This is a genomic window from Natronorubrum tibetense GA33 (assembly GCF_000383975.1).
GTDB classification, from domain to species: Archaea; Halobacteriota; Halobacteria; order Halobacteriales; family Natrialbaceae; genus Natronorubrum; species Natronorubrum tibetense.
The window spans coordinates 1,630,880-1,688,170 of the sequence record NZ_KB913017.1; the positions used below are offsets into that span (position 1 = coordinate 1,630,880).

Consider the following 57,291-nt stretch of genomic DNA (forward strand, 5'->3'; position numbering starts at 1 on the left):
AATGCAAGAACGGGAACGGACGACGCGGACGCGACCGCCGACAGCGGCTTTCTCCGCGAGTACTCGAGCGACGACGGCGAACCCTCCGGCTCCGCGGGGAAGCCGGCGCTGAACGTCCTCGCCCAGCAGAAGATCGAGAACTGCGCGGTCGTCGTCACGCGCTACTACGGCGGCACCAACCTCGGCGTCGGCGGTCTCGTCCGGGCCTACTCTCGAGCGGTCAAAGAGGCCGTCGAGGAAGCCGGGATCGTCGAGGAACGTCCCCACGAGACGGTCTCGATCGGCGTCGAGTACGACGACTCGGGGACGGTTCGGGGAATTCTCGAGAGCGAGGGTTACGAGTTCGAGGCCGACTACCAGGCGTCGGTCTCCTTCGAGGTCCAGGTGCCGCTCGCGGAAGTCGACGCGTTTCGGGATCGGTTGCGGAGCGCAACGAGCGGGCGAGTGGATCTCGAGTGAGTGCCGTCGGTGGTGTGCGTCACGCTCTGTGACGTCAGTCTGCATACGTACCTTTTTTCGTCGGGTTCGCTCACGTGGCTCGCTACTAGTATCGTGAGCCAACCTCCGACAACCGCCGATCGACAGCCTTGAGGACGGCTTCCGAATCCTCGAGTTCGTCGCGGTCGAAGCGCACGTCGCGCAGGCCGTAATCGAGGACGAGTTCGTCGCCGCGTAGGCGGGTATGGTTGATATCGTGCCACGCGACGAACGACTTCGTGTAGGGTCGTCGTTTGACCAACCCGGTCTCGTAGACCTGGATCTCACAGCGATCCCGTCCGGGACCGAACGCCCACCGTCCTTCCGCGAGACAGGTCCCGATCCAGACGATCCCGAGTGAGAGCCACAGCAGCGCCTGCTCCCAGTTTCCGCCGGCGGCGTTGCCCGCGCCGAGCGCGACGTAGAAGACGAAGAGCGCGGCGTCGAGCCGGAGGGAGCCGGGCGGGTCCCACCGCCAGGTTTCCTCGGGGTCGCCGGGCGTCACGCTATCGACGTATCGATTCCCGGCCAATTGTGAGAGGACGTAGCCCGCCGCGAAGACGAGAATCGCCGAGACGAGCGCGACGTCTCCGGCGATACCCTCGAGTGTGACGAGCCAGAGGAGACCGAAGACGAGCGCCGGAGCGACGACGGCCAGTCGACGACCGAGTGTTTGGCCGAGTCGGGCCGGGAGGTGGCGGTCTGCTCTCGCGAGCGCGGCTCCGCCGACAAATCCGCCGGCGAAGCCGAACGGGTAGGTGGCGACGGGGCCGAGCGACGAGATCCCGACCGCCGGGGCGAGTACTGACGCGATTCCGGCGAGGAGCACGCCGCCGTAGACGCCGCTCGCGAGTCGAAATCGCCGGTCCGCTGGCTCGGGCTGTCGGTCGTCCGTTTCGACCGGATCGACTGCGTCTCGAGGGGACACGAGTGGCGTGTAAGGCGTTCGGGGTAAAGAATCAACTGAAACGAACGTTTCGGTCGATCGTCCGCTCGAGGTCGGTCGGCCACCCGAGACAGATTGTGCGAGGACGACCCGACAACCGATGCGGATTCGACGACATCGATCGTATCGATGCGAACAAGGGCCACGACCGGAGAGTATTGGATATGCAACCGATTCAGGCCGCCGATTACCACGACCTCGTGCAGGTGAGCGATCCGCAGTTCGAACCCGGCGACGAGCGCGTCGCCTTCGTCCGTCGAACGCCCGAGGACGACGAGTCGTACACCGCGTCGATCTACGTCGTCCCGGTCGGCGGCGACGAACCGAGACAGTTCACCGCCAGCGACGGCGTCGACAGCCAGCCTCGCTTCAGTCCGGACGGCGACTGGCTCGCGTTCGCCAGTACCCGTGGCGAGACCGACCGCCAACAGCTGTGGCTCGTCCCGACCGACGGCGGCGAAGCACGGCGAGTGACCTCGGTCGTCGGCGGCATCGGCGACCTCGAGTGGAGCCCTGACGGTTCTCGACTACTCTTTACCCAGCAGGTCACCGCCGACGACCGCGAGGCGGACCGCGACCTCGCGGTCGATGCCGACTACGAATCCGAGGAACCGGATCCGCGCGTGATCGATCGGATGATCTACCGCGCCGGAACCGAGTATCTCGACGGCCGCCGAAGTCACATCTACACGCTCGAGGTCGCGGCCGCGCTCGAGTCCTCCGAGACGGACGACCTCGACGGCGACGCGATCACGCGGCTCACCGGGACGGACGACCAGCCCGTCGACCGGGACTACGTCGCACCGACGTGGGGCGACGGCGAGACGGTCTACTACGCCGCCAAGACCGGCGAAGTGCCGGACGACTCGCTCACCTACGAGCTGTACGAACGCGATCTCTCGTCGGGAGTCGTCCACTCGTTCACGCAGACGACGGGGTGGGTCTCGTCGCTCGAGGCGACCGAAGACGGCCGGATCGCCTTCGAGTACACCCCCGAGGAGAACGCCTCGATGCGCCAGACCGAGATTCGAGTGCACGACCGCGAAACCGGCGAGGAGCGAACGCCGACGGAGCCGCTGGATCGGACCGTCGGCCACAACTGTGGCTTCGAGTGGTCGCCCGACGGCGAGACGCTGTACCTCTCGACGCCCGACGAGGGCTCGCGGGTGCTGTGGTCGGTCCCGGGTGACGCGAGCGAGGAACCCGCGAAGGTGTACGGCGACGGCGCTGACATCGGCGGCTTCTCCGTCGGCGAGAACGCCGTCGCCTACGTCGTAAGCGAGTGGGACCACCCCGGCGATATCTTCGTCACTACGCGCGGAGGCAACGAGGTCCACCGGTTGACGCGGGTCAACGCCGACTATCTCGCGGACAAGCCCGTTCGTCAGCCCGAGGAGGTGTGGTTCGAGGTCGGCGAGGAGTCGAGTGAGAGCGAGGAGCGTCGGCGGATTCAGGGCTGGCTCCTCACGCCACCCGAATTCGACGCCGATGCGACCGACGAACAGTACCCGCTCGTCGTCGAGATTCACGGCGGGCCACACGCCCAGTGGACGACTGCGGGGACGATGTGGCACGAGTTCCAGACGCTCGCGGCGCGGGGCTACGTCGTCTTCTGGTGCAACCCGCGGGGATCGACGGGCTACGGCGAGGAGCACGCGACGGCCATCGAGCGCGACTGGGGCGACGTGACCCTAACCGACGTACTCGCCGGGGTCGACGCGGTCTGCGAGCGCGAGTACGTCGACGAAGACGAGCGGTTCGTCACGGGTGGCAGCTTCGGCGGCTTCATGACCGCCTGGGCGGTCACCCAGACCGACCGCTTCGAGGCTGCGGTCTCCCAGCGGGGCGTCTACGATCTCACGAGCTTCTACGGCTCGACGGACGCGTTCAAACTGATCGAGGGCGACTTCGGGACGACGCCCTGGGAGGAACCCGAATTCCTCTGGGAGCAGTCGCCCGCCGCCCACGTCGACGGCGTCGACACGCCGACGCTCGTGATACACTCCGATTGCGATTACCGCACGCCCGCGAACACGGCCGAACTGTTCTACCTCGGTCTGCAGAAACACGGCGTCGACACGCGTCTGGTTCGCTACCCACGGGAGGGCCACGAACTCTCCCGCTCCGGCGAACCGGCTCACGTCGTCGACCGGATCGAGCGTATCGCCCGCTGGTTCGACGGCTACGCTGATTCCCACGAGGCCGCGCCGGCGCTCGAGCGCGAGCGAACCGACGGGCTCTCGAGCGGGGACGAAGAGTCGGAGTCCGAGGAGTAACAGAACCGCGAATCGCGCGGAAGTTCCGGATGACCGTTTCCCCTCGACCGATAGCCGCCGTATCCCGTCAAAACGGCTTCTGCGGTCGGTTCGACCGGAAACGAAGGGGTTCGTGACCACCGGATGGCTGAGAGGGAATCCGCCCGACTGCACGGAAACCCCTACGGAGGTCGCACTCGTGTTTCCGGGCATGGATCGAAACGTCGGCGGGTTCGATCGCGTCTGGCGCGTCGTGGTCGGCCTCGCGTTACTCGTGTTCGGCTACCGAAACCGAAATCGGACGCTCGGCACGCTCGCGTTCGTCGCCGGGAGCGATATCTTTGCGACGGCGGTCATCCAGCGCTGCCCGATGAACGCACTGTTCGGGATCGATACTTGCGGGACGGATCAGTAGCCGCGTCCGGTGACGAGCGGAGTGTCGCTCGAGGCCGTCTCGAGTTGCGATGAATCGATAATCGAACAGCCTCGAGTTGCGAGATTTCGCTCACTCGGCGTCCGGTTCGTACTTCACCGCGTCGCCGCTGACGGGCGGGGCACCGATCGCGAAGACCTCGACCGCCGTCTCGGCATTCTCGGGGTTGTACGCCCGCTGTGGCGCTTCGGGGCGGACCGCGAACACCGACCCCGCCGGCACCTCGTACTCGCCGTCGGGCGTCTCGACGTGAAGCGTCCCCGACTGGACGATAAACGCCTCCTCCTGTTGCTCGTGATAGTGGTAGACCAGGGGCAACTGCTCGCCCGGTTCCGCTCGAAATCGGTTGATGGCGACGTTCTCGAGGCCGGCTGGCTCGCTCATCAGGCGGAGATCACAGTCTCGGTCTTCGATCGGCTCGAGTTCGTCCGGATCGACGACGCTGTAGTCCATGTCACAGACTCACGGTCAACTCGCAAAAAGGCGACGGCAGCGCGAGTGATTGGTTAGGTCGTTCGGAACGCGCGGTCGCCGGCGTCGCCAAGCCCGGGGACGATGAAGCCGTCGTCGTCGAGGTAGTCGTCGATCGACACCGTCAGCAGGTCCGCCTGCGGACACTCCTCGTCGACGCGGAGCAATCCGTCGGGGGCGGAGACCGCCGAGAGGACGATCAGGTTCTCCGGCTCCGGCGAGTTCTCGATGACGTGCTCGAGGACGGTACACATCGTACTCCCCGTCGCGAGCATCGGGTCCGCGACGATCACGGTGTCTTCCTCGGTGATCTCGGGCAGTTTCACGTAGTCTACGGAGATGGGGAACGAGCCGTCCTCGTCGCGGCCGGCCTCTTCGTCGCGGCTTGCGCTGATAACCCCCTGTCGCGCGCGGGGGAACGCCTTTAGCAGCCCCTCCACGAACGGCGTCGCCGCGCGCAGGACGTTGATGATCACGACATCGTCGAGCCCGCGGACGCGCTCGCCCATCGTGGGCTCGAGCGGGGTTTCGATCTCGACGTACTCGGTCTCCATCCGGCCGTCGATGATCTCGTAGCCACAGATACGCCCGAGTTTCACCAGTCCCTTTCGGAAGCTGACCTGCTCGGTCTCGACATCGCGAAGCCGCGAGAGCGTGTCTTTCGCCAGTGCGTGAGTGATGAGATACGCGTTGTCCCGGTCTTCGATCGGCATATCTCTACAGGCTGTCGCCGGGTAGTTCATCGTATCGGTCCGCCGCGGACGGCGGGAGGACGCGCCACGGTGATCGTTCTCACAGACCGACCGATTCACGCGGTGATCTATCGCCTCTTCGACAGATAGATGGCCGGCAGCGTGACCATCATTAGTCCGGGCGAGGAATGCGCGAACAGGACCGACGCGGCAGGGAACGAGCGGTCAGTCGACGGGCGGTTCGGAGCTGACGGATCAACAGTACTGACGCTCGCGCTCGCCGGCACCATTTGCTCGCAGCAAGGAAGTTTATAGCGGTCCATCTCCTACCAACCGGCCAGCCGAATGGAAGAGAGTATCTCGGGATTCAAAGTCCGCGGCGACTGGGGCGACATCGTCGAACACGGCGAGCGCATTACGCGCGCGCTCCGAGACGCCGGCGTCCACGACCCTGATGCAGATTACCACGCGAACTTCGCGCGCGCGTTCGGGGAGTGGGACGAGTGGCGACCCAAGGCCCACGAGACCCTCGATACCGATGTCAGCGAGAAGACATCAGAGCAGGCCAGTATCGAGGAAGGAAAGGGCGAAAAGGCCGGCAAGAACCCCGACGAGGACATCAAGACGGCCGGCGAGAAGCTCTCGGAGTCGTACGAACGACTCGAGGAGGACGACGCGGAAGCTGCAGTCGGCAACTGGAAGGAGTCGATCGACTACGTCGCGCGGGCGGCCGACTCCGCCAGCCGCAAGGCCTTCCGCCGGGTCGAGGACACGGTCTACCAGAACGTGATGACGCAGCTTGCGCCGTACTACTTCGACAACGAACTCGTCAGCGCCAACATCCAGCAGTCGACGCGCAACGGCGGCAACGGCGAGCAGTTCGTCTTCGAGGTTAACGTCAACGACGACGCCCTCAAAGACGACGTCTCTGATCGCCTCGCCGAGTTCGACGAGGAGATCGACCGCTGGCACGTGGAAGTCGAGAAGGACACCGACGCCGCGGAAGCGATCGAGGGCGCCGAACCGCCGCCGGAACCGGAGGACAACTCGCGGTCGACGACGAACTGAGCCGCGCGGCGCATCGGGGCGCGGAGCCTACCACCAGCGGTTTTCGAGCAGTCTGTCGATTGCCTCCTCGAGCGTCGCCTGATTCCGAGAAAAGGTAAACCGAATCCAGTCGGCCTCCGCGTCGGGGTCGGTGTAGAAACTGCTGCCGGGGACGGCGGCCACGCCGGCCTCGCGGATCAACCGGTAACAGAACTCGATGTCGGACTCGTCGGTCGGGTACCGCGTCATGATGTAGTACGCACCGTCCGGCTTGATCGGCTCCAACCCGGCCTCCAGCAAGCCGTCGTAGAGGAGGTTTCGCCGCCGTTCGTAGGAGTCCGATAGCTCCCGATAGTACGAGTCCGGGAGCGACAGCGCCTCGACGCCGGCCCGCTGGAACGGCGTGGGCGCACAGATGCTCGTGTAGTCGTGGACCTTTCGCAGCTCTTTCGAGAGGTATTCGGGCGCGAGACAGAAGCCGACCCGCCAGCCCGTGACGCTGAACGTTTTCGACATCCCCGTACAGACGACGGTGCGCTCGGCGAGGTCGCCGACCTCGACGGGGCTGCAGTAGTCGTCGTCGTAGACGATGTGTTCGTAAATCTCGTCGGTCAGTACGATGAGGTCGTGTTCGAGGACGATCTCCTCGATCGCCTCGAGTTCCGCGCGGCTGAACACCTTTCCCGTCGGATTCATCGGCGTGTTGAGCACGAGGATCCGCGCGCGTTCGGCGGCGTCGGCGAGCCGATCCACGTCGATCTCGAGGTCGTCGGTGATGTCGATCGGAATCGCGGTTGCCCCGGCGAACTGACTCGCGGGGATGTAGCTCTCGTAGACGGGTTCGAAGTAGATCACCTCGTCGCCGGGGCCGGCGAGCGAGAGCATCGTCGACATGATCGCCTCGCTGGTCCCGCTGGTGATCGTCACCTCCGTCTCGGGGTCGTAGGTGATGCCTTTCCAGTCGGCGTAGCGCTCGGAGACGGCCTCCCTGAGTTCCGGCAACCCCCAGGTGATCGTGTACTGGCTGTCGGTGTCGATGGCCTCCCGAGCGGCCCGCTTGATCTCCGGCGGCGTTTCGTCCTCGTCGGGGATGCCCTGCGAGAGGTTGATCGCGCCCTCGCTGATCGCCGCTCGAGTCATCTCGCGGATGACCGATTCGGCGACGTCGCTCGTCCGTTCGGTTCCGACCGTCGGCCTCGGTGTCTTCGTCATCGGTTTGTGGGAGTGTCGATCATTCTGCGAACTGTCGCTCGAGCAGCGTCACGAGGAGATACGCCGCGATCCGTTCGGTCCCTTCGGTCGCGTCGTAGCGCGGGGCGACCTCCATCAGGTCCATCGCGCCGACCGCGTCGCTCGCGCCGAGCACTTCCATCGTTTTCAGTGCCTGTCCGGCGGTGAGACCCCCCGGGACCGGGGTGCCGGTTCCCGGCGCGACGCTCGGATCGATGGCGTCGATGTCGAACGAGACGTAGACGGCATCGGTATCTTCGGCCGCCGCTTCGACCGCGTCCTCGACGACCGAGACGATGCCTTCCGTCTCGATATCCCGCATCGTGTAGAGGTTCAGTCCAGTTTCGTCGGCGAACTCGAAGAATTCGGGCGATTCGTAGCCGCGGATGCCGACCTGGCTCACGTCGCTGTACTCCGTGTGAGGCGAGTCGGCGATCAGCGCCGTACTCGAGCCGTGGAAGTCCGTTCCGAAGACCGGACTCTCGGAGACGGTGTCGGTGTGGGCGTCGATCTGGACGAATCCCACGCGGTCGTGGCCGGCCCCCTCGGCGAAGCCGCGAACGGCGGGAAACGTACAGTAGTGGTCACCGCCGAGGACGACCGGAAAGGTCTGATCGGCGACGGTCGCGACGTGGGCCGTGATGCTCTCTGCCGTCGTCTCGCTGTCCATCGGGAAGACCGGCACGTCGCCACAGTCCGCGACGGTGAGGTCGTCGAAGTTAACTTGCTCGCCGGTCTGCATGTTCGTCAGTCCGCCCTTGTAATCGGAGAGGTACGCCCACCAGCCGCTGGCCGAACGGATCGCCTCGGGACCGTATCTGGCTCCGGGTCGGTTCGAGACCGCGCCGTCGTAGGGGATCCCGAGCGCGGCCGCGTCGACGTCGTCGACGTTCTCGACCTCGCGAGGTTCACCCTTGAGGAACGTCTTGTGGCCGGCGTAGGCGAGTTCGACCGACGAGCCCTGTACGGACTCCCGGAAGGCTGCGGCGCGTGATTCATCAGACATCGGCTCCACCTGTGGTCTCGACTTCGAGTGCGTCGCCGATGGCCCCGTTGCCGTGATCGACGTTCGCGACGGCGGTGCCGGAGAAGGGATCGAGAGACCCGTTGCCGTCGAAGTCCTCCAGTGTGAAATTGTCAGCCCGCTCGATCGGTGCGTCCAGACGCTTCCGGATCGGCATCAGGTAGTCGTTGCAGCGCTCCGCTACGGTCCGGTCGTTCGTTGCTGATCTTCCGAATGTCATTCTTTTACACACTGGCAACAGTATGCCACCCTATTCTTTTTTCAGCGGGGTTAAAAGGTTACCTCGCTTCGCTCGAGTCGGTCGACCCACGAAACCAAACCTTGGTGATGATCCCCCACTACTGAGATAGTAGATGGCGCCGGAACTCGAGCGACGCACGTACGATCTCCTTCGCCTCGTGGATCGGCACGGACCGATCGGCAGCATCCAACTCTTCGAACTGATGCAGCTCCACGGATACGATATCAAGGACCGAACGATCAGACTTCGGCTCTCCGAACTCGACGACCTCGGACTGACCGAAAAAGTGCCGGGCCAGGGCCGCCAGCTAACGTCGAAGGGACGAACCGAACTCGAGAAGGGAGACGTCAACACGCGTCTCGAACAGCTCCGGGCCCGGATCGCCACGCTCACCAGCCGCGTGAGCTACGATCCGATCGACGACAGCGGTGCGCTCGTCGCTTCAACGGCCTACCTCCCGGCATCCAACGTCGACGCGGCGCTCGACCTAATCGAACGTCTCGAGGACCTCCCGCTGGGGCCGATTCCGGTTTCGTTGGCGGAGAGCGGCGAGGACGACCCCGGCGACGTTCGGCTGGCGACCGCCTCGAGCATCACGCTGGACGGCGTCTTGCTCGCACACGGCGTCGACGCCAACATCTCGAACGCGGATCTCCTCGAGTACGAACCCAGCGAGACGACGTCGACGAACGACGTGGTCCCCCAACAGGGCGGTCACATTCGACGGCATATCGACGTAATCAACGGCGAGGGATCCTCGATCGACGTCGTCTCACTGCTCATCGAAGCCGGGCGCACCGACGTGACGACGGTCCTCGAGACGGGCGAGGCGGGGCTGCTCGTCGGCGACAGCCGCGAGTTCCCGATCAACCGCTTCGAGGAGGCCAGGGATCTCGCGGTCGCGACGCGGCGGTCCCTCGGGGGCGTCCTCGAGTTCCGTCGGCCGCGCGAACAGAGCCACCTCCCGAGCGGGACCTCGACGTGGGCTTTCGGCTCGATCACGTACATCGGTCCCGGCGAACTCCTGTTGACCGTCCTCAGCGAGTACGGATTGACCGAAGAGTGGGAGACGCTGTCCGGAACGATCGAACGAAGCAAACTCGAATCGGTACAGTCGATCCGATCGGCGCGGCCGGAGCCGCTGCTCGACGACTGAGACGGTCGCTATCCTCGTTGGAAACGACACTAACAGTAGATATCGGGGCCGCGGGCTACTCGAGGTCGTAGACGTCCGGCCGACGATCCGCGAGGGCGTCGTCGCGGGGGGTCAGGGCCTTCGTCCGCGCACGCTCGAGGTCGCAGTCGGCCGTGAGGACGTGTTCGCCCGTTGTCGGTGCCGGTCCGGCGAGCGGGAGCCCGTCCGGATCGACGATCACGCTCTGTCCCTCGAAGGCGGTGCCGCGCTCGGTTCCGGCGCGGTCAGCACAGGCGAGGAACACTCGGTTTTCGTTCGCGCGTGCGACCGCCTGGTGGACGCCCATCGTCCACCCCGCGGGCCGTTCGCCCTCGCTCGGGCCGGGAACCCAGTTCGTCGGGACGGCGACGAGGTCGACGCCCGCGCGGGCCTGGGTCACCGTCGTTTCGCTGAACCAGAGATCGTTGCAGATCTGGACGCCGAGTCGACCGAACGGCGTCTCGAACGTCGGCAGCGCGTCGCCCGGTTCGAACCACCGTTTCTCCTCGTTCCAGAGGTGGACCTTTCGGTAGCCGCCCTCGACGCCGTCGGGAGAGACGACGAGGGAGCTGTTGTAGTAGGAGTTGCCGTCGACTTCGGCGAAGCCGCCGACGACCCACGCGTCGGTTTCGGCGGCGACTGCGGCCCACGCTTCGGCGGTCGGCCCGTCGCGCGGCTCCGCCAGCGGCTCGAGTTCGGTTCGACTTTCGAACACGTACCCCGTCGTGGCCAGTTCGGGGAGGACGACGAGGTCGGCGTCGGCGTGCTCGCGGACGAGTTCGACCGTCCTCGAGCGGTTTCGGTCGACGGCGCCGAACGTCGGAACCGTCTGGGCGGCGACGACCGTGGCCTCGTCGGCTCCGTTCACTCCCAGATCCCTCCGGAGAGATGGTCGATCGCGACCATGACGACGACGGTGAGCGCGATGAAGACCACGCTCGCGGCCGCGATGGTCGGCGAGTAGCCGTACCGAAGCGAGTTGAAGATCCGGATCGGGATCGTATCGACGAGGAACAGCGACAGCAGCCAGGCGATGATGTACTCGTTCAGCGAGAGAATGAACGCGAACAGCGCGCCCGAGATCACGTTCGCCCGCAAGAGCGGGTACGTGATCGTCCGAATTGTCTTAATCGGGGACGCACCGAGGTTCATCGCGGCCTCCTCGTAGGTTCGATCGAGTTCGTCGAGCCCCTGGGAGATGAGAATGAACGGGAACGGGGCGTAGAAGATTCCGTGGGCAACGATGATGCCCGCTCGAGTCCCCGCGAAGCCGAGCTCGAGGAAGAAGACGAGAAACGCCACGCCGACGATGACCGGCGGAACCAGAATCGGGAGCACGCCGAAGGTTCCCAGGATCGCGCTCCACCGATAGCCGTACCGGTCGAGGGCGAACGCCAGCGTCCCGCCGATCGTCGTGCTCAGGAGTGCGGCGGCTCCGGCGATGCCGAGGCTGTTGATCAGCGCGATGAGCCACGACGGGTCCGTGAAGAACTCGACGTACCACTGCATCGAGAACCCGCCCGGCGGGAACGTGAGGAACTGTTCGGGCGTGACCGAGACGGCGATGATGATCCCCAGCGGGGCCGCGATGAACGTCATCGCGGCGATCACGTAGAGCCGACTCGCCGTCCAGATCACCCGTTCGCGGGTCTGGGCGTCGACCGTCGTGACGACACTGTCGAGCCCGCGTCCGGCACTCCCGAGCAGCCGAGTGAGCCCGACGGCCGAGGCCACCGAGGCGAGCGTAGACCGGACTCGCGTCGTCCCTGCGGACGACTCGTATGCGGTCGAATCGGGCGCTCCACCGTCGGGTTCGGCCACCTCGTCGCCGCCGAGACTGGCGGCCGTCACGTTGGTGAACCGGACCATCGCCCAGAGGAACGCGAGGACGACCACGATCAGCCCGATGCTCATCGCGGCGGCGAACGGGTAGTTCTGCTCGCCCATGATCTGGGCCTCGATCAACACCGGCAGCGTTCGCTCGGCGGAACTGCCGAGCAGCCGCGGCATGACGTACGCCCCGAGCGCGAGGATGAACACCAGCGCCATCCCGCTGGTGATGCCGTTTTTTGACAGCGGTAGCGTCACCCGTCGAAACGTCGTCACCGGACCCGCCCCGAGGTTCTTCGAGGCCTCGAGGAGTTCGCCGTCGATGTTTCGGATACTGCTGTAGAGCGTGAGGATCATGAACGGCAAGAAGACGTACACCATGCCGACGACGAGCCCCCAGTAGCCCGGATAGAACGACTGGGGTTCGGCGAGCAGGCCGGTTCTGACGCCGATCGAGCTCAGAACCCCGCCGGAAGCCAGGATGACCTGCCAGGCGTAGGCGCGGATGACGTAGGTGACCCACAGCGAGGAGATGATCGTGATCAGCAGCAGGCTCCGGAGCCACGGCCGGTTCATCCGCGCGAGGTAGTACGCGATCGGGTAGCCGAGTAGCAACGAGGCGAACGCCGTGACGAGCGAGATTTCGATCGTCAGCCAGAGCTGTCTGAGATAGAGGTTCGTCTCGACCGGCGGCCAGCCGAGCGTGGCGCTCACGTCGAGGAATCGCGCGTAGTTTTCGAGAGTAACGCCCGGCCGGTAGGAGCCGCCGGGGATGTTCACGTAGAAGCTAAAGACGACGAGCATCGCGAGCGGCACCAGAAAGACGGCGACGAGCCAGAACAGCGGGTAGCCCAGCGCGTACCACTTGGTGTTCGACTTCAGTCCCGCACGTGCCGGCTCGTCGGCGTCAGTCGATGATTCCGCCCCCATCTACGCCTCCACGATTCGACAGTCGTCGGGGCCGATACGGACCGAGACGCGGTCGCCGGGCGACCGTTCGTCCGTCCCGCTTCGTCTGGCGACGACGAGTTCCCGGCCGTCGTCCGTCTCGAGTTGGTACTCCACGCTGCTTCCGAGGTGTCGTTTGAACTGGACCGTGGCGTCGAACGTGTTCTCGGCGGTTGCGCCGTCGGCACCCGCCGAGTCGATCGCGAGCCGTTCCGGTCGGGCCACGACCGAAACCGTCTCGCCGACCTCGACGCTGTTGCCGAGGGCGCGGATCGTGGCGTCCGAACAGTCGACGGTCGCGTAGCCGTCCTCGACGCTCGTCACGGAGCCGTCGAAGAGGTTCGCCGTTCCGAGGAAGTCGGCGACGAACCGCGTCTTCGGATCGTTGTAGACCTCCTCCGGCGGCCCGACCTGTTCGAAACGGCCGTCGTTCATCACCGCCAGTCGGTCGGACATCGTCAACGCCTCCTCCTGATTGTGCGTCACGAAGACCGTAGTGATGCCGACCTCCTGTTGAATCCGGCGCAACTCGACTTGCATCTGTTCTCGGAGCTTCTTGTCGAGGCTCGCGAGCGGTTCGTCGAGCAACAGCGCGTCCGGCCGCGGTGCGAGCGCGCGGGCGAGCGCGATCCGCTGTTGTTGGCCGCCCGAGAGCTGATCCGGCGTTCGGTCGCCGACGCCGGGGAGTTCGACCAGCTCGAGCATCTCCGCGACTCTCGCGTCGATTTCCTCGTCCGTGTAGTCGCCGCTGACGTCCATCCCGTAGGCGACGTTCTCGTGGATGGTCAGGTGCGGAAACAGCGCGAAGTCCTGAAACACCATCCCCGTGTTGCGCTCGTACGGCGGCGCGTCGGTGACATCGGTTCCGTCGATCGAAATCGTCCCGTCAGTCGGCCGCTCGAAGCCGGCGATGGTCCGCAGCGTCGTCGTCTTCCCGCAACCGGAGGGGCCGACCAGCGTGACGAACTCGCCGCTCTCGATGTCGATATCTACCCCCTTGACCGCGAGCACACCACCCGGGTACCGCTTCGTCACGCCCGACAGTGAGATTCCGCTCATCGGAATTAGCCGATGATGAACTCTTCCCACTGTTCGTTGACCCACTCCTCCTCCTCGAGGTAGAGATCGTAGTAGGGGCTGATCGCCTCTTCGGGACCGGGTCCGGCGACCTCCTCGTAGGTCTCGTCGTCGAGTTCGGAGTGTTCCCGGTCGATAACGGGCGCGGTAAAGAGGCCCTCCGCGAGCCGGTCCTGTACCTCCGGGCGGCTCGCGTAGTCAATGAACTGCTGGGCCTCCTCGACCATCTCCGAGGGCTCGAGGACGACCCACGAGCCGGAGTCGATCACGGAGCCCTCCTCGACGAAGTTCGACTGGACGGGTGCGCCGTCTTCCTGCATGACTTTGGTGATGTCGCTGTAGAGCATGCCCGCTGGCACCTCCGCATCCTGGAGGCGCTGCTGGAACTCGGCCTCGTTCTCGTACCAGAAGTTCGCCTGGTCGGTGATGCCCTCGAGTTCTTCGAAGACCTCTTCGACGCCGTCTCGATCCTCGAGGATCTCCTGGCCGCCGAACTGAACCTCCGCGGTGATGTCGAGCAGGAAGGAGTTGGAGGCCAGTCCGAGCAGCCCCAACTGATCCTCGTACTCGTCGTCCCAGAGCGCTTCCCAGCTGTCTATCGGCTCCTCGAACACGTCGGTATTCTGCACGAGGTTGATATACCACGAGAGCGCGCCGATGCTGGCGATACCCCCTTCGCGCTCCTCGACGAGGTCGTCGCTGATGTACTGGAGGTTCTCGAACGCGTCTTCGTCGTCCCAGATGTGCCAGAGGTCGGAGTTCAGTCCGCGGAGGACGCCGACCGTCGACATGATCGCGATGTCGACTGGCGCTTCGCCCGCGCCCACGGCGCTGTCGTACTGCGAGAGCGCCTCCTCGGCCGTCGGCTGCTCCTGAGATTCGGCTTCGAAGTCGACTTCCTCGTTGAACGGCTCGAACAGGACATCGTCCATGACTTCCTGGAACACGCCGCCGTACACCGCGACGGTCAGCGTGTCGTCATCGTCGAGAAACCCCGTGCACCCCGCGAGCCCACCGATCGCAGCGGCGCTTCCGGTTGCCGCCGTCGTTCGGAGGAACGTCCGTCGTCCGTAGCTGTCTGATGCCGGCATTATGTTGCCACCTTGCTCAGTGAGTTGCTGATAGCTACACATAAAGCTTCCCACGGTAGAACGTGGCATCTACCGTTTCATCCGTCTCGTTCGGGCGCGTTGTTCGATTTCGATACGGTGCGGTGGGAGCGAACCGTAGGTTCGATTCGGTATCGGTCCCGATTACCGCGAGCTCACGGGCGTCAGTTCGGACCGCCGCCGAACTCCGGCGAGGGTCTCCCACTCGAGCGCGAGGTCGGCTTCGACGACGGCCGAAATAACGAGCTCTGCGGTTCCGATACAGGTCAGCGAGGCGAACGACCAGCCCGGCTGGCCCCACGGGAACGGTCCCGATTCGCGCGGTCGCCGGAGGTCGACGACGCCGCCGAGTCCGTCGCGGGTTTCGACGGCGAGATCGCGCGCCGTCTCGTACCTCGAGAGCGGTATCTCCCGGTTGTCCGCGACCACCAGTCCGGTCTCTCCCTCGAGTACACGCTCGACCGTCGTCCGCCGGGCCTCGATCAACAGCGAGACCATGTCGAGGGTCGCCCGTTCGCCCCCGATAACGTCGGTGAACCGCCGGATCGACCCGCCGCGAACGACGCCGTCGGTATCCTCGTCCTCGGCCGACTCGACGTCGGGCCGATACTCGACGATCCCGGTCGTCTCGAGGTCCGACTCGATGCCGTTGGCCAGCAGAACGCCGTCGATCGTCACGCTCGAGGTCGCGGCGAGTTCGAGCACCGTCCCGTCGTCTCCGTCGACGGGATCGATCGAGACCGGCGCCGGGCCGAGCGGGGAGCGATCGATCGATCGGAGGAGTTCTTCGACCGTTGATCGCTCGGCTTCGGGGACGGTTACCCGGCCGACGACGACGTCGCCGCCGTCGGCCGCCGGATCGTAGGTAACCCGCCCGATCAGCTCCGCCAGCCGCTCGCGAACCTGTTCGACCCGGCCGCGAACGCCGCCGCGCTCGAGTTCGGCACGCCCCGCATCCGTCAGCTGACGCCCCTTGCCGCCAACCTTTTCGGTCAGGCCGTCAGCGTCGAGATCGGCGAGGGTAAACCGAACCGATCGCTCGGTGATCGAGTAGCCTCGCTCGCGGAGCAGATCCGTAAGCCGGACGCTGCCGACCGGCTCGTGGGTTGCGAGCAGCCTGAGCGTATCGTAGGTTCGCTGATCCGTCTCGGATGTCATAGTTGATTACTGTCGGACGGCGGCTAAATCGCTGGCGAGATCGGCGAACGCCGTCACGTGGGTGTCGATGTCCGCGGCCGTGTGCTGGACGCTCACCGTCCACTGCTGGGACGCGTCGTGGGGGTGCGGGAGGACGTTTCTGTTGACCATCCCCAGCCAGTAGGCTTCATGGAACTCCTCGTCGATAGCCCCCCAGTCCCGGAACGTTCGGATCCGCTTGTCGGTGAAGTAGACCATCCCTTGCGAGCCCGCGGTCACGACGTGACCCTCGAGCCCGGCGTCGTCGATCACGTCACGGTAGCCATCCGCGAGTCGCTCGGCGAGGGTGGTCACGTGGTCGTAGGCCTCGGTCGTGAGGATTTCCCCGAGCGTGACGCCGACCGCACGCAGTGCCAGTGGGTTCCCGTTGTACGTTCCGTAATGGGCCGCCCCGCTGGCCGTCTCGTCCTCGAGGTCGTCGGCGATCAGGGACATGAGTTCGCGACGGCCGCCGAACGCGCCCACCGGATAGCCGCCGCCGATCGCCTTGGCGAGCGCGACGAGATCCGGCTGGACGCCGTAGTACTCCGCACCCCCGCCCGGGGCGAGTTTGACGCCGGTTTTGACCTCGTCGAAGATCAACACGACGTCGTACTCGTCCGCGAGCTCGCGGAGCCGAAACAGGAAATCACCTTCCGGTTCTACCAGCCCGAGGTTGAGACAGGCCGGTTCGACGAGAATTCCGGCGATCTCGGAGCCGTGCTCGCGCAGGAGCCGTTCGACGCTCTCGGCATCGTTGTACTGCGCGAGCAGCATATTCTCCGGGACGCCGTCGGGAACACCCTGCGACTCTTTGACCGGTCGCGGGTCGTCCGCCGGTCCCGCCCGGTCGACCGGCGGCATCTTGCTCACTAACCCCGGATCATGCGCGCCGTGGTAGGCTCCTTCCATCCGGACGATTTTCTCGCGGCCCGTGTACGCCCGTGCGAGACGGGTCGCGTGCATCACCGACTCCGTCCCGCTGTTCGTAAACCGGACCCGTTCGATCGCTTCCCAGCGGTCGATCAGTGGTCGGGCTGCAAACTCGAGGAGCTCACTGGGGCGGGTGTACAGCGTTCCTTGGTCGATCTGTACTTTCGCCGCCTCCGATAGCCGCGGATGGGCGTGTCCGACGAGTTGGGTTCCGTTGTTGAGCGCGAAATCGAGGTACGATTCGCCGTCGATGTCGTAGAGTGTCGCGCCTTCGGCTCGGTCCGCGTGGATCGGGTAGGGCTCGTACGCCCGGTACGTGCTACAGACGCCGGCCGGCACGAACGACCGAAGACTGTCGGCTAGTCGTTCCGAGTTCGGCGTACGATCCCGGTAGCGTTCGCGTTCGGCCGCGAGCAGGGCGGCCACCGATTGCGGGCGTGGATTGGTCGAAGTCATCTCGTAATACGGAAGTTTGTTTCCGGTTATCTCGGCTTCGACAGCGGGTCGTATATAGCTGTTGCCCGCTCGGGTCCAGTCGCGCGAACGGTGCTGACGGGGTTGCTGGCCCAGGTCCAGGTCGGCACACACTTGTACGGTTAGCTGGTAAGCCGGGATAGATGGTCGAGATCGTGACGATCGCGACGTTTCTGGTCGCTGCACTTGCCAGTCTCTTCATGGCCTGGGCGATCGGTGCCGGCTCGAGCGGGTCGACACCGTTTGCTCCGGCTGTCGGCGCGAACGCGATTTCGGTAATGCGAGCGGGCTTTCTCGTCGGTATTCTCGGATTCGCCGGTGCCGTTTTGCAGGGCGCGAACGTCTCCGAGGCGGTCGGTGCCGACCTGATCGGGGGTGTGACATTGTCACCGATGGCGGCAACGATCGCGCTGATCATTGCGGCCGGACTGGTCGCGCTCGGCGTCTTCGCGGGGTATCCGATAGCGACCGCGTTTACGGTGACCGGCGCTGTCGTCGGTGTCGGGCTCGCGATGGGGGGTGATCCCGCGTGGGCGAAGTACACCGAAATCGCCACGCTGTGGATTCTGACGCCCTTCGTCGGCGGGGGCCTCGCCTACGCGATCGCTCGAGTACTCCGGAGCGAACCGATCGCCGAGGAGTATCTGATAATCGGTCTGTCGGCACTGGTCGGCGTCATCGTCGCGAACATCGAGTTTGCGATCCTCGGTTCGGCGGATGCCGGCGGTGAATCGATCGCACAGGCCTCGAGTGGCTGGGTTCCGGGACCGGAGCTCGTCGGTGTCGTCGCCGCGACGACCGTGATGGCAGCGCTCTGGGCGGGTGCGATCGCGATCGATCTTCGGAACGAGATCGAACAGGGCGAGCGCCATTTCCTGCTGATTCTCGGCGGACTGGTTGCGTTCTCCGCCGGCGGCAGTCAGGTCGGGCTGGCGGTCGGGCCGCTGATTCCGCTGTCGGGTGACGTCGGCCTGCCGCTGATCGCCCTGCTCGTCGGCGGCGGGTTCGGACTCCTGCTCGGGTCGTGGACCGGCGCGCCGCGGATGATCAAGGCGATCTCGCAGGACTACTCCTCGCTCGGTCCGCGACGGTCGATCGCCGCGCTCATCCCGTCGTTCATTATCGCCCAGGTCGCTGTCCTCTACGGCATTCCCGTCTCGTTCAACGAGATCATCGTCAGTGCGATCATCGGGAGCGGCTACGCTGCGGCCGGCGCCGGCGGCGGCGTCAGTGCACGCAAGATGGGATTCACCGTTCTCGCGTGGATCGGTTCGCTGGCCGGTTCGATCATCATCTCTTATGTCGGCTTCGTCGTGATCGACGCGCTGCTGTTCTGACCCTCGGCGTCTGGGCTGACCGACATCGAACAGGCTTTACAGGACGGGTCTCGAGTGCTGGTATGGACGAGGACGCTGCGGATCCGAACGATACCGAGACGATTCAGTGGCGACGCGACGCCTCGACGTCTCGAACCGTTCGCCTGCTGTGGTCGCTCGGCGTCGGGACGTTCTTCGCGGCGATCACTATCATCGTCTTCTGGCGACTGTACGACTTCGCCGCGCAGGTCGGCGCCGGCACGATTATCATCGCGATGTTCGCCGCAATCATCGTGACGATCCTCGCGTTTGCGGTCACCAGTAACACCGAACGTCGGCTCGAGGCCCTCGCCAGTCGGCTTCCGATTACGACGCCGTCCGGACCGGCACTCGAGCGAGCAATGGACGCCGCGCTCGGAACGATAGCGATGATGGCCGTCATGGGTTCGCTGATGGCCGTCGGTCGGTACGTCTCCCAGCGAGAGCTGCTGGAAGTCGGTGCCGGGCCGTTTACCGGCATGGCCGCGCTGTTGCTCCCGCTCGCGCTCGTCGCGCTCGTGCTCGCGTCGTTCCTGCGCTCGATCGGTACGCTCGACCGCGAGAAGCGGACGATCTACCTCTACGATCCCGATCAGGCGATCGACCTCGAGGTCATTCAGGGCGTCTCGACGCGCCGACTCGGCGACGCGACGATCCTGAAACTCGAGTACGCAGAACCCGACGGCCAGTACGTCGCGGGGCCGCGACGGATCGTCGTCCCGCCGGAGGTCGCGACCGAACTGCAGGGACTCGTCGACGGACGGACGACGTAACACGGATATCGAGCGTGCGACAGCTACTGAGGATCGATTATTGGCGCGCTGGATCGCGGTGAGACAAACGAGGCGTGAACTGCGCGGGACCAGAGGTCCCGCGAACTGGTTGCACGGTGAAACCGCGCGACACGAAGCGAGCGCCTCGGAACGTGAACGGTGACCGAAGGGAACCGTGAACTGGGCGAACCGCGAGACAATTCGCGAGCGAATCGGTTGGGGAGGACGTGGAATCCCTATAGTAGCCACTGCAAGTCAATGCACATCTGATCGCACGACAGCTGTGCGATCAGTGTGTAAATAGTTGCAGTTGTTACTATAGCTGCCACGGTAGCAGCGTATTCGTTTCTGTAGTTCCACCCGAGGTTGAATGGCTATTATCGTCGTTCGAGAATCAGCACGTACCGGGTCAACGACCGATGCACGCGGCGTTCGAACGCGGCCTCGAGCTCCCAGCCCGCGGCTCGGGCCTCGCCGGCCCACGATCGATCCGCGACCACGACGGCCCGCGGGGCAACCCGGCAGGCCTCCGACAGCGCACCCGACACGAGGTCCTCGAGTCGGTGCGTCTCGATCTTCGACTGTCGGCCGTAGGGGGCGTCGAACACCACGCCGTCGACGGCGTCGTCCGCCAGCGGCAGTCGGGTCGCGTCGCCGCGGGCGACGTGCCACTCGCCTCGCTCGACACCTACGGATGAGAGCTCGTCCGAATCGAGAAAGTGACCCAAATTCTCCCGCGCACCCGCGACCATCTTCGCCTGGGCGTCCGTCCCGACGACGTCGGCACCCACCAGTCCGGCTTCGACGAGCACGCCGCCGGTGCCACACATCGGGTCCAGCACCGTCGCCCCGGGCCGGGCCCCCGCGACGTTCGCGACGGCGCGGGCGAGCAGCGGGTCCATGCTCCCGGGCTGGAAGAACGGTTTGTCCGTAGGCGCGCGCGAGCCGAAATCGCGCACGCTCTCTGCCGCGAGCCAGCCGAGCGCACAGACCGAGACGGTTTTTTCGAGTGTGTCGTCCGGTTCCGACGCGAACAGGTCACCAGTCGCTTTGCCAGCCTCGAGCCCGCCACCGGACTCGAGTGCCCCCTCCGAAAACGTCGCCCGGAGCACGTGGTCGGGATCGTCGAGGTCCACTTCGAAGCCACGATCGACCAGGATTTGGCCGAGTTCACGTTCGGCCCGCCCGGTGTCGACGCCGCTCGAGCCGTGGACGTCGGTCGCACGAACTGCAACCGTTCCCTCGCGATCGATCGATGCGGTCTCGAGCAGCGCACGGGCGCTCGCCGGGTCGGCGTCGGTCCGGCCGAGTAGCTTGCTTGCACGGTGAGTGTACGCCAACCCGCGGATTCGCTCGGGAGCGACGGCCTTTGCGACGGCGAGTCCGGGGGCGATTCGGCGGACGTCGGCGGCCCCACTACTCGCTTCGCGGGCCGCAAAGGCGTCGTCCTCGCCGCCGAGCTCGAGTAGATACACGCGTAGTCGTCGCCGCGGGGAAGCCATGAGCCTACCGTTTTTCGTGACGGTTCAGCCGAGATTCGATCGGGCCAGGACCGTTTGTCAGACACTACTCGCCGTGAAATCGGCCGGTATTCGACCGACGCGGCCGCCCTATATACCGGATATATCAGGTGGCGGCACTAACCTTTATAAACCTTAAATACGTCTTTTTAAGCGACTTATGACGGATCCCAAGGACACCATCAACATCGAAAACGTGGTGGCGTCGACCGGTATCGGACAGGAGCTCGACCTGCAGAGCGTGGCCATGGACCTCGAGGGGGCCGACTACGACCCCGAACAGTTCCCCGGTCTCGTCTACCGCACGCAGAACCCCAAGTCCGCCGCCCTGATCTTCCGCTCGGGGAAGATCGTCTGTACCGGCGCGAAATCGACCGATGACGTCCACGAGAGTCTACGTATCGTCTTCGATAAGCTCCGCGAACTGCAGATTCAGGTCAACGAGGACCCTGAGATCGTCGTCCAGAACATCGTCACCAGCGCCGACCTGGGCCGCAACCTCAACCTGAACGCGATCGCGATCGGTCTCGGTCTCGAGAACATCGAGTACGAACCCGAACAGTTCCCCGGCCTGGTCTACCGCCTCGACGACCCCGAAGTGGTGGCCCTGCTCTTTGGTTCCGGGAAACTCGTCATCACCGGCGGAAAGAAGCCCGTCGACGCCGAACACGCCGTCGACAAGATCGTCTCCCGACTCGAGGACCTCGGCCTGCTCGAGTAACGCCGCTCGGTTTCGGTCCTCGCAGTGACCACCCACACCCAGCGGCGCTTGCGCCGATCTGGGTCATGGAAACCGACAGTATCGGTCGGTCGCGGTTCTCGGTTCGCTCTCGATGACGGTATCTCCCGCTCTATCCCCTCTTCTCTGGAACCGTTCACCAGGACCGATCAGTCTCTTCGACCGGATTATCGACTGTTTACCATCCGTGAACGGTCCGTAATGGAGTGAATCGTGTCTCATCGAGTGGAACGACCAGCCGCGTTTATTCGATCTTCCGCTGAGTTTCAGCTATCGATGACGATCCATCCAGACCGACTGGCGACCGCGCAGGATAGCCCCGCTCCCGGCAGTATCGAGCGATTTCAGGGAGCCCTCCCGCGTGCGGCAGTCCGTCGCGTGCTGGGCAACGACCGTCGACGCGAGGTGCTCCGCTGTCTCCTCGCCGAGGACGGCCCTCTCTCGGTGTCCACGCTCGTCGCACGGATCGCGGACGCCGAACACGACGCGACGGCCGTCACGTCGCTGCTCGAACTTCGCCAGCGCGTCCACGTCTCGCTCTGTCGGACCCACCTGCCGCTGCTTCAGGAACACCGGGCCCTCGCGTACGACCAGGTACAGGGACTCGTCTCTCCCGGCGCGACGCTCCCGGCGTTCGGGCCGTTGCTCGACGAGGAGGGCCTCGAGGGACCGATCGACTCTCGACTGGAGCAGCGGTCAGAGTAATCGGCAGCAGGGGCGTTAACTTACTGTCGAGTAGCGGGTCGATTCACCGTCGAATCGCGACTACTCGATCAGCCGCTCGATTTCGGTGACTAATATATCGCTCGCGCCGGCCTTTTTGACCTCGGTGATCGTCTCGAACACGTCCTGTTCGTCGACGACGACGTGGACGGCCACCTTTCCGTCGCCGTTCTCGTCCGCTCCCGCGATATCCATCACGGTCGGCCCGCCCATCCCGGGGATGACGTCCCGGACGTCGTCTAGTTTCGTCGTCGGGACGTTCATCATCAGGTAGCGCTTGCCCTCGGCCTGCTTGACCGAGGAGAGCGCCGTCCGAACCTCCTCGACTTTCGGCTCGGAGAGGACGTCCTCGCGGCCGAACAGCCGGACCGAACTCGAGAGCACCTCGTCGACGACGGCCAGTCGGTTCATTTTGAGCGTCGTTCCCGTGCTCGTGATGTCGACGATGGCGTCGGCCATCTCGACGTGGGGCGTCAGTTCCGTCGCGCCCGTTACCTCGACGATATCGGGCTCGACGCCGGTGTCCGCGAAGAAGTCACGGGTGATGTTGGGGAACTCAGTCGCGACCGTCTTGCCCGCCAGATCCGCGACGCTCTCGATGTCGCCGTCCTCGGGGGCCGCGAGGACGAGCCGACAGCGGCCGAACTCGAGGTCCAGCAGTTCCGAGACGTCATCGACGCGGGCCTCGTGGACCTGATCGAGCCCCGTGATGCCGAGGTCCGCTGCACCGTCGGAGACGTACTCCGGGATGTCCGCCGCGCGGGCGAAGAGGACCGAAACCTCGGGGTCGACAGTGTCGGCGTACAGTTTCCGATCGGCACCGTTCTCGAGATGGAGTCCCGCCCGCTCGAGAAGGTCGATCGTCGGCTCGTGCAGGCGGCCCTTGTTGGGAACGGCGATTCGCATTGTCGTTGCTTTGGCGGCCGTGCGGCAATTGTCTTTCCATCCCGACGAGCGGCCCTCGAGGGCGGGATCGCCATTCGGCCTGTCTCCGGAGTACGCACGTTGCAGTGCCGGCCGTCGGTGTTTCTCCCGTCCCCGTCACGTGTAAGTCGGTGTCGCCGACCACAATACTGAGGGTCGGCGACGTGGTAGCGTTCGGTCTATGGTCGACGACGGCTCCGACTCGCTCCGCCGTGGCGGCGTTCCGAAGCGGCGGCCACCGTCGCAGTTCGCTCGAGGGGCGACGGTCACCGACCCGGAGCTCCGCGAACGCTTTGCCCGGGAATGGCCCGACTGCTGGGCGGAGTCCGCCGCGCTACTCGAGTGGACCGAGCCCTACGACGAGATACTGGAGGACGACGACGCGCCGTTCTACCGGTGGTTCGTCGGGGGTCGTCTCAACGCGGCCGAGAACTGTATCGATCGCCACCTCGAGGCCGGTCGGAAGACGCAGGTCGCGCTCCGCTGGGAGGGTAAACGCGGCGAGCGACGGACGTACACCTACCACGACCTCCACCGGGAGGTGTCGGCCGTCGCCGCCGCGCTCTGCGACCTCGGCGTCGGAGAAGACGACGTCGTCACGTGCTACCTGCCGAAACTGCCCGAACTTCCGATCGCGATGCTCGCCTGCGCGCGGATCGGCGCGCTGCACAACGTCGTCTTCGCGGGCTTCGCCCCCGACGCGCTCGTCGAGCGGATGGCCGATACCGACTCGAGCGCGCTGATAACCTGTGACGGCGCGTTCCGCGAGGGGACCGCGGTCGACCAGAAGCGCAAGGCCGACGCGGCGCTGGCCGACCTCGAGGCGTCGATTCCGACGGTCGTCGTCGACCGCCTCGGATCGGATCACGAGACGCGACTCGGCCCGGACCAGTACGACTACGACGCGCTGGTCGAGCGCTTCGACGGCGCGGACGTCCCACCGGTGGCGCGGGCGGCGACCGATCCGCTCTTTCACATTCACACGTCGGGGACGACCGGCGAGCCCCAGCGGATGACCCACGCGACCGGGGGCTATCTCGCCGGGACCGCGTGGACGACCCGGACCGTCTTCGATCTCTCGCCGGGGGACACCTACTGGTGTACGGCCGATCTGGGCTGGATTACGGGCCACTCCTACGTCGTCTACGGCCCGCTGGCCCGCGGCGCGACGGTCGTCCTCGCGGAGGGAAGCCTTCGGTATCCTGACCGTCACCGGCCGTGGGAACTCATCGAGCGAAACGGCGTCGAAGTCTTCTACACGACCCCCGGCGTGATCCGGACGTTCATGAAATGGGGCGAGTCGTTCCCGGCGGCCCACGACCGCTCCTCGCTGCGGCTGCTGGGAACCGTCGGCGAACCGATCGGACCCGACACGTGGGAGTGGTACTACCGACACGTCGGCGACGAGCGCTGTCCGATCGTCGACACCTGGTGGCAGACCGAAACCGGTGCCGTCCTGCTGTCGACGTTGCCCGGCCTCGACGAGATGAAACCCGGCGCCGCCGGACCGCCGCTGCCCGGGATCGAGGCGCAGGTCGTCGATTCGGACGGTCGGGAACTGCCGCCGGGCGAACCGGGCTACCTGACGCTCACGAAGCCGTGGCCGTCCATGCTCTCGCCGGTCGAGGGCGACCGCTACTGGGTTCTCGCGGAGTACTGGCAGCAGTTCTCCGACCGCCGGGCCGACACCTGGCGCTACTTCACCGGCGACCGCGCCGTCGTCGACGAGGACGGCTACGTCACCGCTACCGGCCGCGCCGACGACGTCGTTACGGTCGGCAACCGCCGGCTGGGGACGGCCGAACTCGAGGCCGCGATCACGGCCGTCGACGGCGTCACCGAGGCCGCCGCGGTCGCCGGGAGCGCCGACGGGGAGACGGACCTCTACGTCTTCGCGACGGCCGAACAGGAGCGCACGGACCGTGACGCGCTCCGCGGAGCGATCCGGGACGCCGTCGTCGAGCGCATCGGTCGTTTCGCCGAGCCCGCGGCGGTTGTCTTCACGCCGGAACTGCCGGAGACTCACTCCGGGAAAACCATGTATCGCGTCCTCGAGGGCGTCGTCGATGACGAGCGACTCGAGGACACCGAACCGCTGCGGAACCCGGAGATCGTCGGCGAACTCGAGACGGTGTGGCGATCGGAGTGAGCGGCGGTACCCCCGTGCCCACCACCGGTGGCTCGCCGGCTCAAACGGAGAGGTCCGCCCGCCGGAGCAGCTGCGCGTTGACCGCCACGATCACCGTACTCGCGGACATGAGCACCGCGCCGACCGCGGGCGAGAGCAGGATGCCGATCGGTGCGAGGATTCCAGCGGCGAGCGGGAGCGCGAATACGTTGTAGCCGGCCGCCCAGGCGATGTTCTCCTGCATTTTCCGGTAGCTCTTCGCGCTCAGCCGGACGAGGCTGGCAACGTCGCGCGGGTCGTTCTCGACGAGCACCACGTCGGCGGACTCGACGGCGACGTCGGTGCCCGAGCCGATGGCGATTCCCACGTCCGAGCGCGTCAGCGCGGGCGCGTCGTTGACCCCGTCGCCGACCATCGCGACGAGGTGGCCACGGTCCTGTAACTCGAGGATCTTCTCGTCTTTGTCCTCGGGCAGCACCTCGGCGAAGACGGTGTCGATACCGAGTTCGTCGGCCACGCTGTGGGCGACGTCCGCGTCGTCGCCGGTCAGCATCGCCACCTCGATACCCATCTCGTGGAGCGCGTCGATGGCCTCGAAACTCTCCTCGCGGATCACGTCCGCGAGCGCGACCGCGCCGACGATCTCCTCGTCGGACAGGACGTAGACGACGCCCTCACCTCGAGAGCCCGCATCCTCGGCGAAGCGCTCGAGGTCGGTATCGGGCTCGGCTTCGAGGTATCGGAGCAGGTTGGGACCGCCGACGGAGACGGTGTGGCCGTCTCGGCCGCCGGAATCGGTTCCCTCCTCGGAACGGCCCGCACTCCCGGGTGCAACGGCCGGCATCGCATCGTGTTCGATCGTCGCACGAACGCCCCGTCCCTCGAGCGCCTCGAACCCGCGGACGTCGGGCACCGAGAGGCCACGATCCGACGCTTCGTCGCGGATGGCCTGGGCGATCATGTGCTCGGAGTCGCCCTCGGCGGCGGCCGCGAACGTCAGCACGTCATCCTCGCTCCGGCCTTCCACGGTGGCGATTTCGACGATGCCCTGCTCGCCCGCGGTGAGCGTTCCGGTCTTGTCGAAGACGACGGTATCGAGGTTTCGCGCTTGCTCCATGGCGATCCGGTCGCGGACGAGCATCCCGTGGCGGGCGGCCATCGAGGTGTTGATCGCGACCACGAGCGGGACGGCCAGTCCGAGCGCGTGCGGGCAGGCGATAACGAGCACCGTCACGACGCGTTCGACGACCGGGAGCCCGAAGCCGACGGCGGCGGTCCAGGCGACGGCGGTAATCGTCGCGACGCCGAGCGCCGCGTAGAAGAGCCAGCCCGCGGCCCGATCGGCGAGGACCTGCGTCCGAGAGCGGCTCTCCTGGGCTTCCTCGACCAGCCGCATGATTCCCGACAGCGTCGTCTCATCGCCGGTCGCGGCGACGCGAACGCGCAGGCTGCCGTCCCGGTTGGTCGTGCCGCCGATGACCTCGTCCCCCGGCTCTTTTTTCACCGGCTTCGATTCGCCCGTGATCATCGCCTCGGTGACGTTCGACTCGCCGTCCTCGACGACGCCGTCTGCCGGCACGTTCGATCCGGGCCGGACGAGGACGAGGTCGTCCTCCTCGAGATCGTCGATCGGGACTTCCTCGGTCTCCCCGTCACCGTCCGCGATCCGCTCGGCCGTCTCGGGCATCAGCTCAGCGAGTTCGTCGAGTGCGCCCGAGGCGCGCCTGACGGAGCGCATTTCGATCCAGTGACCCAGCAGAAAGATGACGATCAGGGTCACGAGTTCCCAGAAGAACGGCTCGCCGATGTCGAAGGCCGCCGCCGCGACGCTGTAGACGAACGCGACGGTAATCGCGAGCGAGATGAGCAACATCATTCCGGGCTCCCGGTTGCGCGCCTCGACCGCGCCCATCCGAAGAAACGGGATGCCGCCGTAGGCGAAGACCGCGACCCCGAGAACGGGGCCGACGAACTCGCTGCCGGGGAACGTCACGGCGGTGAAGCCGAACCAGTCCTGAAGCATCGGACTGTAGTACAGTACCGGCAGGGAGAGCACGAGGCAGACGAAGAACCGCTTTCGGAACATGTCCTCGTGGTCCGAGTGGTCGACGTGCGCGCCGTGATCGTGGCCGTCGTCATCGTGAGTGTCGTGGTCGCGTCCGTCGTCACCGCGCTCGTCGCGCTTGCCTTCTCCGTCGGGTTCGTCGTACTCGGCGCGTCGCTCTCCCGGTTTCTCGTCGGCACCCGGTGCGTCACGATAGCAGTCACAGATGCGGCAACACGAGCAGTAGCTGTCCGTCGGTTTCTCACCTCGAGCGGACGGTTTCGCCGATTCGTGGGCCGAGTCGCCGTGGTCGTGGGCCGAACCGGCCATCAGCGCCGCTCACCTCGCTCGAGTCGTCCTCTCAGTCCTGCAGCCGTCGAGATCTGGATCGTTCTTCCGAAAGCGGTGGCCGACATCAGTGGCTAGTTCTCGACGAAGCACCGTAGTTCTCACACCGTGTTCGGTCGGACTGCGGACGGCTTCGGTTTACTTTCGAAACTCGAATCAAGAGATATTCTCACTTTCCAAGACACAACCCGCTTGAACGTCTATCCCCTACACTGATACATGAACACCAGACGTGCGCACCTCGAGATCACCGGCATGTCCTGTTCGACGTGCTCGGGGACCGTCGAGGACGCAGTTGCGGCCCTCGAGGGCGTCGAGTCGGCGAGCGCGAACTACGCGACGGACGAGGGGACGGTCGCGTACGATCCCGACGTCATCTCGCTGGCCGAGATTCACGATGCCATCGAGGACGCGGGCTACGAGGCGGCCTCGGAGACGGAGACGATCACGGTTATGGGGATGTCGTGTTCGACCTGTTCGGGCTCCGTCGCGGACGCGGTCACGGAGCTGCCGGGCGTGATTCGAGCGGACGTGAACTTCGCGTCGGACGAGGCTCGCGTCGAGTACAACCCCAATGATGTCTCGCTGAGCGAAATTCACGCGGCCATCGAGGCGGCCGGCTACGAACCCGTCCGCGACGAGCGCGACGACGCCGACGGGACGCAGGGCTCGAGCCGGCGCGAGCGCGCCGTCGAAAAGGAACTGCGGCGACAGCGACGACTGGTGATCGGCGGGGGGATCCTCACGCTTCCGTTCGTGCCGATCATGCTTGCGATGCTCGGGCTCGTCGAGTTGCCCCACCTGGGCGAGATCGGACTCGGCGTCGCGACCGTCTCCGTCATGGGGCTTCTCGAGTTCGCCCTCGCAACCGCGCTGATGGCCACGCTCGGGATGGAGTTCCTCCGTGGCGCCTGGCGTGCGTTCTCGCACAACCGGCGGGCCAATATGGACACGCTGGTCGCGATGGGTACGTCCGCGGGCTACGTGTACAGTACGGTCGCCCTCTTCGGACTCATCACGAGTGAGGGGCTCTACTTCGAGGCCGTCGCGTTCATCCTCTGGTTCATCACGCTGGGCAACTGGCTCGAGGTCCGATCGAAAGCTCGGGCCGGCAACGCACTGCGCGAACTCCTACAGATGGAGGCGGAGGAGGCGACCGTCGTCGAAAATGGCGACGAACGCCAGGTTCCCCTCGAGGACGTCGTCGTCGGCGACGTGATGAAGGTCCGCCCGGGCGAGCGGATCCCGACCGACGGCGTGGTCGTCGACGGCCAGAGTGCCGTCGACGAGTCGATGTTGACCGGCGAGTCCGTCCCGGTCGAGAAAGGCGAGGGCGACGAGGTCGTCGGCTCGACGATCAACGAGAACGGCGTCCTCCTCGTGGAGGCCACCAAGGTCGGCTCCGAGACGGCCATCCAGCAGATCGTCGACCGAGTGAAGGAGGCCCAGTCGCGCCAGCCCGAGATCCAGCGGCTGGTCGACAAAGTGAGCGCGTATTTCGTCCCCGCGGTGATCCTCAACGCCATCCTCTGGGCGACGCTCTGGTTTCTCTTCCCCGACGCGCTGTACGGTGTCTCGTCGGCGCTGGGGAGCTGGATTCCGATCCTCGAGCCCGTCGGCGGCGGTCCCGTCGTCGGTGGCGTACCGATCCTCGAGTTCTCGGTCGTCGTCCTCGCCTCGGCGCTGCTAATTGCCTGTCCCTGCGCGCTGGGGCTGGCAACGCCGGCCGCGACGATGGTCGGCTCCACCCTCTCCGCCACGAACGGCGTGCTGTTCAAGGGCGGCGACGTGCTCGAGCAGGTCCGCGGCATCGACACGATCGTCTTCGACAAGACGGGGACATTGACCCACGGCGAGATGGTGTTGACGGACGTCGAACTCGTCGGGGAGCGGACGGCGACCGATGGTGGAGATACTGCGACGGATGGCGGTCTCCTGACCGACCGCGAGGAGGACCTCGAGTCGCTCGTCCTCGGTGCCGCGGCGACGGCCGAATCGGGCTCCGAACATCCGATCGCCCGCGCGATCGTCGAGGGCTGTGAGAAACGAGGAATTGAGGTCGGCGACGTCAGCGAGTTCGAAAACGTCCCCGGCCACGGCATCCGCGCCGAAACCGACCGCGGCAGCGTCCTGATCGGTCGTCGGAAACTCCTCGAGGACGCGGGAATCGACACCGAACCCGCCGAAGAGACGCTGACCCGACTCGAGCGCGAGGGAAAGACGTCGATGCCGGTCGCCGTGGACGGCCAGTTGCTGGGCGTGCTCGCCGTCGCTGACGAGGTCCGTGAGAGTGCCACAGAGACCGTTGCGGCCCTCCGCGATCGGGGCACCGAGGTCGTGATGCTCACCGGCGACAACGAGCGGACGGCCCGTGCGGTGGCCGAGCAGGTCGGAATCGATCCCGACAACGTGCGCGCAGAAGTGTTGCCGGATGACAAGGCAGACCATATCGAGGACCTGCAGGCTGACGGGGCTCGAGTCATGATGGTCGGCGACGGCGTCAACGACGCGCCCGCGCTCACGACCGCACAGGTCGGCGTCGCCATCGGTTCGGGCACCGACGTGGCCATCGAGTCGGCCGACGTGACCCTGATGCGCGACGATCCGGCGGACGTGTTGAAGGCCGTCAGAATCTCGGAGGCGACCATCTCGAAGGTTCGCCAGAACCTGTTCTGGGCCTTCGCCTACAACACGACGCTGATCCCCATCGCCTCGCTGGGGCTGCTGAATCCGGCGCTGGCCGGGCTGGCGATGGCCGCCTCGAGCGTGAGCGTGATGGCGAACAGCCTCTCGTTCGCGAAGTACGATCCCCACGAGGATTATCGGCTAGCGGTACTGAAGCCGCTCGAGTGGCTCCGGCGGTAGTCGAGGTGACTCGAGTCGGACCCGGCGAACTGGTCGTTCGGTCGCGTCAGTCGCTATCACCCGTTTTTACACTATTCAGAACCCGGTACACGATCTGTTCTCGCTCCGTCGGTCTGGAACGCCAGTTTAGAGACTAGCTCGCCTATCCCACGTATGCCGACCGGAACGACGTGTCGATACTCGTTCGCGAGACCGATGTCGTTCTCGAGCGTCTCAGCCCATTTGTCCCGGAAACAGTGCGTCCGCGATGAGAAACGTCACGTAGGCTTCGACGAACGCGGCAAGGACGAGGATCAGCCACGCGAAGACGACCAGCGCGGTGGTCCGGAGGAGATATCCCTTGGTGAACAGCGCGTCTCGAGTGCCGGCGATTCGCTGCCCAGCCCGATAGACGAATCGAAAGCCCACGCCGGCGGCGATGAACAGCGCCGGCAGTTCGAAGATGCCGTGGGGAACGAGCAACGCGAGAATAACGCCGAATCCGGTTTCCGATCCGGCGAACACGGCGATGTTTCCGACGAGCACGCCGTTGAAGACCATGATCACGAACGTCAGGAACCCCAGTGTGAGCGCACCGAAGATCGCGGCCAGAAACGGCGGCGTGTTGTTCGCGATGAAAAACGAGGCCGAGAGCTCGAGTCCGGCTTCCTCGCCGAGTTCACCGTCCGTTCCACCGGGGAGTTCGTCCTCGCCGAACTCCTCCATGATCATCTCGAGGAAGAAGTCGATCAGGTTCACGCCGGCGAAGTAGAGCAGTGCACCGAGGAGGGCACCGACGGCGAACAGTCCGGTCGAGAACCAGACGTACAGCCGGTGTTCGGCCCAGGCGTCGTCGAGGTGGCCGAAAACGGCGGGCGACGCCGTCCGACCGACGAGCGCGATGGCACCGAACCCCGCACCGAGGACGACGGCACCGGCGGCGGCCGTGGGCGCATCGTAGGCGACGAAGATCGCCGCAGCGCTCGCGAGTGAGACCACCGCGAGCGCGACCGTGAGCGCGGTCCAGTTGCGGACCGTCTCGGGATCCGGCGGCTCCGGGGGTTCCGAGCCTCGTTCTCGAGGGGGATCCGCGTCCGGTGTTGGACTCGAGGACGGCTCCCCACGCTCGTCACCGATGTCGACGGTCGGCCGGTCGTCGACTCGAGACTCTTCGCGGTTGTGCTCCCAGTCGCGATTCACGCCGTATCCTTCGCGGCCCTCGGCGGCCGCTTCGTCTCGACCGTCGTGACCCTCGGTCCGACCGTCGCGGTCGTCCCTGTTTCCGTTCATAGTTGGCGTGTCGACAAATGAGAGGATAAATCCGCCGACTGTCCGGGGCGGACCCCGCTCCGACCCCGCGCAACGCTCTCGAGACGAACGCACGACCCGTTTCGGCTTCGACTCACTCGACTAGCCGCCGCACCTGCGTCCGGAGCTGTCGTCGACCGCGGGGCTCACGAGCGATCCGCAGGTAGTTCGCCCCTGACTGAGCGACCCACAGCAGTTTGTAGACCGGCGCTCGCCGGTCGAAACCGGTCTCGAGGGGCGCGCAATTCGCGTACGTCCGTCGAAATAGCTCTTGAAGCTGTTTCCGTTCGGCCCGTGGGAGCCGGCCCGCGTAGACGTCGACGAACCGGGCTTCCGCTCGAGCGAGTGCGTACTCGGCGTGTGTAACGTGGGCGTTGCCCCAGTCGAGGACGGCCGTAACGGCACCGTCGTCGTCGACGAGGAGATTGCTCGGCTGGTAGTCGCCGTGGGTCAGGACCGGACGGCAGTCTTCGTCACCCGCCAGGGGGACCGGCACCCTCGTCAGTGGCCACCCGGGATCGACGGCGTGCCAGCCGTCGGGCTCCCGAAGACGGAGCGACCGGTCGTCCGCACCGCGTGCCAGTCCGCCGACGCGGTCGAACGCGAGCGCCGATGTCCCGTGGAGCCGTCCGAGAAGTTCGCCGGCATCGGCGACGAGCCGTCGGCGAACGGTCGGCTCGAGTTTGTGATACCGAGGCCCGGGATTCGCCCCCTCCCGAAACTCGTAGATCGCCCACCGCTCGAGGGGATCGTTCGATCCGTCAGCGAACGACCCTGACGCGAGGACGCGGGGAACGGGCAGGTCGGTCGCTGCGGTCATATACTCGAGGACGAGCGGTTCGATCACGTCGCCCGTCCAGACGCTCGCTCCGCCGCGCTTGCAGACGACTCGGGACGGCGGCTCGTCTCCGTCCCCGTCACCCGTCTCGAGCCGACAGACGACGGTCTCGGCGACCGATCCCGAACGGGGCCGGTACCGCGACCGGACCTCGGCCTCGAGCGCGTCGGCGACGATTCGGTCGACCGTTTCCCCGACCATGCTCGAGGGGGTACACCGGGTTGCGACGTAGTCGTTTGGCCGAACTCCGTCGTTTGCGTCGGCGTAGGGACCGCATATACAATCGGGTTCGTCTCGAGAGCACTGCGTAGATGGCAACCCCGGGTGCATCGATGGTGAAACGGACACTCCGTGCCGCTCGTAGCGTCGGTTACCGGAGCTACTACCGGCTCGCCGCCGCGAACTACGACCGCGAACTCCTCGCGCGGCGAAATCGGACGCCGGCGGGGATGTTTCGCTGTTACGAGCCGCTCAACCGCCACGGAAGCGACGCGATGCTCGCGGAGCTGGCCGCCTGCTGTGGGCCGGCGGCCGTCGTCTACGATATCGGCGCGAACGTTGGAATCTACGCGCTCGCGCTGACGAGCGGTGCTCCCGACCGACGAGTCGTCGCGTTCGAGCCGTCGCCGGCCGCCGTCGAGCGACTGCGGCGAAACGTTCGCGCGAACGACCTCGAGAGTCGGATCGACGTCCTGGCCTGCGGTGTCGGTGACGACGCCGGCGACCGTCCGTTCTACATCTCGACGTACCCCGAACTGTCGGCGTTCGACCGCGCGAGTGCAACCCGCTGGGCGGCTACCGTCGCCGACGTTCAGTCGGTTCCGATCCGTCGGCTGGACGATATCGTGGTCGAGGCCGATATCCCACCGCCGGATCACCTGAAAATCGACGTCGAGGGCGCGGCCCCCGCTGTACTCCGTGGTGCTCGAGCGACGCTCGAGCGCCATCGACCGACCGTATTCGTCGAAATCCACGACGAGGGGCTCGCGGGTGACGTGCCGGGAAAAACGAGGGCGATACTCGAGGCGGTCGACTACGAAGTTTACGAGCGAGAGCGTTACTGGCGGTGCGAACCGCCCTAATTGCGTGCTGTCGTGCCCGCGAATCGCTGCGGGCGTACGACCGGCGGGTGGGCGACTCCCTTTCGACAGTATAAGGCCCTCGCGGGAGAAATCCCGACCTATGACGACACTGGCGATCACCGGCGGGCAGGTGCTGTTGCCCGACATCACGGTCACGCGCGCGGACGTACTGGTCGATCAGGACGACGGCGAGATTCTCGAGATCGGCGACGACCTCGCGGACGAGGCCGACGAAACCCTCGACGCCACCGATTCGCTGGTCACGCCCGGCTTCGTCAACGGTCACTGTCACGTCGCGATGACGCTCATGCGCGGCTACGCCGACGACAAGTCTCTCGACGCCTGGCTCCAGGAGGATATCTGGCCGACCGAAGCCGAACTGACACCCGACGATGTCTATCACGGGACGCGACTCGGCGCGCTCGAGATGATCAAATCCGGCACGACCGCCTTTGCGGACATGTACTTCATGGTCCCGAACATCGCCGACGCGGTCGAGGAGGCCGGTCTCCGCGCTCGACTGGGTCACGGGATCGTCACCGTCGCATCCGACGACGAGGAGGCCCGCGAGGACGCTCGAGAGGGCCTCGAGGTGGCCGAAGCACTCGACGGCCGCGCGGACGGCCGGATCTCCACGGCGTTTATGCCCCACTCGTTGACGACGATCGGCAGCGAGTATCTCGAGGAGTTCGTCCCGCAGGCTCGCGACCTCGGCGTCCCGGTCCACTACCACGCGAACGAGACGACGAACGAAGTGACGCCGATCGTCGAGGAACACGGCGTCCGACCGATGGCCTACGCCGCAGAGCGCGGGATGGTCCAGGAGGGCGATTTCATCGCCCACGGCGTCCACCTCGACGAAAGCGAGATCGGCCTGCTCGCCGAAGCCGGCACGAGCGTGGTCCACTGCCCGGCCTCGAACATGAAACTGGCCAGCGGAATGGCCCCCGTTCAACGCATGCTCGACGCCGGCGTGACGGTGGGCATCGGCACCGACGGCGCGGCTTCGAACAACGACCTCTCGATGTTAGACGAGGCCCGCGACGCGGCCATGATCGGCAAACTCGAGACCGGAGACGCGAGCGCGGTGCCCGCCGAATCGGTGGTCAAGATGATGACCCAGGGCAGCGCGGACGCCATCGGTCTGGATGTCGGTCGGCTCGAGGCGGGTGCACCAGCCGACATCGCCGTGATCGACCTCGAGTCCGCTCACCTGACCCCGCGCCACGACCTCGTGAGCCACCTCGCGTACGCGGCGGCGGCGTCCGACGTCCGCCACACGATCTGTGACGGGCAGCTGCTCATGCGCGACCGCGAGGTGCTGACGCTCGACGAGGAGGCGGTTCGAATGCAGGCGAGCGAAGCCGCCGAAGCGCTGGTCGACCGCGCCGAAAGCTGACCGTTCTCTCGATCGGGCGTGAACGAAAACTAAACCCTCAAAACGTATTATAAACGCTCGAAACGGTTTTGCAACCGTCTTACTGGCACGGAATCGTCGAGAACTGCCGGGTGGGTTTATTCAGGAAGTGCTGAATGTCTCGAGTGGATGAGCAATCGAAAACTATTCGCAGTGGTGTTCGCCGCTGTCGTGGTGCTGTCGGCGCTCGCACTGCCGGGCGTTGTCGCAGCGAGCGCGGCCGCGGACGCAGCAACTAACAGCGGTGAGGACGATGCGTCGATCACCGTCGAATCGACCGACGACGGATACTCCGTCACCGTGGACGGAGAGGTCGTCGAAAACGTCAATGTGACCGTTTCGACCGTCGACGAGAGCGCCTCGTACGCGGATACGGGAACGCACACGACTGACGAGGACGGAACGTTCTCCCTCGAGGCCCCGGAGAACCAGACTGAGGTCGAACTCGTGGCGTCCGACAACGACGAGACGATCGCCACGTCGACAGAGACGCTCGAGCCGATCGACGAAGGAGCGGAGAACTTCGGACAACTCCTCGCTGACTTTAAAGAGACCGAGTTGACCGACGACGAGCCGCGGGGACTCCAGATCGCGTCCTTCGTCGTCGAGAACAACCCCGGTAACGCACCGGACCACGCCGGCCCGCCGAGCCACGCCGGCCCGCCGAGTGAGGACGACGAGGACCGACAGGGACCACCGGCTCACGCCGGTGGCCCATCGGATGAAATCGACGATGACGAGTCCGACGGTAACAACGGCCAAGGCGCCGGGCCGCCCGAGCATGCTGGCGGCTCGTCTGATTGATAACTGTTGAGAAGTTCGATATTTTCTGGCTCTTCAGGTGGCTGACGGGCCAAATACGGATGTCAGAGGACGGCTTTCCGATCGGGTTGTCAGAGGCACGATCCCGTCACTGACGTTCGAACCATCACTTATATGCATTAGGTTTAAATACGGCTGTATAATAGGCAGAAATATGTCTGTAACCCAACAATCGAGTCGTCATACCCTACCGATGATGGCTGTGAAATCAGTACCAAACGTACTCACAAGAGGATCATTAGTTAACTAATGAGTGTCTCCGTGAGGCTTCGTTCTTTTTCGAGTCCGTTGATCCGAGAGTTCGCACTCGGACTGTTTCTCCTGGGAGGAACCCACCTGTTTGTCGTTGATGTCCGATCGTTCGCGTCAACTGGCGTGGCGCCGTCGATCGTGGCAGGCGTCGTCGCTGGAGCGGTCGGTTCAGCCGTGCTCGACCACAGCGAACGTTCGAAGGCTGCAACGGCAGTTGTCGTTCTCGTTGCGGGTCTTGGATTTGCGATTAGCTGGAGTACCGCGGCCGTAGTTGTTGGATCGGATTCTGCGTCCGCTCGTATTCCAGCGTTCGCGCTCGCACTGCTCTGTGGGCATATCGGTATCCGACTCGTCGACGGCCTCGATCGCCCGAAACGGAGATGAGCCTTCCGTGACTTCGGTAGCGTTTTGCCTCCGGTCGCACTCTGTCAACGTATGACCGACACTGCGTATCCGCCGATCAGCGAGCAACTGGCGGAAGCCGCCGAGCAGAGCTCGACGAATCCTGAAATGGAATTTCAGGATCTCGAGGCCGCACAGGAGGAAGGCCGCCGAAAGATGGACTGGGCGAACCAGCACATGCCCATCTTAGAGCACGTCCGTGAGGAGTTCGTCGCCAACCAGCCCTTCGAGGGCGAACGCATCGCGATGGCGATGCACGTCGAGGCGAAGACAGCGATCCTCGTCGAGACGCTTGCCGAGGGCGGCGCGGAAGTCGCCGTTACGGGCTGCAACCCGCTGTCGACCCATGACGACGTTTCCGCTGCACTCGACACTCACGAGAACATCACGAGCTATGCCAAACGCGGCGTCGACGACGAGGAGTACTACGCCGCGATCGAGGCCGTCATCGCCCACGAGCCGACCGTGACGGTCGACGACGGGATGGACCTGGTCGCCGCGATCCACGAGGACTACCCCGAACTGATCGACGGCATCGTCGGCGGAGCCGAGGAGACCACCACGGGTGTCCACCGCCTGCGCGCGATGGACGAAGACGGCGCACTCGACTACCCCGTCTTCGCGGTCAACGACACCCCGATGAAGCGCCTGTTCGACAACGTTCACGGCACCGGCGAGTCCTCGCTGGCCTCGATCGCCATGACCACGAACCTCTCGTGGGCCGGCAAAAACGTCGTCGTCGCCGGCTTCGGCTACTGCGGGAAGGGCGTCGCCCGGAAGGCGTCGGGCCAGAACGCGAACGTCATCGTCACCGAAGTCGAACCGCGCCGCGCACTCGAGGCCCACATGGAGGGCTACGACGTGATGCCGATGGCCGACGCGGCCGAGGTCGGTGACGTCTTCCTGACGACGACGGGCAACCGCGACATCATTGTCGAAGAGCACTTCGAATCGATGCAGGACGGCGTCCTCCTCGCCAACGCGGGCCACTTCGACATCGAGATCGACCTCGAGGCGCTCGACGATCTCGCGGTCGACCGCTACGAAGCCCGCGACGGCGTCGAAGCCTACGAACTCGAGGACGGTCGCCGACTCAACGTTATCGCCGAGGGGCGACTGGTAAATCTTGCGGCCCCCATCTCGCTGGGCCACCCCGTCGAAGTGATGGATCAGTCCTTCGGTATTCAGGCCGTCTGCGTGCGTGAAATGCTCGAGAACAGTGACGCCTACGAGGCCGGCGTCCACGACGTTCCCGACGAACTCGACAAGGAGATCGCCGAGATCAAACTCGCGGCCGAAGGCGTCGACTTCGATTCGCTGACTGACACCCAGCGCGACTACATGGGGAGCTGGGACCACGGGACGTAGGCGATTTCACTTTGCTGCGGTGGCGCGCACTGGCGACGCGCTCGAACAGTGAGAGCACGTCGTCGACAGTGCGCGAGGGATGAGCGAGCGCCTCTGGCGTGAGCGTAGCGCGGAACCGCAGGTTCCGCGGACCATGCGAACGGGTGCGAAGCACCCGTGAGCAGAAATCGGTTGGGGAGGCCGTGGAAATCGTTGCCGCTAGCACGAGCAGAACGCTTGTCTGTACCAGCGGTTGCTCCGAGAATAGCCTCGGTATCTCTCACACGCAACTTCACAACTCGAGCACCGCGTCCGGTTACGCTGTCTCGTTCGTTCCACCGTCACGAGCCGGCGTGTCCACCCCGAACACGAGGCTCCCGTCCTCTAACCCCCCGAGCCGAACCCTGACGTCGAACGGCTCGCCCGATCCTCGCAGTCCGGTACAGCTCCCGGTCCAGCGCCAGCCGTCCGCGACGGTCGGGATCGCGGTGGCCTCGAGGCGTTCGACACAGTCGTCGGTGAACAACGTCTGCCAGACCGTCCCGCAGAGCGCGTCGCGATCGGCGCCGAACTGCATCGCGAACGATCGGTTGGCGAACTCGAGATGACCGTCGGGCGCGGCGATGGCGACCGCGTCCTGGGCGAGTTCGACGCTGGCGAGCGATCGGCGGGAGAGGGCGGCGAGTCGGCGGTGTTCGACGAGCGTCTCGACGCGGTGGCGCAGTCGGTCGGGAAGCGTCGTCGTGTCGGGGTGGGCGACGCAGTCGGCCCATCGATGCCTGTGGATCGCGTCGACGGCGACCGACGAGTCGTGGCTGTCGTCCACGAGAAAGACGATCGGCAGTGCGGGCGTTCGGTCAGTCATCCGATCGAGCAGGTCAAGGCCGTCTCCGTCCGCCAGCGTGTACTCGCTGACGAGACAGTCGACGTCCTCGAGCCGCGCCATCGCGTCCGTGATCGACTCGGCCGTCCGGATCGTGAACTCGTCCCCGGTGGTCGCCTCAAGGCGGTCACCGGACTGGTGACCGTTTGCGACGACGAGCGCAGTGATCGGGTCGGAGACCGGTGTGCAGTCGCCGTCGCTCGTCGCAGTCGACGGAATCATTTCCGCCGGGCCTCCGCTCGAGTCGGTCGATCGAGCCGGGCGCTGTCGATCATCGGTATCGAGCGTGTCGCACGGGCCGACAGTAGCCACCGCTTACGCACGAACATGAACCGTTCCGTCGATCAGGATGGTCCCGTCGCTTCGGACTTCGACGGCGTGATCGCCGTACGAGAACTGTACCCGGCCGTTGACCGTCGTGTTCCCCGAAAATAGCTGGTCGAGCGCTTCGGGATCGACGACGTGATAAAGGGGCTCGAGTTCGGTCGGATCGGTCTCGGTCGCGTCGGCGAGGGCGTCGATAACGGTGAGACTGATCGAATCGTTGTGGTAGTCGAGCGTCGCTTCGGGCATGATATCCGTTCGAACGCGAACGATGGCTATTCTCCTGTTCATTATACACGTAATCTCGCCCCGGTGGCGACACTACGTGTATAGTGTCTGGACCGAAATCGAACGACGGCAACCGGGGTACTCGCACCGAATTCGTCCCGTCCCGATTCGATCGTCTCTTACCTATCGAACGCCTCTTGGAGAACTCGAGCGAATTTAATTCACTGAATTGGTCCGGACACTGAACCACGAACGTCATTTGCGGGCGTTGCGTACCCGTTGTATGGCTTTCCCTTCGTCTTGTAGGGGGTCGTTCGCGCGTCTCTCCAATCGAGAGACACGAGTGTTCGTTCTTGCCCTCTCGCTCGTGTTCGGTGCGTGGATCGGTCTGCTGATCGTTGCGTCGAATTCCGTGGGACCGGCCGCATCGATAGCATCTAGTCCGATAGCGGAATCGACGCCGGACGTTCCGGTCGTTCTGCCGCTGCTGTTCGGACTCGCCGCGTCCGGCGGTCCGGATCGGGATACTGTCCTCGAGCGACTCGCGACCGACCTCGAGTCGTTCGTCGCCGAGTTCGCGGCCGACAGTTCGCTGCCGGCGGCGAGCCGGGATGGAACTGGCCGGAGCGGGAGGCCAGGAGACGGAACGAGTCGGAACGGAGGCGCTGGGGACGCGACGGAACGGGACGAGACGGATCCGGATGCCTCGGTCCCGAACGAACAAGCCGCGGATGCATCGGCACGAGTCGGCGCAGGCGAGGTCCGAGAGGTGGAGCCGACGTTCGACCTCGAGCGCGACGACGAACTGGGCCGACTGTCGGCGGCCATCGAAACGCTCGCGACGATGGTTCGAGAACGCGACCGACAGTTCGAGGCGGTCTTCGACGATCCGAACACGCTCGTCGCTCTGCTCGACCCGGATGGCACGGTGCGACGGATCAACGAGACGGCCTTCGAGTACGTCGATATCGATGGGGAGGCAGCGATCGGCGAGCCGTTCCGAGCGACGCCCTGGTGGTCGGAGACGCCGACAGCGGACGTACAGGAATGGATCGACCGCGCGGGGGATGGAGAGTACGTCGAGTACGACGCGCATCTGGATCAGCCGACTGGGAGCCGACAGTGGGTGACCGGCACGTTTCGTCCAGTGACGAACGAAACGGGTGACGTCGTGTCGATCGTCGTCTCCGCCCGCGATATCACGGCTCGCAAGAAACACGAACGACGGCTGGAAACGACGAGTACACGACTCGAGGCACTGTTCGAGAGCTCTCCCGACATGATCGATGTCCTCGACAGCGACGGACGGATCGTCGACGCGAATCGACGGCTCTGTGACGAACTCGGGTACGATGAGGACGAGTTGCTCGGAACGGAAATCTGGACGTACGATCAGTCGGTCGACGCAGACGACGTTCAGTCGATACTCGAGTCGCTGTCGGTCGGTGATCGACGGAAGTTCGAGGGGCGATATCGGCGTCGCGACGGCTCGGAATTTCCCGTGGAGGTGCACCTGCTCCACCTCGATCTCGCGGAGGCGAATCGATACATGGCTATCAGCCGCGACATCTCCGAACAGAAGGCCCGCGAACGGGAGTTACAGCGGCACACGACGTACACCGACGAGTTGCTCGACGCCGTCGACGACGTCTTCTACGTTATCGACGAGAACGGTGATGTTCAGCGGTGGAACGAGACGCTCCCGTCGGTGACCGGCTTCTCGGCGGCGGAGATCGAGTCGATGAACGCCGCCGAGTTCTTTACGCCCGCGGATCAGCAACTGGTCGCCGAGACGATCGACGAGGCGCTCGAGACCGGCTCTGCGCGAGTGGAGGTGTCGCTGCTCACCGCCGATGGCGAGTCGATACCCTACGAGTTCGTCGGTTCCAGACTCGAGGATCTCGACGGGAACTCCGTCGTCACGGGGATCGGTCGCGATATCTCCGAACGCAAAGAGCGCGAACGCCAGCTCTCGACGTTGATGAGCAACGTTCCGGGAATGGTATACCGGTGTCGCAACGAGCCGGACTGGCCGTTCGACTTCATCAGCGAGGGCTGTTTCGAACTCACGGGCTACGACCCCGAAACGCTAGAGAACGGCGACGTGAGCTGGGCTTCGGATATCATCCTCGAGCGACACGACGAGCTGTGGGAGACGGTCCAGCAGGCTCTCACGAACCAGGAGCCGTTTCAAGTAAATTTCCCGATCGAGACGGCCGACGGCGACCGCCGCTGGGTCCGCGAACGCGGACGAGGCGTTTTCGACGAGAACGGCGACCTCGAGTCACTGGAGGGCGTGATCACCGACGTCACCGAGCAGACCGAGAACGAACGACGGCTCGAACGGACGACGCGGCTTCTCGAGCAGTCCCAACAGCTAGCCAACATCGGGGCCTGGGAGCTCGACGTGACGGCGGAGCCGTACGATCTCGAGTGGACCGACGAGGTCTCCCGGATTCACAGGCTGTCGCCAAGCGAGGAGATCGATCTGGAACGGTCATTCGACTTCTATCATCCGGCGGATCAGACTGAGATCCGGACGGCAGTCGAGCGCGCCATCGAAGCAGGCGAATCGTACGAGCTGGAACTTCGCCTGGTTACGGACGACGGCGACCAGCGGTGGGTACGCACGATCGGTGAACCGGTCCGCGAAGACGGGACCGTCGTCAAGATTCAGGGCTCGATCCAGGACATTACCAACCGCAAGCGACGCGAACGCGAACTCGAGCGCTACGAGACGATCATTCAGGCGGTCGGTGACCCGGTCTATACGCTCGACGAATCGGGTGAGTTCCAGTTCGTAAACGACGCGATGGAGCCACTTACGGGGTACGATCTCGATCGGCTGCTCGAGTGGGACGTCGCGGACGTTATGACGAGCGCGGATCTCGAGGCGGCCAGAGAATTGGTACGTGACCTGCTCCGCGAGGGCGAACCGTACGGGACCTTCGAGATGGGTCTCGAGACAGCGGACGGCGACGTGATCGAGGTCGAAAACCACGTCGCGCTGTTGCCGATGGACGACGGCGAGTTCGCCGGCACCGCGGGTGTCGTCCGCGACATCACCGAGCGCAAGGAGCGCGAACGCGACCTCGAGCGAACGGCCGATCTGTTAGCGCGCGTCCAGCGCATAGCGAAAGTCGGCGGCTGGGAACTGGACATCGACGCCGAGCCGCCGGAAGCGACCTGGACCGAAGAGTGCTATCGGTTGCACGGCCTGTCTCGCGACGTCACACCGACGCTCGAGACGACTCTCGAGTGCTATCACCCCGAGGATCGATCGTTCGTTCGTACCCGACTCAGGAACGCGATGGACGCCGAACAGGGGTACGATTTCGAAGGGCGACTGCAACCCGACGAGGACGAGATCAGGTGGGTTCGAGCCACCGGTGAACCGATCTTCGACGCGGCGGGCGACCTGCGCGCGTACCGCGGCTCGATCAAGGACATCTCCGAACAGAAAGGGCGGGAACTCGCACTCGAGTCGCTCCACGACACCGCGCGAGAGCTGCTCAACGCCGAGACGGAGACGGCGGTCGCGGAACTGGTCGTCGAGACGGCCGCGAATATCCTCGAGTCGGGGAACGCGGGAGTTTACCTGCTGAATTCGGCAACGAACCGGTTCGAGCCGACCGCGCTCACGGACGAGTTCGTCGATCGGACCGGCGGCGCGCCGTCGATCGCGGTCGGTGACAACGACTCCGTGCTCTGGAACACGTATCTCGCCGGCTCGCAGACGGTCGTCGACGACGCCGCAACCGGCGCCCGGTCGCCGCTGTTCGGCGGCGACGTGCCGGGGGGCTTGCTGGTCCCGATCGGCGACCACGGAGTGTTCGTCCTGGTCGCTCCACCCGCCACGATCGACGACGAGGCGCGACGGCTGGTCGAAACTCTCGTCGCGACGACCGAAGCCGCGTTCGACCGCCTCGAGAGCGAGGCGAGCCTCCGGGAACGCGATGCGGAGCTGGAAGCACAGAACCGCCGGCTTCGCCGCCAGATCCAGATTACCGAGATCATCAGGGGTATCGACCGATCGCTCATCGGCGCCAACAACCGCGGGGAGATCGAACGAACCGTTCCCGAACGGCTCGTCGAAGGCGACACCGTCGCGTTCGCCTGGATCGGCGACGTCGACGCCGCTGGAACGACGCTCGAGCCGCGGAGCTGGGCCGGCGACGAACCGGAGTATCTGGACGCCGTGTCGTTCGATCTCGACGACGGTGCCGACGAGCCGGCTGTGCGGACAATCCGATCGGAGACACCGTCGGTCGTGGAGAACGTCGTCGACGGACTCAAAGACGAGCCGTGGCGGACCAGTGCACTCGACGCGGGCTTCCAGTCGGTGCTCTCCGTGCCGCTGTCGTTCGAAGAGTACAGCTACGGCGTGCTCACGGTGTACGCCGACGAGCCGAACGCCTTCACCGACCTTGAGCGAACGGTGTTCGCGGAACTCGGAGAGGGGATCGCGAACGCGACGAACGCGGCGAAGACCCAGGAGGCGTTGCACGCGGAGACGCTCGTCGAACTCACGCTCGCGCTCGAGGAGAGCGACGACGCGCTGTCCCAAATCGCGAGAAAGACCGGCGCGACCGTCGAGTACGAGGGCCTTGGCGTCGACTCCGGCTCGGAAACGGTGCTGTTCTTCGAGACGAACGGGGCCGCGCCGGCCGATGTCCGTACCGTCCTCGACGATCTCGTCTCCGTGACGGACGCTCGACTCGTCACCGAGTCGGACGAGCAGTGTCTGTTCGAGGCGACCGTCACGGGCGACCTCGTCGCCTCTCGACTGGTTCGTCACGGCGCCAGCCCGCGGTCGATCACCGCAGACGGCGACCGGACGACGATTACCGTCGACGTTCCCACGACCACCGACGTCAGAGAGTTCGTCGAGATGCTCGCCGAGCGGTACGCCGGCGTGGAACTCCAGTCGCGGCGCCACGTCAGGCGAACGTCCAACACGAGACAGCTGATGTCGCTGTTCGACGAGCTAACGGATCGCCAACTCGAGGTGCTCCGGACGGCGTACTTGGCCGGTTTCTTCGAGTGGCCCCGCGAGAGCACCGGCGAGGAGATCGCCGAGATGCTCGAGGTAACCCAGCCGACGGTCAACCGGCACCTCCGGATCGGCCAGCAGCGACTGTTGGCCCAGCTGTTCGAGAACGGCGCGCTCTCGTTCGCCGACGAAGCGTAAGCCGTCCGTTCAGTCGGTCGTTCTCGATGCTGTTTCGAGAAAGGAACATCCAAGGAGGGCGACGCCGTAGCCGACCGCATGGAAACGCCCTCGCACTCGGAACAGCGTGACGGTGCGCCGCTCCGATCGACGTTCGTCGCGATCGGATTGACGGTCTTCGGCCTCCTCATGGCGGAGTTCGCAACGATCCCCGCCTTCCTGGTTGATCCCTCACTGCTCGATGCCGTCATGGGCGGCTCGCTGGGCGACGCCTCGATGGGCGGTCGGGCACTCCTCCTGATGTTGAACTTCGTCGGGATGGCGCTGGCCGGCGTGATCTATCTGTTCGCCACCGATCGCGGGCTGTCGTGGATCGATCTCCGCGTCCCGACCCGAAACGACTGGAAGTACCTGATCGGCGGCAGCGTCGGTGTTATCGTGTTTCTCTATGCGGTGAGTATCCTCTTTATGCTGCTCGACGTCCCCGCCGCGGAGAGTCAGGTGATGGATATCGTCGGCGAGAACCAGACGATGATCCTGATCATGATCTTCATCGTCTTTTTCTTCAACGCCCCCGCCGAGGAGTTCCTCTTCCGGAACGTTATCCAGAAACGACTCTACGAGGGCTTTTCGCGGACGAACGCGATTCTGGTCACGAGCGTCATCTTCGCGGCCGTCCACCTTCCGATGTACCTCCTCGCCGAGACGTTCGTCGCGACGCTCGCGTCGCTGACGATCATGTTCGGCGGCTCGGTGATCTTCGGCTACCTCTACGCGAAGACCGACAACCTGCTGGTGCCGACCATCGCCCACGCCGTGCTCAACGCCTTCCAGTTCACGATGCTCTATCTCGCGATCGAGTTCGGGCTGGACGAGGCCGAGACCGCACCGTCGCTGGTGCTCGAGGCGGTTGCGATGATCCCGCTGTAGTCGCCCGATCAGTGTCGCCGCGTTCTCCCTCCCTTTATTAGGGCAGGCGGGTGAGAGCGTGTATGTCTCAGGCGAAGGGTGACAGACGCGAACGGGAACTCGTCAACGCGCTTGACGAGGCCGGGTTCGCGGTCATGCGTGCACCCGCGAGCGGTTCCGCGACGGAACGCGAACTGCCGGACGTCCTCGCGGGCGACGGCGAACAGTTCTACGCGGTCGAAGCGAAATCGAGTTCGGGTGACCCCATCTATCTCACCGGCGAGGAAGTGGAGGCGCTGATCTATTTCTCCCAAAACTTCGGCGCGAAACCGCGGATCGGTGTCCGATTCGACCGCGAGGACTGGTACTTCTTCCACCCCGGCGATCTCTACGTCACCGACGGTGGCAACTACCGCGTCAAGAAAGAAACGGCCATCGCCGACGGCACCGACTTCGCCGAGTTCGTCGGCGAGAGCGAGAAGGTGACGCTTGCAGAGGTCGGCGACGACGCCGAGGACGGGCCGGACGAAGACGTTCTCCGCGTGCTCAACGCCGTCGAACAGGGCGTGATGGACGTCGAAGAGGCCGCCGAGATACTCGAGTAAGTGGGTCGAATGGACCGTCGCTGACTGCGGTGGGGCGAAGCTATTTGACCATGTGTGTCCTTCACACACCTGTCTCGAGGACGTGAGTACGCCGCTGTCTCGAGATGCGACGGAGGCGTATGAGATGACACTCCCACCAGCCGAGCCGATGTTGGCGTTCGCAGCGGGGGCCTCGGTTCTGTACCTAGCGTTCTGGTGGGTATGGTGGAATGTGCTCGTCGACGACGGGGTCGAACTACAGTACGCCGAGGACGGCTCCGAACTCGACTGACGATAGCTCGCGGGAAGGCTGGTTAGTCGTCCGCCGCCATCGGCTCCGAGAGCGTTTCCGGGTCGACCGACGCACCTCTGACGATCGGTTCGAACGCCTCGAGCGCGAACCGGTCGCCGCTCGAGATTCCCCGCGCGTCGGGTGTCTCGAGTTCGTTCGCGACGAACCGCTGGGCCACGAGCGCCATCCTCCCGTTTCCGCCCTCGAGTTCGGTCTGGGCCTCCTCGAGGAGCAGTGCGCCGGTGAAGACGTCGAAGACGTAGTGGGCGAGGCGTTTGGCCGAGAGCTGTGCGTACTCGCCGTCCGCGCCGGCCAGCATCGCGAGTGCGCCCGCGAGATCGTGATACTCCGCTTCGACCGTCTCGGCGGCGTCCGCGAGCGCTGAATGCGAGACGGTCTCGAGCCGATTCTCGATCCCCTCGAACAGCGGTTCGTGGGCGTCCTCGCGCTCGAGCGCCCGGAGCACGTCCAACGAGAGGATGTTCTCGGTGCCCTCCCAGATCGGCAGCACCTGCGCGTCTCGGAGCAGCCGGTTGGTGACGAAGTCGTTCACGTAGCCGTTACCGCCGTGGACCTCCATCGCGTAGGAGGCGGTCTCGACGGCCATCCGCGCCGTTCGCGCCTTGGCGATCGGCACCAGCAGTCGCATCAGGCGGTAGGTGTCCTCGGTGTCGGTGCCGCTTTCACCCGAATCCGCGCCGCGTTCTGCCCGCTCGCGTTCGGACAACAGCCGTGCCGCCTCGAACGTGTACGCCATTGCGGCCTCGTGGTCGACGGCCATATCGACCAGATCGGCTCTCAGTAGCGGGTACTGGTCGATCGTCTCGCCGAAGGCCTCGCGGTTCGCGGCGTAGATCTTGCTCTCGAGCAGCGCGCGACCGATGATTCCACAGGAGGCGGCGGCGTTCGAGAGCCGTTCGATGTTGAGCATCTCGGTCATCTGTTTGAAGCCGTTCTCTTCCTCACCGACGAGGGAGGCTTTCGCGCCGGTGAACTCGACCTCCCCCGTCGGAACCGCGATGGTCCCGAGTTTGTCCTTCAGCCGCCGATAGAGCTGGTCGTTCACCTCGTCGGGCGCAAGCGGGCCGTTCTCGAGTCGGTCGCCCTTCGTGTAGGGGCTGTCACCGATCTCGTCTGGATCGGCGTGGGGGACCAGAAACATCGAGAGGCCCTGCGTGCCCTCGGGTGCGTTTTCCGTGCGGGCGAGCGCGAGGGTTCCCTCGGCGTCGATATTCGAGCAGAACCACTTCTCGCCGGTGAGTCGCCAGCACTCCGCCTCCGGGTCCCACTCGGCGCGCGTTTCGTTTGCACCCACGTCGCTGCCGCCCTGTTTCTCGGTGAGGAACATCGCGCCCTCGATCAGGTCCTCGTACGTTCGGCTCGTCAGGCCTTCGTAGTAGCCGGCGAGGTCGCCGTCGTCGAACTTCTCGAGGACGAGCGCCGCCCCCGCGGTCATCGCCACCGGGCAGTCGAAGCCGGGGTCGGCGTAACACAGCAGGTACTGCATCGCGAGGTTGTGCGAGAGCGGCATCGGCTCCTCGCGGCCAGACGGGGCCGTAAACGAGTCGGCGACGATCCCCATCTCGTAGGCCAACCGCTCATTTTCGATCTGTTCGGCCGGGTAGCGGACGTGGTTCTGGACCTCGCCGTGTTTGTCGTAGGGCTCGAGTTCCGGCCCGTGATCGTCGATGTAGTCGGCGTTGTCCGCGATCGTGTGGCCGACGATATCGCCGAACTCGGAGAGCCGGGACTCGGCCCACTCGAACTCCGAATCGGTGTAGATTCGGCGCAGTTCGCGCTCGAGGGCGTGATCGAACTCCCAGTAGTTCACGTGGCGTCCCTCCTCGAACTGGCCGTGGTCGATCCCGTCGCTCATACTCTGGTAGTTGTTGGCGCGTGTCAATAAAACGGGCGTGAGTCAACGGATGATTCGTTTTCGATCGTTTACGGGCTCGAGTGGTGAGGCTATTCGACGACTCGAGTGGATCGTCAGCCTGCTTTCTCGAGTCGCGTTCGCGGGAAGACGTAGACCTTCAGCGAGCCCGGGATGACGCCGTTCGTGGCGACGGTCGCGTGGGGGTAGACGGCCCCGACGACGGGGTCGTCGGGCTCGTAGTTCTCGTTCGTTTCGTACTCGGCGACGGAACAGTCGGCAGCGCCGATCTGGACCGCGTCTGCCCGCAGGTCGGAGACGTCGACGACGGTGAGTCGGTCGCCAGTTTCGCGGTCGCGGACCGCGTCACCCGGCCAGATCGCGTGTTCGTCGCAGTAGGCGGGCGCGTTCGCCGCGTCCTCGTCGACGAAGACGGCCGTCCCGCAGTCGTGACACGGGACCGCGACCTCGCCCGGCGGCGGCGTTCGGCCGTCGGTGATCTCGATGGCGACCCGGCGGATGTGCTTGCAACGAGCCTCTCGAAAGATGTGGTCCGGACAGGTGCAGCGACCCCCCTCGAGGTCGACGAGGTAGGTGTGGTCGCTGGCGGACTCGACCTCGTAGAGGCCGTCGCCCAGCGAGAGGACGGACATCGGTTCGGTGCGAGCGCGGCGCGCCCGCGCCTCGAGGCGGTTGCTCGGCGGTACTGGCAGTGGTGTTTTCGGTGACGCTGTTGTGTTCATAGGTGCGTCGGAGCGATGCGATCAGGACGTGCTGATCGGCTTTGTCGTAGTCGATTGGCTATTCGAAGTGTATAAGCGTTCGATCGATATAACACGTCTGCCGGCAGTTGCAGGCAGCTGCTTTATGTGGGGTTCGACTGGCGACCCCTTCAGTTCGAGTGGAGCGCCGCTAGTGAAATGCAACTGCTCAGCGGTATTCCGTCGTGAAACATACGCTCACTACACCTGCTTATCGATCGGTGAGATCTCTCCCAATCAGCGTACCTCTTCGAAGCGTCGTACCGAATACAGAGCGGGTATCGGTCACCGAGTTTCGACCAGCGGTGGCCGATCAAATCCGCAGATCGACGGGGAGCAGCGACCGGCGATACATCGTCTGTGAAAAGCGTACCACGCGGCCGGTGCAGTACGGACGAGAGTCCGACAGTCACTCGTTCTTGTGACTGTCGTTCGGTAGCTACTGGGTGTTCGTCATCCCGCCGTCGACGACGAGCGATTCACCGGTCACGTAGTCCGAGAGATTGCTTGCGAGATACAGCGCCGCGTCCGCAACGTCTTCGGGTTGGCCAGCCCGCCGTGTCGGGATCGCCTGCAAGAAGTCGGCTTCGGCATCTGTACCCATGATCGGGTAGTCGTCAGTCGTCATCGACGTCTCGATCAGACCCGGATGGATCGCGTTCACCCGAACGCCATCGGGCCCCAGCTTTGCCGCCATCGCGTATGTGAGCAGTCGCACAGCACCTTTCGTCCCGCAGTAGGTGACGAACTCACCCGACCCCTCGAGGCCGGCAACCGACGCGAGATTGATGATCCGGCCACCACCGGTTTCGACCATCCGCTTTGCCGCCGCTTGTGCGCCGAAAAAGACACCTTTGACGTTGATGTCCATCATCCGACCGAACTCGTCCTCGTCGACTTCCAGGAACTCCTCTCCGTGGAAGATTCCCGCGTTGTTCACGATAACGGTGACGCCGCCGAACTCCTCGGCGGCCTCGACCGCCGATTCGAGGTCATCGACTTTCGTGACATCACACTCGACGAACGTCGCCTTCGCATCGGTTTCGGCTTCGATCAGGTCGTGCGTTGGTTCTCCGCCTTCTCGAGGCGACTCCTGAATATCCGCGACGACGATGTCGGCCCCCTCTGCGGCGAACCGGCGGGCGATCGCACGTCCGTTTCCGCTCGAACCACCCGTCACAACTGCTACGTCTTCCATGAGTAGTGGGGACATGGCACACAATATAGGTCGGGAGAAGAAATAACGTTAGCGTAAGACCACTCGAGAGGCCGCAGCGAGGACGTCGCGAACGCAACCGTGACCGCTCGGCGGACCGGTGGGTCGGGTCGCCGCCCGAACTGCACCGGCGCGCCCTTCGAAGCGCTTTTGCCCGGCCCGCCGAAATCGATCCAGTAATGCTCGAGCGTGAGCGAATCATCGAAATCGTCGTCGCCGTCGCCGCCGTCCTCCTGATGCTCGGCGTCATGATCGGTATCGGCTCCGAATACGGTGGCAACGGACAAGCCATGTCGACCGACGGCGGAGAGATGCTCGTCATCGCGATTGTCGGCTTCATCCTCCTGTTGACCGCCGTCGGCATCGCCCTCGCGTTCGTCCTGAACGATCCCGAGGACGGACTCGAGGCGGACGACGACCCTGACGCCCAGAGCGCAGCCTGAGTTCGGCCGTCCACGCTGCCCGGTGAGCCGAACTGGCGAATCTGCAACATCTTTTTCACGCCCCGTAGATGACAGTAGATATGGACAATATCGACGCCAGTTCGGAGTCGCGAGCAGGATCGGGGCGTCGTCTTCGACGGCTCGCCGTCGTCGCCGTCTTCGTGCTCCTCGGCACCTCGCTGCTCGTACGGACGACCTCCGTCGTCGATCCGGTGCTTGCCGGCGGTGCACTGGCTGTTTTGGCCGTGCTCGGCGTCGTTCTGTTGCTGTCGTCGTCGGGGTCAACGTCGGGAACGGGCGGCGACGACGAGGACGGGAACACCGACGATGGGGGGTCCGACGTCTGGGACGCGATTCCCTCCTGGCAGTACGAGGGCCGACACGTCGAATCGGGCGGTCTCGCTCGTGGCGAACAGGAACAGGCGTTGCAGGACATTCAGCGACAGGCCGACGAACTGTCCGAGGAGCCCGAAAAATAGTCGCGCGCTCGGTAGCACCGGTTCGTCCTGATCAATCGCCGCTCGCTTCCTGACTCTCGTCGCCCTTCTCCCGCCAGTCCTCGACCTCGTCGTCGTCGGCGTCGTCGATCCGCTCCTCGTAGTAGGCCATCGGATGCGGAATGCGCTCGCAGAGGTCGTCCTTGTTCACGCAGTCGCCGTAGGACTGCATCGTCGCACAGGAGGGCGCGGAGTACTCCGTCGGCGAGGAGTCGCCGCGGATGTGATCGGTCTGGTAGCGAGTCATCTCCTCGCCGAACGACGAGTTGACGCGGTAGAGATCGACGATCTCGTCGGTCGTCATCCCGATGTTCGCCAGGAAGGCGGTGATCGCAAACCGTGAGTGGTGTGGGAGGTGTTCGCCCTTCTGAATCTGATCGAGCAGGGCCTTCATACATGGCGGGAACAGGTCCGGAACGACGGTGTCGATCTCCCGTGTGAGTTCGAGGTCGGCAAGTACCTCCCGAATCTCGGCTTCTTCCTCCTCGAGCGCGGTCGCGATGACGTCGGGAACGTCGAACGGAAGCCCCTCCTCGATCCGACTCCGGATGGCCTCCTGGAGCAAGACGAGGAGTTCGGCCTCCGAGACCGGTACCTCGCCGTCGGCCAGCGCGCGGTTGACGAGTCGCCACTCGTCGTCCCAGCAGTCCTCCGCCAGTGGCAGGTAGGTTCCGACGTCGATCTGGTAGCCGTCGGGGATCTCTCGGACATCGCTGTCGAGGTCGAACTCCGAGAGGAGCGTCTCGAGGTCGAGCCCCGTCGACTCGACGCTTTTGAGTTCGGTCGTCTCCTCGAGGTCGGCCGTAAAGCGGTCGTAGGCCGTCGCGGCTTCGGCGCGGGCGTACTTCCGTACGAGGATGTTTTCCTCGACCATCGAGACGAGCACGCGCGCCACCGGGTAGGAGAGCAACTCGACGCGGGCCTCCCGCCGCGATTCGCCGGTTTCGCCGTCCTCGAGCGCCGCCACGACGCGCTCGCGAGCGCGGTCGACGACCGCCTCGTCCTGCTCGACGACGGTGGCCAAGTCGACGGCCTCCGTCGCCACCGCGTCGCGGGCAGCCTCGAGGAACGGGTACCGGGCGTGCAGTCGCTGCATCGGTAATGGGATGTTACTGCGCGGGGTTAAACCCGCTGATTGTTCGTCGGATCGCGGGGGACGGTAACCGGTGATTGGATCGCTCGATCGTCGGCGACTCCCGGTGTTGACGGCGCAGATGAGGGTCGATTTCAAGGGGATCCGATACGTCACTCCGAGTATGCCACGGGCGCTACGCGACGATGTGTCGATCTACTACGAGCGCGAGGAAAGCGAGGACGGCGGTACCCCTGTCGTCTTCGTGCAGGGACTGGGCTACGGCCGGTGGATGTGGCGGTGGCAGCGTGAGGCCGTCCGCGACGGCTACGACGTGATCGCGCCGGACAACCGCGGGACGGGCCAATCCGACACCGGACTGCCGCCGATCCTCCCGCGACTCCCCCGCAAACTCCGCGCGCCGCTCATCTTCAAACTGGCAGGGTACTCCATCGGGGGCCTCGCGGCCGATCTGGAGGCCGTCCTCGAGGACGCGGGCATTCGAGAGGCCCACATCGTCGGCGCGAGTATGGGCGGGATGATCGCCCAGCGCTACGCGATCGAGTACACCCGCGCGAAGACGCTCACGCTCTGTTGTACGAGCCACGGCGGTCCGGACGCCGTTCCGGTCCCAGAGGAGACTCAGGAGTTCATCTTCGACGTTCCGAAGGGGGCCAGCGAGCGTGAAAAACTCCGTCATCGCATGCGTCCCGCGTTCAACGAACGGTTCACGAACCGGAACCCGCACCTGATGGACCGGATCCTCGAGTGGCGACTCGAACAGGACGCCGAGGACCCGGCCCGGGAGGCACAGGCCGCCGCCGTCCTGAACTTCGATGTCAGCGACCGTCTCGACAGCATTCGAGTGCCGACGCTGGTTCTCCACGGAACCGACGATCAGGTCGTCCCCGCGGCGAACGCGACGTTACTCGAGGAGGCGATTCCGAACGCCCGACTCGAGCGGTTCGAGGGCGGCTCGCACCTGTTTTTCATCGAGGACGCCGAGGACGTGAACGAGGAACTGCTGGCGTTTCTCGACGAACACGAGTGACAGCGCGCTCGGCGGGGGTTCCGTTCGGCTACTGGAGGATTGGGTACTCGAATTACGGCTCGGCCGCGACGGGACCCCGTCGGATTCGAATCTCGCCGTTGCTCTGTACGCCGACGTCGAACCCTTCGTAGCTGAACCACAGCTGGTGGACACCGGCGTCGTCGCTGCGGCGGGCGTGTCGGACGAGCGAGTCGAGCGCGTCGGGTTCGACGGCCTCGTAGAGCGGGCTGAGTTCCACTGGGGAGTCACCGGTAAGCGTGGCGACCGCCGTTACGACGGCGTCACTCGCCTGCTCGCCGGCGTCGGGATCGAACGTCGCGACGTATCGGAGTTCGGCTGCCTCTGAGGCGTCCGTCTGATCGTCTGCGGAGGGCATACGTGGTCTACTGTGGAGAGACTGGTAGGTCGTATCCTTACTATATCGTATTTTTAAATAAGGGTGCGTACACATCCGTTCGGTGATATCTCAACGAGGAGTGCCATCTGGCCACGCTACCAGGACGAACTTAGCCAAATTCGGCGCTACGAGTAATAACTAGAAAACGCCCCACCGTAAGAACGGTTTTACTTTGAGGCGGCGCGATCAGTCGCTCTGAATGCGCGGTGCGAGCATGTAGGTGACCTGTCCCTGCCCCTCCGCGAAGCCGAAGTAGATCTTGACGGGGAACTCCTCGCCGAGATGGAGCGTGACCTCGGTATCGGAGGGAATCGCCTTGTTCATGTCCTTGAGGTAGTCGAGCGAGAACAGCGAGTGGGCCGGACCGACCTGCAAGTCGATCAGGTCCTCCTGGGTGAGTTCGAGGTGGACGTCGTCGGTGTCGCCCTCCGCGTCGACGTAGAAGTACTCGTCTGCCTCCTTGACGCCGAGTGCGATGTGATCGCTCACCATGTCGGCCGCTTTGACCGAGCGGTTGACATCTTTACCCTCGAGGATGACCTCCGCGGGCAGGTCGAGATCCGGAATGTCCGGCTCCTGTCGGATGGAGTCGGGATCGATGAGCGCGAGGGTGTACTCGAGCCCGTCGATCTGGATGTGGAGTTTTCGCGTCTCTTCGTCGAGTTCGAGCTGAATGAGCTGGCCGGATTCGGCCATGCCTGCGATATCCTCGAGTCGCGAGAGGTCGACACCGATCAGCCCGCCGTCGGCTTCGTAGGATTCGAACGCCGCCGCTTCGAGCGAGAGGTCGACCATGCCGACGTTGGCGGGGTCGACGGCCCGAATCTCGAGGCCGTCTTCCTCGAGGTGAATTTTACACTCGTCGACCAGCACGCTCACCGAATCGAGCGCGCTGGTGAGCGTTGCCGCGCTCACGATGGCCTTGAACATATAACTCGGCGTACGGACGGTTGCCATAAAAAGCCACCCTTTACGCGCGAGCGCGACGCGGCCGAAGCGGCGGGTACCGCCGCGTCGAAATCTCGTATTTGTCGTCGAAACGGTGACTGCGGTCCGACGTTGTGGTGTCGTTTCACCCCGTTCGCTCTCGAGAGGAGTATGCTGTCTGTTAACGTACAGTAAGGTGACACAAACGAAATACCGAGAAATCGCCCGTTCGGTATGAGTCTTCCTTCTGCGGTTGTCCTCGCGGCGGGCGAGGGAACCCGCCTCAGGCCGTTGACTCGAAATCGACCCAAACCGATGCTCCCGGCGGGAACCAGGCCCATCCTCGAGCACGTCTTCGATCAGTTGATCGAGGCTGGGATCGACTCGATCACGGTCGTCGTCGGCTACCGCGGCGACCGAATTCGGTCCTACTTCGGCTCGAGCTATCGGGAGGCCGACCTCACGTACGTCCGCCAGGATCGACAGCTCGGAACAGGCCACGCCCTCCGTGCTGCGTCGTCGGTCGTCGACGGAACGACCCTCGTCGTCAACGGTGATCAGCTCGTGGACAGCCGACTCATCGACGACGTTGTTGCCACGCACGACGCCGACGCCGCCGCGACGATCGGCCTCGTCAGGCGACAGGAGATCGGCGAGTACGGCGGCGTGATTCTCGAGCACGACGGCACCGTCACGGAGCTGGTCGAACGGCCGCAGGACGATCGAGCGTACAAACTCAACGCCGGCGTCTACGCAGTCGAGCCCTCGATCTTCGACGCGATCCGCCGAACGGAGCCGACCAACGGCGAGTCCTCGCTGGTCGACGCTGTTACGACGCTGATCGAGAGCGACGAGACGGTTCGCGGGACCGTCTCGGACAGCTACTGGCTCGACGCGACCTACCCGTGGGATCTGCTCGATCTCTCCGATGCGCTGTTCGACACCGGGGTGATCGACGAGGCGATCGCGCCGTCCGCGACCGTCCACGGCTCGGCGACGATCCGATCGCCGGTGGTGATCGACCGCGACTGCGAGGTCGGTCCCGGGGCGGTCGTCGGCCCGCACACCTGTCTCGGCGAGAACGTGACCGTCGGCTCGAACGCCGTCGTCGAGCGGAGCGTGATCGACGCCGACAGCCGCCTCGGCGCCAACGCGACGGTCGTCGACTGCGTGACCGGCATCGGTGTCGACGTCGGCCACGGGTCCGTCGTTCCGGGCGGACCTGGGGACGTTCGCGTCGGCAACCGGTTTTTCCAAGACGAGCCGATTGGGGCCTTACTCGCCGATCGGGTTACCGACCGCGGCGGCGTGACGTACGCGCCGGGGACCATCGTCGGGGCCACTGCGACGATCGCCGCCGGCGCGACGATCTGCGGCACGATCGAGGACGAAATGGAGGTGCGTTCCTGATGTGCGGCATCATCGGTTACGCCGGCGGCGATTCGGACGATACCGTCCTCGAGCGACTTCTCAACGGTCTGTCGAACCTCGAGTACCGCGGCTACGACTCGGCCGGAATCGCGGTGGCGAACGCGCCGCTCGCTGTCGAAAAACGCCAGGGCGAACTCTCGGAACTCGAGCGGGCGCTCGCTGGCGGCGGTACCGAGTTCGACGGGAGCGCAGATTCGGAGACCGGGATCGGGAGCGACGCCGTCGACGGCTTCGACGGCCCGACGGGGATCGGCCACACGCGCTGGAGCACGCACGGCCCGCCGTCGGACGTCAACGCCCACCCGCACACGAGTCCCGACGGTTCGGTCGCCGTCGTCCACAACGGAATCATCGAGAACTACCGCGAACTCCGCGAGGAGCTGTCGGCGACCGGCTACGAGTTCCGGAGCGACACCGACACCGAGGTCGTCCCGCACCTCATCGATCGGGAGCGGGCGAAGGGTGCCGACCGCTTCGCCGCGTTTCGTGCGGCGATCGACCGACTCGATGGGAGTTACGCCATTGCCGCGGTGTTCCCCAGCTGCGAGACGATTTTCGTCGCCCGGGACGAGTCACCGCTCGTCCTCGGTCTCGGAGCCGACGGCAACTTCCTCGCGAGCGACGTTCCCGCGTTCATCGAGTACACGAACCAGGTCGTCTACCTCGACGATGGCGAGTTCGCGGCGGTCTCGCCCTCGTCGGTGACCGTCTCCGACGAGTTGGGCTCCGTCGTCGAGAAGTCGGTCGAGACGATCGACTGGGATCCGGAGGACGCCGGCAAGAGCGGCTACGACCACTACATGCGAAAGGAGATCACCGAACAGCCCCGC

At 65.0% G+C, this 57,291-nt stretch carries 49 protein-coding genes (2 of these 49 only partly in view); 24 read left to right on the forward strand and 25 right to left on the reverse strand.

The genetic code is table 11. The features are described 5' to 3' along the window. Positions 1–459: the 3' portion of an IMPACT family protein gene (locus NATTI_RS0108480; RefSeq protein ID WP_006092656.1), read on the forward strand. The gene continues 234 nt to the left of window position 1, outside the view; only the last 459 of its 693 coding nucleotides appear in the window; its start codon lies off the left edge, out of view; it ends in the stop codon at positions 457–459. A gap of 85 nt (positions 460–544) precedes the next feature. Here the strand turns inward: NATTI_RS0108480 and NATTI_RS0108485 are convergent, their stop codons facing one another. Continuing rightward, positions 545–1,405 (reverse strand): hypothetical protein, encoded by an 861-nt coding sequence (locus NATTI_RS0108485; protein WP_006092655.1) that lies wholly within the window; start codon positions 1,403–1,405, stop codon positions 545–547. 182 nt (positions 1,406–1,587) lie between these two features. On the opposite strand from NATTI_RS0108485, the gene NATTI_RS0108490 reads away from it, so the two are divergent. Both NATTI_RS0108490 and NATTI_RS0108495 read left to right on the forward strand, forming a co-directional pair. Beyond that, positions 1,588–3,699 carry a S9 family peptidase gene (locus NATTI_RS0108490; protein WP_020657234.1) on the forward strand — a complete coding sequence of 704 codons (2,112 nt, stop codon included), beginning with the start codon at positions 1,588–1,590 and terminating at the stop codon, positions 3,697–3,699. A 190-nt stretch (positions 3,700–3,889) separates the two neighbouring features. Then, positions 3,890–4,093 (forward strand): YgaP family membrane protein, encoded by a 204-nt coding sequence (locus NATTI_RS0108495; protein WP_006092653.1) that lies wholly within the window; start codon positions 3,890–3,892, stop codon positions 4,091–4,093. 90 nt (positions 4,094–4,183) lie between these two features. Here NATTI_RS0108495 and NATTI_RS0108500 read toward each other — a convergent pair whose 3' ends face one another. Both NATTI_RS0108500 and upp read right to left on the reverse strand, forming a co-directional pair. Beyond that, complete coding sequence (locus NATTI_RS0108500) at positions 4,184–4,564, reverse strand: cupin domain-containing protein (protein WP_006092652.1); 381 nt, start codon at positions 4,562–4,564, stop codon at positions 4,184–4,186. Positions 4,565–4,617: 53 nt separating this feature from the next. After that, positions 4,618–5,295, reverse strand: coding sequence for a uracil phosphoribosyltransferase (gene upp, locus NATTI_RS0108505; RefSeq protein WP_006092651.1), 678 nt, complete (start codon positions 5,293–5,295; stop codon positions 4,618–4,620). Between the two features lie 324 nt (positions 5,296–5,619). Here upp and NATTI_RS0108510 point away from each other — a divergent pair, with 324 nt between their 5' ends. Further along, positions 5,620–6,342 (forward strand): DUF5828 family protein, encoded by a 723-nt coding sequence (locus NATTI_RS0108510; protein WP_006092650.1) that lies wholly within the window; start codon positions 5,620–5,622, stop codon positions 6,340–6,342. Positions 6,343–6,369: 27 nt separating this feature from the next. Here the strand turns inward: NATTI_RS0108510 and NATTI_RS0108515 are convergent, their stop codons facing one another. The 3 genes from NATTI_RS0108515 to NATTI_RS0108525 are packed head-to-tail and all read right to left on the reverse strand — an operon-like array spanning position 6,370 to position 8,795. Next, complete coding sequence (locus NATTI_RS0108515) at positions 6,370–7,533, reverse strand: pyridoxal phosphate-dependent aminotransferase (RefSeq protein ID WP_006092649.1); 1,164 nt, start codon at positions 7,531–7,533, stop codon at positions 6,370–6,372. 19 nt (positions 7,534–7,552) lie between these two features. After that, positions 7,553–8,557 (reverse strand): agmatinase family protein, encoded by a 1,005-nt coding sequence (locus NATTI_RS0108520; RefSeq protein ID WP_006092648.1) that lies wholly within the window; start codon positions 8,555–8,557, stop codon positions 7,553–7,555. After that, the gene (locus NATTI_RS0108525; RefSeq protein WP_241434419.1) at positions 8,550–8,795 is read right to left on the reverse strand and encodes an aminotransferase class III; all 246 of its coding nucleotides are present in this window, start codon (positions 8,793–8,795) and stop codon (positions 8,550–8,552) included. The genes NATTI_RS0108520 and NATTI_RS0108525 overlap by 8 nt, the downstream gene beginning before the upstream one ends. A 133-nt stretch (positions 8,796–8,928) precedes the next feature. On the opposite strand from NATTI_RS0108525, the gene NATTI_RS0108530 reads away from it, so the two are divergent. Beyond that, positions 8,929–9,972: an NrpR regulatory domain-containing protein gene (locus tag NATTI_RS0108530; RefSeq protein ID WP_006092646.1), complete on the forward strand. Its 1,044-nt coding sequence runs from the start codon at positions 8,929–8,931 to the stop codon at positions 9,970–9,972. A 55-nt stretch (positions 9,973–10,027) separates the two neighbouring features. Here the strand turns inward: NATTI_RS0108530 and NATTI_RS0108535 are convergent, their stop codons facing one another. The 6 genes from NATTI_RS0108535 to NATTI_RS0108560 form a co-directional block, all read right to left on the reverse strand. Continuing rightward, positions 10,028–10,858 carry a nitrilase family protein gene (locus NATTI_RS0108535; RefSeq protein WP_006092645.1) on the reverse strand — a complete coding sequence of 277 codons (831 nt, stop codon included), beginning with the start codon at positions 10,856–10,858 and terminating at the stop codon, positions 10,028–10,030. Then, the gene (locus tag NATTI_RS0108540) at positions 10,855–12,750 is read right to left on the reverse strand and encodes an ABC transporter permease subunit (RefSeq protein ID WP_006092644.1); all 1,896 of its coding nucleotides are present in this window, start codon (positions 12,748–12,750) and stop codon (positions 10,855–10,857) included. The genes NATTI_RS0108535 and NATTI_RS0108540 overlap by 4 nt, the downstream gene beginning before the upstream one ends. Continuing rightward, a complete protein-coding gene (locus NATTI_RS0108545) occupies positions 12,751–13,827 on the reverse strand; it encodes an ABC transporter ATP-binding protein (protein ID WP_006092643.1) in 1,077 nt (358 codons plus the stop codon). A 5-nt stretch (positions 13,828–13,832) separates the two neighbouring features. Then, entirely contained in the window at positions 13,833–14,936 is a 1,104-nt protein-coding gene (locus NATTI_RS0108550) for an ABC transporter substrate-binding protein (protein ID WP_006092642.1), read from the reverse strand. Positions 14,937–15,098: 162 nt separating this feature from the next. Next, the gene (locus NATTI_RS0108555; RefSeq protein ID WP_006092641.1) at positions 15,099–16,112 is read right to left on the reverse strand and encodes an NrpR regulatory domain-containing protein; all 1,014 of its coding nucleotides are present in this window, start codon (positions 16,110–16,112) and stop codon (positions 15,099–15,101) included. A gap of 6 nt (positions 16,113–16,118) precedes the next feature. Continuing rightward, complete coding sequence (locus tag NATTI_RS0108560; RefSeq protein WP_027119101.1) at positions 16,119–17,519, reverse strand: aspartate aminotransferase family protein; 1,401 nt, start codon at positions 17,517–17,519, stop codon at positions 16,119–16,121. Between the two features lie 161 nt (positions 17,520–17,680). Between NATTI_RS0108560 and NATTI_RS0108565 the strand changes: the two genes are divergently transcribed. After that, positions 17,681–18,874: an inorganic phosphate transporter gene (locus NATTI_RS0108565; RefSeq protein WP_006092639.1), complete on the forward strand. Its 1,194-nt coding sequence runs from the start codon at positions 17,681–17,683 to the stop codon at positions 18,872–18,874. Positions 18,875–18,936: 62 nt separating this feature from the next. Beyond that, positions 18,937–19,665, forward strand: a complete 729-nt coding sequence (locus NATTI_RS0108570) for a hypothetical protein (protein WP_006092638.1) — start codon at positions 18,937–18,939, stop codon at positions 19,663–19,665. A gap of 377 nt (positions 19,666–20,042) precedes the next feature. On the opposite strand, the gene NATTI_RS0108575 is transcribed toward NATTI_RS0108570, so the two are convergent. Continuing rightward, positions 20,043–21,140: a methyltransferase domain-containing protein gene (locus tag NATTI_RS0108575; protein WP_006092637.1), complete on the reverse strand. Its 1,098-nt coding sequence runs from the start codon at positions 21,138–21,140 to the stop codon at positions 20,043–20,045. Positions 21,141–21,345: 205 nt separating this feature from the next. Between NATTI_RS0108575 and NATTI_RS0108580 the strand changes: the two genes are divergently transcribed. Further along, positions 21,346–21,906 carry a TATA-box-binding protein gene (locus NATTI_RS0108580; RefSeq protein ID WP_006092636.1) on the forward strand — a complete coding sequence of 187 codons (561 nt, stop codon included), beginning with the start codon at positions 21,346–21,348 and terminating at the stop codon, positions 21,904–21,906. A 294-nt stretch (positions 21,907–22,200) separates the two neighbouring features. Then, on the forward strand, positions 22,201–22,629 hold the full coding sequence (locus NATTI_RS0108585) for a DUF7344 domain-containing protein (protein WP_019991749.1): 429 nt from the start codon (positions 22,201–22,203) through the stop codon (positions 22,627–22,629). A gap of 60 nt (positions 22,630–22,689) precedes the next feature. Here NATTI_RS0108585 and hisG read toward each other — a convergent pair whose 3' ends face one another. After that, a complete protein-coding gene (hisG, locus tag NATTI_RS0108590; RefSeq protein ID WP_006092634.1) occupies positions 22,690–23,553 on the reverse strand; it encodes an ATP phosphoribosyltransferase in 864 nt (287 codons plus the stop codon). A 199-nt stretch (positions 23,554–23,752) separates the two neighbouring features. Here hisG and NATTI_RS0108595 point away from each other — a divergent pair, with 199 nt between their 5' ends. After that, complete coding sequence (locus NATTI_RS0108595; RefSeq protein WP_006092633.1) at positions 23,753–25,720, forward strand: acetate--CoA ligase; 1,968 nt, start codon at positions 23,753–23,755, stop codon at positions 25,718–25,720. Positions 25,721–25,760: 40 nt separating this feature from the next. Here the strand turns inward: NATTI_RS0108595 and NATTI_RS0108600 are convergent, their stop codons facing one another. Beyond that, positions 25,761–28,073: a heavy metal translocating P-type ATPase gene (locus tag NATTI_RS0108600; RefSeq protein WP_006092632.1), complete on the reverse strand. Its 2,313-nt coding sequence runs from the start codon at positions 28,071–28,073 to the stop codon at positions 25,761–25,763. Positions 28,074–28,310: 237 nt separating this feature from the next. On the opposite strand from NATTI_RS0108600, the gene NATTI_RS0108605 reads away from it, so the two are divergent. Next, positions 28,311–30,956: a heavy metal translocating P-type ATPase gene (locus NATTI_RS0108605; RefSeq protein ID WP_019991750.1), complete on the forward strand. Its 2,646-nt coding sequence runs from the start codon at positions 28,311–28,313 to the stop codon at positions 30,954–30,956. A gap of 213 nt (positions 30,957–31,169) precedes the next feature. Here NATTI_RS0108605 and NATTI_RS0108610 read toward each other — a convergent pair whose 3' ends face one another. Beyond that, positions 31,170–32,225: a stage II sporulation protein M gene (locus NATTI_RS0108610; RefSeq protein WP_006092630.1), complete on the reverse strand. Its 1,056-nt coding sequence runs from the start codon at positions 32,223–32,225 to the stop codon at positions 31,170–31,172. A 112-nt stretch (positions 32,226–32,337) separates the two neighbouring features. Beyond that, entirely contained in the window at positions 32,338–33,282 is a 945-nt protein-coding gene (locus NATTI_RS0108615; protein WP_006092629.1) for a phosphotransferase family protein, read from the reverse strand. Between the two features lie 131 nt (positions 33,283–33,413). Between NATTI_RS0108615 and NATTI_RS0108620 the strand changes: the two genes are divergently transcribed. The 4 genes from NATTI_RS0108620 to NATTI_RS0108640 all read left to right on the forward strand — a co-directional run bounded on the left by NATTI_RS0108620 (position 33,414) and on the right by NATTI_RS0108640 (position 38,424). Continuing rightward, positions 33,414–34,163 (forward strand): FkbM family methyltransferase, encoded by a 750-nt coding sequence (locus NATTI_RS0108620; protein ID WP_019991751.1) that lies wholly within the window; start codon positions 33,414–33,416, stop codon positions 34,161–34,163. A gap of 100 nt (positions 34,164–34,263) precedes the next feature. After that, positions 34,264–35,562: an amidohydrolase gene (locus NATTI_RS0108625; protein WP_006092627.1), complete on the forward strand. Its 1,299-nt coding sequence runs from the start codon at positions 34,264–34,266 to the stop codon at positions 35,560–35,562. Positions 35,563–35,709: 147 nt separating this feature from the next. Further along, entirely contained in the window at positions 35,710–36,384 is a 675-nt protein-coding gene (locus tag NATTI_RS0108630; RefSeq protein WP_006092626.1) for a hypothetical protein, read from the forward strand. Positions 36,385–37,089: 705 nt separating this feature from the next. After that, positions 37,090–38,424: an adenosylhomocysteinase gene (locus NATTI_RS0108640; protein WP_006092624.1), complete on the forward strand. Its 1,335-nt coding sequence runs from the start codon at positions 37,090–37,092 to the stop codon at positions 38,422–38,424. A gap of 295 nt (positions 38,425–38,719) precedes the next feature. On the opposite strand, the gene NATTI_RS0108645 is transcribed toward NATTI_RS0108640, so the two are convergent. Together NATTI_RS0108645 and NATTI_RS0108650 are read right to left on the reverse strand one after the other, a co-directional pair. Next, entirely contained in the window at positions 38,720–39,508 is a 789-nt protein-coding gene (locus NATTI_RS0108645; RefSeq protein ID WP_006092623.1) for a PAS domain-containing protein, read from the reverse strand. A gap of 93 nt (positions 39,509–39,601) precedes the next feature. Beyond that, a complete protein-coding gene (locus tag NATTI_RS0108650; protein ID WP_006092622.1) occupies positions 39,602–39,859 on the reverse strand; it encodes a HalOD1 output domain-containing protein in 258 nt (85 codons plus the stop codon). A 322-nt stretch (positions 39,860–40,181) separates the two neighbouring features. On the opposite strand from NATTI_RS0108650, the gene NATTI_RS0108660 reads away from it, so the two are divergent. From NATTI_RS0108660 to NATTI_RS26475, 4 genes are all read left to right on the forward strand, one after another. Further along, entirely contained in the window at positions 40,182–45,029 is a 4,848-nt protein-coding gene (locus NATTI_RS0108660; protein WP_006092620.1) for a PAS domain S-box protein, read from the forward strand. A gap of 78 nt (positions 45,030–45,107) precedes the next feature. Further along, positions 45,108–45,938: a CPBP family intramembrane glutamic endopeptidase gene (locus NATTI_RS0108665; protein ID WP_006092619.1), complete on the forward strand. Its 831-nt coding sequence runs from the start codon at positions 45,108–45,110 to the stop codon at positions 45,936–45,938. 62 nt (positions 45,939–46,000) lie between these two features. Further along, on the forward strand, positions 46,001–46,522 hold the full coding sequence (hjc, locus tag NATTI_RS0108670; protein WP_006092618.1) for a Holliday junction resolvase Hjc: 522 nt from the start codon (positions 46,001–46,003) through the stop codon (positions 46,520–46,522). Between the two features lie 124 nt (positions 46,523–46,646). Continuing rightward, complete coding sequence (locus tag NATTI_RS26475; RefSeq protein WP_019991754.1) at positions 46,647–46,793, forward strand: hypothetical protein; 147 nt, start codon at positions 46,647–46,649, stop codon at positions 46,791–46,793. A 22-nt stretch (positions 46,794–46,815) separates the two neighbouring features. Here NATTI_RS26475 and NATTI_RS0108680 read toward each other — a convergent pair whose 3' ends face one another. From NATTI_RS0108680 to NATTI_RS0108690, 3 genes are all read right to left on the reverse strand, one after another. Further along, entirely contained in the window at positions 46,816–48,669 is a 1,854-nt protein-coding gene (locus NATTI_RS0108680; RefSeq protein WP_006092617.1) for an acyl-CoA dehydrogenase family protein, read from the reverse strand. Between the two features lie 113 nt (positions 48,670–48,782). Beyond that, positions 48,783–49,409, reverse strand: a complete 627-nt coding sequence (locus tag NATTI_RS0108685; protein ID WP_081603697.1) for an SWIM zinc finger family protein — start codon at positions 49,407–49,409, stop codon at positions 48,783–48,785. A gap of 457 nt (positions 49,410–49,866) precedes the next feature. After that, positions 49,867–50,640, reverse strand: a complete 774-nt coding sequence (locus NATTI_RS0108690) for an SDR family oxidoreductase (RefSeq protein WP_027119102.1) — start codon at positions 50,638–50,640, stop codon at positions 49,867–49,869. A gap of 182 nt (positions 50,641–50,822) precedes the next feature. Between NATTI_RS0108690 and NATTI_RS0108695 the strand changes: the two genes are divergently transcribed. Next, positions 50,823–51,086, forward strand: a complete 264-nt coding sequence (locus NATTI_RS0108695) for a DUF7472 family protein (protein ID WP_006092614.1) — start codon at positions 50,823–50,825, stop codon at positions 51,084–51,086. 80 nt (positions 51,087–51,166) lie between these two features. Then, entirely contained in the window at positions 51,167–51,565 is a 399-nt protein-coding gene (locus NATTI_RS0108700; RefSeq protein WP_006092613.1) for a hypothetical protein, read from the forward strand. A gap of 31 nt (positions 51,566–51,596) precedes the next feature. On the opposite strand, the gene priL is transcribed toward NATTI_RS0108700, so the two are convergent. Then, the gene (gene priL, locus NATTI_RS0108705) at positions 51,597–52,679 is read right to left on the reverse strand and encodes a DNA primase regulatory subunit PriL (protein WP_006092612.1); all 1,083 of its coding nucleotides are present in this window, start codon (positions 52,677–52,679) and stop codon (positions 51,597–51,599) included. Between the two features lie 160 nt (positions 52,680–52,839). Here priL and NATTI_RS0108710 point away from each other — a divergent pair, with 160 nt between their 5' ends. After that, on the forward strand, positions 52,840–53,706 hold the full coding sequence (locus NATTI_RS0108710; RefSeq protein ID WP_027119103.1) for an alpha/beta fold hydrolase: 867 nt from the start codon (positions 52,840–52,842) through the stop codon (positions 53,704–53,706). Between the two features lie 52 nt (positions 53,707–53,758). Here the strand turns inward: NATTI_RS0108710 and NATTI_RS0108715 are convergent, their stop codons facing one another. Next, complete coding sequence (locus NATTI_RS0108715; RefSeq protein WP_006092610.1) at positions 53,759–54,082, reverse strand: HalOD1 output domain-containing protein; 324 nt, start codon at positions 54,080–54,082, stop codon at positions 53,759–53,761. A gap of 207 nt (positions 54,083–54,289) precedes the next feature. Then, positions 54,290–55,033: a DNA polymerase sliding clamp gene (locus NATTI_RS0108720; protein ID WP_006092609.1), complete on the reverse strand. Its 744-nt coding sequence runs from the start codon at positions 55,031–55,033 to the stop codon at positions 54,290–54,292. 231 nt (positions 55,034–55,264) lie between these two features. Between NATTI_RS0108720 and NATTI_RS0108725 the strand changes: the two genes are divergently transcribed. Both NATTI_RS0108725 and glmS read left to right on the forward strand, forming a co-directional pair. Continuing rightward, positions 55,265–56,440, forward strand: a complete 1,176-nt coding sequence (locus NATTI_RS0108725) for a sugar phosphate nucleotidyltransferase (RefSeq protein ID WP_027119104.1) — start codon at positions 55,265–55,267, stop codon at positions 56,438–56,440. Beyond that, positions 56,440–57,291, forward strand: partial view of a glutamine--fructose-6-phosphate transaminase (isomerizing) gene (gene glmS / locus NATTI_RS0108730; RefSeq protein ID WP_006092607.1) — the 5' portion only. The gene runs 1,023 nt beyond the window's last position; the window shows 852 of its 1,875 coding nt (coding positions 1–852); it begins with the start codon at positions 56,440–56,442; its stop codon lies off the right edge, out of view. Before NATTI_RS0108725 ends, glmS begins: the two co-directional genes overlap by 1 nt.

What these genes read in the sequence shown, in the direction of transcription:
- NATTI_RS0108685 (WP_081603697.1), bottom strand. Translation starts at nt 49,409, where the DNA reads ATGAACACAACAGCGTCACCGAAAACACCACTGCCAGTACCGCCGAGC.
- NATTI_RS0108600 (WP_006092632.1), bottom strand. Translation starts at nt 28,073, where the DNA reads ATGGCCGGTTCGGCCCACGACCACGGCGACTCGGCCCACGAATCGGCG.
- NATTI_RS0108595 (WP_006092633.1), top strand. Translation starts at nt 23,753, where the DNA reads ATGGTCGACGACGGCTCCGACTCGCTCCGCCGTGGCGGCGTTCCGAAG.
- NATTI_RS0108585 (WP_019991749.1), top strand. Translation starts at nt 22,201, where the DNA reads ATGACGATCCATCCAGACCGACTGGCGACCGCGCAGGATAGCCCCGCT.
- NATTI_RS0108710 (WP_027119103.1), top strand. Translation starts at nt 52,840, where the DNA reads ATGCCACGGGCGCTACGCGACGATGTGTCGATCTACTACGAGCGCGAG.
- NATTI_RS0108625 (WP_006092627.1), top strand. Translation starts at nt 34,264, where the DNA reads ATGACGACACTGGCGATCACCGGCGGGCAGGTGCTGTTGCCCGACATC.
- NATTI_RS0108565 (WP_006092639.1), top strand. Translation starts at nt 17,681, where the DNA reads ATGGTCGAGATCGTGACGATCGCGACGTTTCTGGTCGCTGCACTTGCC.
- priL (WP_006092612.1), bottom strand. Translation starts at nt 52,679, where the DNA reads ATGCAGCGACTGCACGCCCGGTACCCGTTCCTCGAGGCTGCCCGCGAC.
- NATTI_RS0108700 (WP_006092613.1), top strand. Translation starts at nt 51,167, where the DNA reads ATGGACAATATCGACGCCAGTTCGGAGTCGCGAGCAGGATCGGGGCGT.
- NATTI_RS0108605 (WP_019991750.1), top strand. Translation starts at nt 28,311, where the DNA reads ATGAACACCAGACGTGCGCACCTCGAGATCACCGGCATGTCCTGTTCG.
- NATTI_RS0108715 (WP_006092610.1), bottom strand. Translation starts at nt 54,082, where the DNA reads ATGCCCTCCGCAGACGATCAGACGGACGCCTCAGAGGCAGCCGAACTC.
- NATTI_RS0108665 (WP_006092619.1), top strand. Translation starts at nt 45,108, where the DNA reads ATGGAAACGCCCTCGCACTCGGAACAGCGTGACGGTGCGCCGCTCCGA.
- NATTI_RS0108495 (WP_006092653.1), top strand. Translation starts at nt 3,890, where the DNA reads ATGGATCGAAACGTCGGCGGGTTCGATCGCGTCTGGCGCGTCGTGGTC.
- NATTI_RS0108615 (WP_006092629.1), bottom strand. Translation starts at nt 33,282, where the DNA reads ATGGTCGGGGAAACGGTCGACCGAATCGTCGCCGACGCGCTCGAGGCC.
- NATTI_RS0108630 (WP_006092626.1), top strand. Translation starts at nt 35,710, where the DNA reads ATGAGCAATCGAAAACTATTCGCAGTGGTGTTCGCCGCTGTCGTGGTG.
- NATTI_RS0108645 (WP_006092623.1), bottom strand. Translation starts at nt 39,508, where the DNA reads ATGATTCCGTCGACTGCGACGAGCGACGGCGACTGCACACCGGTCTCC.
- NATTI_RS0108610 (WP_006092630.1), bottom strand. Translation starts at nt 32,225, where the DNA reads ATGAACGGAAACAGGGACGACCGCGACGGTCGGACCGAGGGTCACGAC.
- NATTI_RS0108680 (WP_006092617.1), bottom strand. Translation starts at nt 48,669, where the DNA reads ATGAGCGACGGGATCGACCACGGCCAGTTCGAGGAGGGACGCCACGTG.
- NATTI_RS0108520 (WP_006092648.1), bottom strand. Translation starts at nt 8,557, where the DNA reads ATGTCTGATGAATCACGCGCCGCAGCCTTCCGGGAGTCCGTACAGGGC.
- NATTI_RS0108695 (WP_006092614.1), top strand. Translation starts at nt 50,823, where the DNA reads ATGCTCGAGCGTGAGCGAATCATCGAAATCGTCGTCGCCGTCGCCGCC.
- NATTI_RS0108525 (WP_241434419.1), bottom strand. Translation starts at nt 8,795, where the DNA reads ATGACATTCGGAAGATCAGCAACGAACGACCGGACCGTAGCGGAGCGC.
- NATTI_RS0108555 (WP_006092641.1), bottom strand. Translation starts at nt 16,112, where the DNA reads ATGACATCCGAGACGGATCAGCGAACCTACGATACGCTCAGGCTGCTC.
- NATTI_RS0108515 (WP_006092649.1), bottom strand. Translation starts at nt 7,533, where the DNA reads ATGACGAAGACACCGAGGCCGACGGTCGGAACCGAACGGACGAGCGAC.
- NATTI_RS0108720 (WP_006092609.1), bottom strand. Translation starts at nt 55,033, where the DNA reads ATGTTCAAGGCCATCGTGAGCGCGGCAACGCTCACCAGCGCGCTCGAT.
- NATTI_RS0108500 (WP_006092652.1), bottom strand. Translation starts at nt 4,564, where the DNA reads ATGGACTACAGCGTCGTCGATCCGGACGAACTCGAGCCGATCGAAGAC.
- NATTI_RS26475 (WP_019991754.1), top strand. Translation starts at nt 46,647, where the DNA reads ATGACACTCCCACCAGCCGAGCCGATGTTGGCGTTCGCAGCGGGGGCC.
- NATTI_RS0108550 (WP_006092642.1), bottom strand. Translation starts at nt 14,936, where the DNA reads ATGCCGGCATCAGACAGCTACGGACGACGGACGTTCCTCCGAACGACG.
- NATTI_RS0108725 (WP_027119104.1), top strand. Translation starts at nt 55,265, where the DNA reads ATGAGTCTTCCTTCTGCGGTTGTCCTCGCGGCGGGCGAGGGAACCCGC.
- hjc (WP_006092618.1), top strand. Translation starts at nt 46,001, where the DNA reads ATGTCTCAGGCGAAGGGTGACAGACGCGAACGGGAACTCGTCAACGCG.
- NATTI_RS0108570 (WP_006092638.1), top strand. Translation starts at nt 18,937, where the DNA reads ATGGACGAGGACGCTGCGGATCCGAACGATACCGAGACGATTCAGTGG.
- NATTI_RS0108650 (WP_006092622.1), bottom strand. Translation starts at nt 39,859, where the DNA reads ATGCCCGAAGCGACGCTCGACTACCACAACGATTCGATCAGTCTCACC.
- NATTI_RS0108510 (WP_006092650.1), top strand. Translation starts at nt 5,620, where the DNA reads ATGGAAGAGAGTATCTCGGGATTCAAAGTCCGCGGCGACTGGGGCGAC.
- NATTI_RS0108640 (WP_006092624.1), top strand. Translation starts at nt 37,090, where the DNA reads ATGACCGACACTGCGTATCCGCCGATCAGCGAGCAACTGGCGGAAGCC.
- upp (WP_006092651.1), bottom strand. Translation starts at nt 5,295, where the DNA reads ATGCCGATCGAAGACCGGGACAACGCGTATCTCATCACTCACGCACTG.
- hisG (WP_006092634.1), bottom strand. Translation starts at nt 23,553, where the DNA reads ATGCGAATCGCCGTTCCCAACAAGGGCCGCCTGCACGAGCCGACGATC.
- NATTI_RS0108545 (WP_006092643.1), bottom strand. Translation starts at nt 13,827, where the DNA reads ATGAGCGGAATCTCACTGTCGGGCGTGACGAAGCGGTACCCGGGTGGT.
- NATTI_RS0108580 (WP_006092636.1), top strand. Translation starts at nt 21,346, where the DNA reads ATGACGGATCCCAAGGACACCATCAACATCGAAAACGTGGTGGCGTCG.
- NATTI_RS0108530 (WP_006092646.1), top strand. Translation starts at nt 8,929, where the DNA reads ATGGCGCCGGAACTCGAGCGACGCACGTACGATCTCCTTCGCCTCGTG.
- NATTI_RS0108560 (WP_027119101.1), bottom strand. Translation starts at nt 17,519, where the DNA reads ATGACTTCGACCAATCCACGCCCGCAATCGGTGGCCGCCCTGCTCGCG.
- NATTI_RS0108690 (WP_027119102.1), bottom strand. Translation starts at nt 50,640, where the DNA reads ATGTCCCCACTACTCATGGAAGACGTAGCAGTTGTGACGGGTGGTTCG.
- NATTI_RS0108620 (WP_019991751.1), top strand. Translation starts at nt 33,414, where the DNA reads ATGGTGAAACGGACACTCCGTGCCGCTCGTAGCGTCGGTTACCGGAGC.
- NATTI_RS0108540 (WP_006092644.1), bottom strand. Translation starts at nt 12,750, where the DNA reads ATGGGGGCGGAATCATCGACTGACGCCGACGAGCCGGCACGTGCGGGA.
- NATTI_RS0108490 (WP_020657234.1), top strand. Translation starts at nt 1,588, where the DNA reads ATGCAACCGATTCAGGCCGCCGATTACCACGACCTCGTGCAGGTGAGC.